The sequence below is a fragment of the Micromonospora sp. CNZ296 genome, from assembly GCF_007827635.1.
This window is the reverse complement of the sequence record NZ_VISW01000005.1, coordinates 284,539-341,548: the sequence shown is the minus strand read 5'-3', so window position 1 is coordinate 341,548 and position 57,010 is coordinate 284,539. Positions and strand designations below refer to the sequence as shown.

Annotated in this window: 51 protein-coding genes and 2 tRNA genes (2 of these 53 running past the window's edge); 30 read left to right on the top strand and 23 right to left on the bottom strand. The window is 71.4% G+C overall.

Annotation, left to right across the window (positions count from 1 at the left end; genetic code table 11):
- Positions 1-105: the start of a L,D-transpeptidase gene (locus tag FB455_RS11750; RefSeq protein ID WP_013284401.1), read on the bottom strand. 1,191 nt of this gene lie to the left of the window's left edge; 105 of the gene's 1,296 nt are visible here — the first part of the coding sequence; its start codon is at positions 103-105; the stop codon falls past the left edge of the window.
- Positions 106-267: 162 nt separating this feature from the next.
- Positions 268-1,545, bottom strand: coding sequence for a L,D-transpeptidase (locus FB455_RS11745; protein ID WP_013284402.1), 1,278 nt, complete (start codon positions 1,543-1,545; stop codon positions 268-270).
- Between the two features lie 187 nt (positions 1,546-1,732).
- On the opposite strand from FB455_RS11745, the gene FB455_RS11740 reads away from it, so the two are divergent.
- The 8 genes from FB455_RS11740 to FB455_RS11705 all read left to right on the top strand — a co-directional run bounded on the left by FB455_RS11740 (position 1,733) and on the right by FB455_RS11705 (position 19,293).
- A tRNA-Lys gene (locus FB455_RS11740) sits at positions 1,733-1,808 on the top strand.
- Positions 1,809-2,056: 248 nt separating this feature from the next.
- A complete protein-coding gene (locus FB455_RS11735) occupies positions 2,057-2,311 on the top strand; it encodes a hypothetical protein (protein ID WP_013284403.1) in 255 nt (84 codons plus the stop codon).
- A gap of 84 nt (positions 2,312-2,395) precedes the next feature.
- Positions 2,396-2,947: a kinase gene (locus FB455_RS11730; protein WP_013284404.1), complete on the top strand. Its 552-nt coding sequence runs from the start codon at positions 2,396-2,398 to the stop codon at positions 2,945-2,947.
- A gap of 47 nt (positions 2,948-2,994) precedes the next feature.
- Entirely contained in the window at positions 2,995-3,852 is an 858-nt protein-coding gene (locus tag FB455_RS11725) for a MerR family transcriptional regulator (protein ID WP_145753321.1), read from the top strand.
- A gap of 696 nt (positions 3,853-4,548) precedes the next feature.
- Positions 4,549-7,743: a DNRLRE domain-containing protein gene (locus FB455_RS11720; RefSeq protein WP_145753319.1), complete on the top strand. Its 3,195-nt coding sequence runs from the start codon at positions 4,549-4,551 to the stop codon at positions 7,741-7,743.
- A gap of 116 nt (positions 7,744-7,859) precedes the next feature.
- Positions 7,860-11,321: a LamG domain-containing protein gene (locus FB455_RS11715; protein WP_184977852.1), complete on the top strand. Its 3,462-nt coding sequence runs from the start codon at positions 7,860-7,862 to the stop codon at positions 11,319-11,321.
- A gap of 90 nt (positions 11,322-11,411) precedes the next feature.
- Positions 11,412-18,197, top strand: a complete 6,786-nt coding sequence (locus FB455_RS11710; protein WP_486481523.1) for a polymorphic toxin-type HINT domain-containing protein — start codon at positions 11,412-11,414, stop codon at positions 18,195-18,197.
- 625 nt (positions 18,198-18,822) lie between these two features.
- A complete protein-coding gene (locus tag FB455_RS11705) occupies positions 18,823-19,293 on the top strand; it encodes a hypothetical protein (RefSeq protein ID WP_145753317.1) in 471 nt (156 codons plus the stop codon).
- Between the two features lie 205 nt (positions 19,294-19,498).
- Here FB455_RS11705 and FB455_RS11700 read toward each other — a convergent pair whose 3' ends face one another.
- A complete protein-coding gene (locus FB455_RS11700; RefSeq protein WP_145753315.1) occupies positions 19,499-20,008 on the bottom strand; it encodes a polyketide cyclase in 510 nt (169 codons plus the stop codon).
- Entirely contained in the window at positions 19,998-20,732 is a 735-nt protein-coding gene (locus tag FB455_RS11695; RefSeq protein ID WP_145753313.1) for a class I SAM-dependent methyltransferase, read from the bottom strand. Before FB455_RS11695 ends, FB455_RS11700 begins: the two co-directional genes overlap by 11 nt.
- 77 nt (positions 20,733-20,809) lie before the next feature.
- On the opposite strand from FB455_RS11695, the gene FB455_RS11690 reads away from it, so the two are divergent.
- The 3 genes from FB455_RS11690 (at position 20,810) to FB455_RS11680 (ending at position 24,594) form a co-directional block, all read left to right on the top strand.
- Positions 20,810-23,878 carry a VWD domain-containing protein gene (locus tag FB455_RS11690; RefSeq protein WP_145753311.1) on the top strand — a complete coding sequence of 1,023 codons (3,069 nt, stop codon included), beginning with the start codon at positions 20,810-20,812 and terminating at the stop codon, positions 23,876-23,878.
- Positions 23,879-23,941: 63 nt separating this feature from the next.
- A tRNA-Lys gene (locus tag FB455_RS11685) sits at positions 23,942-24,017 on the top strand.
- Between the two features lie 121 nt (positions 24,018-24,138).
- On the top strand, positions 24,139-24,594 hold the full coding sequence (locus FB455_RS11680; protein ID WP_486481522.1) for a DUF4326 domain-containing protein: 456 nt from the start codon (positions 24,139-24,141) through the stop codon (positions 24,592-24,594).
- Here the strand turns inward: FB455_RS11680 and FB455_RS11675 are convergent.
- Positions 24,587-25,474 carry a hypothetical protein gene (locus FB455_RS11675; protein WP_145753308.1) on the bottom strand — a complete coding sequence of 296 codons (888 nt, stop codon included), beginning with the start codon at positions 25,472-25,474 and terminating at the stop codon, positions 24,587-24,589. The genes FB455_RS11680 and FB455_RS11675 overlap by 8 nt on opposite strands.
- Before the next feature lie 287 nt (positions 25,475-25,761).
- On the opposite strand from FB455_RS11675, the gene FB455_RS11670 reads away from it, so the two are divergent.
- Complete coding sequence (locus FB455_RS11670) at positions 25,762-26,442, top strand: YdcF family protein (protein ID WP_186461571.1); 681 nt, start codon at positions 25,762-25,764, stop codon at positions 26,440-26,442.
- A gap of 6 nt (positions 26,443-26,448) precedes the next feature.
- Here FB455_RS11670 and FB455_RS11665 read toward each other — a convergent pair whose 3' ends face one another.
- Entirely contained in the window at positions 26,449-27,675 is a 1,227-nt protein-coding gene (locus tag FB455_RS11665) for a helix-turn-helix domain-containing protein (RefSeq protein ID WP_030270184.1), read from the bottom strand.
- Positions 27,676-28,043: 368 nt separating this feature from the next.
- Here FB455_RS11665 and amcA (FB455_RS34260) point away from each other — a divergent pair, with 368 nt between their 5' ends.
- From amcA (FB455_RS34260) to FB455_RS11635, 7 genes are all read left to right on the top strand, one after another.
- The gene (amcA, locus tag FB455_RS34260) at positions 28,044-28,208 is read left to right on the top strand and encodes a multiple cyclophane-containing RiPP AmcA (protein ID WP_013284417.1); all 165 of its coding nucleotides are present in this window, start codon (positions 28,044-28,046) and stop codon (positions 28,206-28,208) included.
- Positions 28,205-28,552 carry a hypothetical protein gene (locus FB455_RS11660; RefSeq protein WP_013284418.1) on the top strand — a complete coding sequence of 116 codons (348 nt, stop codon included), beginning with the start codon at positions 28,205-28,207 and terminating at the stop codon, positions 28,550-28,552. Before amcA (FB455_RS34260) ends, FB455_RS11660 begins: the two co-directional genes overlap by 4 nt.
- Positions 28,549-29,685, top strand: coding sequence for a cyclophane-forming radical SAM peptide maturase AmcB (gene amcB, locus FB455_RS11655; protein ID WP_013284419.1), 1,137 nt, complete (start codon positions 28,549-28,551; stop codon positions 29,683-29,685). The genes FB455_RS11660 and amcB overlap by 4 nt, the downstream gene beginning before the upstream one ends.
- Positions 29,682-29,864, top strand: coding sequence for a multiple cyclophane-containing RiPP AmcA (gene amcA, locus FB455_RS11650; RefSeq protein ID WP_013284420.1), 183 nt, complete (start codon positions 29,682-29,684; stop codon positions 29,862-29,864). Before amcB ends, amcA (FB455_RS11650) begins: the two co-directional genes overlap by 4 nt.
- A 62-nt stretch (positions 29,865-29,926) precedes the next feature.
- Positions 29,927-30,589 carry a pentapeptide repeat-containing protein gene (locus tag FB455_RS11645; protein WP_013284421.1) on the top strand — a complete coding sequence of 221 codons (663 nt, stop codon included), beginning with the start codon at positions 29,927-29,929 and terminating at the stop codon, positions 30,587-30,589.
- 138 nt (positions 30,590-30,727) lie between these two features.
- Positions 30,728-32,056 carry an MFS transporter gene (locus tag FB455_RS11640; protein WP_145753306.1) on the top strand — a complete coding sequence of 443 codons (1,329 nt, stop codon included), beginning with the start codon at positions 30,728-30,730 and terminating at the stop codon, positions 32,054-32,056.
- Positions 32,053-33,810, top strand: coding sequence for a glycosyl hydrolase 2 galactose-binding domain-containing protein (locus FB455_RS11635; RefSeq protein WP_145753304.1), 1,758 nt, complete (start codon positions 32,053-32,055; stop codon positions 33,808-33,810). Before FB455_RS11640 ends, FB455_RS11635 begins: the two co-directional genes overlap by 4 nt.
- On the opposite strand, the gene FB455_RS11630 is transcribed toward FB455_RS11635, so the two are convergent.
- Together FB455_RS11630 and FB455_RS11625 are read right to left on the bottom strand one after the other, a co-directional pair.
- Positions 33,795-34,775: a DUF2804 domain-containing protein gene (locus FB455_RS11630; RefSeq protein ID WP_114919595.1), complete on the bottom strand. Its 981-nt coding sequence runs from the start codon at positions 34,773-34,775 to the stop codon at positions 33,795-33,797. The two genes, FB455_RS11635 and FB455_RS11630, sit on opposite strands and share 16 nt — an antisense overlap.
- A gap of 45 nt (positions 34,776-34,820) precedes the next feature.
- Complete coding sequence (locus FB455_RS11625) at positions 34,821-36,011, bottom strand: CAP domain-containing protein (protein WP_486481521.1); 1,191 nt, start codon at positions 36,009-36,011, stop codon at positions 34,821-34,823.
- Here FB455_RS11625 and FB455_RS11620 point away from each other — a divergent pair.
- A complete protein-coding gene (locus tag FB455_RS11620) occupies positions 35,999-36,178 on the top strand; it encodes a DUF7737 domain-containing protein (RefSeq protein WP_486481525.1) in 180 nt (59 codons plus the stop codon). The two genes, FB455_RS11625 and FB455_RS11620, sit on opposite strands and share 13 nt — an antisense overlap.
- A gap of 27 nt (positions 36,179-36,205) precedes the next feature.
- On the opposite strand, the gene FB455_RS11615 is transcribed toward FB455_RS11620, so the two are convergent.
- Positions 36,206-37,918, bottom strand: a complete 1,713-nt coding sequence (locus tag FB455_RS11615) for a Na+/H+ antiporter (protein WP_145753302.1) — start codon at positions 37,916-37,918, stop codon at positions 36,206-36,208.
- Between the two features lie 64 nt (positions 37,919-37,982).
- On the opposite strand from FB455_RS11615, the gene FB455_RS11610 reads away from it, so the two are divergent.
- Positions 37,983-38,720, top strand: a complete 738-nt coding sequence (locus FB455_RS11610) for a Clp protease N-terminal domain-containing protein (RefSeq protein ID WP_013284429.1) — start codon at positions 37,983-37,985, stop codon at positions 38,718-38,720.
- A gap of 48 nt (positions 38,721-38,768) precedes the next feature.
- Here FB455_RS11610 and FB455_RS11605 read toward each other — a convergent pair whose 3' ends face one another.
- Positions 38,769-39,287, bottom strand: coding sequence for a hypothetical protein (locus FB455_RS11605; protein WP_013284430.1), 519 nt, complete (start codon positions 39,285-39,287; stop codon positions 38,769-38,771).
- A 108-nt stretch (positions 39,288-39,395) separates the two neighbouring features.
- Positions 39,396-39,581, bottom strand: coding sequence for a DNA repair protein (locus tag FB455_RS11600; RefSeq protein WP_145753300.1), 186 nt, complete (start codon positions 39,579-39,581; stop codon positions 39,396-39,398).
- 230 nt (positions 39,582-39,811) lie between these two features.
- On the opposite strand from FB455_RS11600, the gene FB455_RS11595 reads away from it, so the two are divergent.
- On the top strand, positions 39,812-40,477 hold the full coding sequence (locus tag FB455_RS11595) for a GNAT family N-acetyltransferase (RefSeq protein ID WP_186461569.1): 666 nt from the start codon (positions 39,812-39,814) through the stop codon (positions 40,475-40,477).
- A gap of 183 nt (positions 40,478-40,660) precedes the next feature.
- Here FB455_RS11595 and FB455_RS11590 read toward each other — a convergent pair whose 3' ends face one another.
- The 4 genes from FB455_RS11590 to FB455_RS11575 form a co-directional block, all read right to left on the bottom strand.
- Complete coding sequence (locus tag FB455_RS11590; RefSeq protein ID WP_013284433.1) at positions 40,661-41,362, bottom strand: TetR family transcriptional regulator; 702 nt, start codon at positions 41,360-41,362, stop codon at positions 40,661-40,663.
- A complete protein-coding gene (locus tag FB455_RS11585) occupies positions 41,301-41,783 on the bottom strand; it encodes a thiol-disulfide oxidoreductase DCC family protein (protein WP_145753296.1) in 483 nt (160 codons plus the stop codon). Before FB455_RS11585 ends, FB455_RS11590 begins: the two co-directional genes overlap by 62 nt.
- Positions 41,780-42,214 (bottom strand): hypothetical protein, encoded by a 435-nt coding sequence (locus FB455_RS11580; RefSeq protein ID WP_013284435.1) that lies wholly within the window; start codon positions 42,212-42,214, stop codon positions 41,780-41,782. Before FB455_RS11580 ends, FB455_RS11585 begins: the two co-directional genes overlap by 4 nt.
- A 118-nt stretch (positions 42,215-42,332) precedes the next feature.
- Positions 42,333-43,787 (bottom strand): glycoside hydrolase family 3 N-terminal domain-containing protein, encoded by a 1,455-nt coding sequence (locus FB455_RS11575; RefSeq protein WP_145753294.1) that lies wholly within the window; start codon positions 43,785-43,787, stop codon positions 42,333-42,335.
- 124 nt (positions 43,788-43,911) lie between these two features.
- Between FB455_RS11575 and FB455_RS11570 the strand changes: the two genes are divergently transcribed.
- Entirely contained in the window at positions 43,912-45,117 is a 1,206-nt protein-coding gene (locus FB455_RS11570; protein WP_013284437.1) for an ROK family transcriptional regulator, read from the top strand.
- Between the two features lie 85 nt (positions 45,118-45,202).
- On the opposite strand, the gene FB455_RS11565 is transcribed toward FB455_RS11570, so the two are convergent.
- Entirely contained in the window at positions 45,203-46,213 is a 1,011-nt protein-coding gene (locus FB455_RS11565) for an ABC transporter permease subunit (protein ID WP_013474284.1), read from the bottom strand.
- Positions 46,210-47,214 carry an ATP-binding cassette domain-containing protein gene (locus tag FB455_RS11560; protein ID WP_145753292.1) on the bottom strand — a complete coding sequence of 335 codons (1,005 nt, stop codon included), beginning with the start codon at positions 47,212-47,214 and terminating at the stop codon, positions 46,210-46,212. The genes FB455_RS11565 and FB455_RS11560 overlap by 4 nt, the downstream gene beginning before the upstream one ends.
- 132 nt (positions 47,215-47,346) lie before the next feature.
- Between FB455_RS11560 and FB455_RS11555 the strand changes: the two genes are divergently transcribed.
- Together FB455_RS11555 and FB455_RS11550 are read left to right on the top strand one after the other, a co-directional pair.
- Positions 47,347-48,186 (top strand): ABC transporter ATP-binding protein, encoded by an 840-nt coding sequence (locus FB455_RS11555; protein WP_013474286.1) that lies wholly within the window; start codon positions 47,347-47,349, stop codon positions 48,184-48,186.
- Between the two features lie 16 nt (positions 48,187-48,202).
- Positions 48,203-49,099, top strand: a complete 897-nt coding sequence (locus tag FB455_RS11550; protein WP_047893915.1) for a ribokinase — start codon at positions 48,203-48,205, stop codon at positions 49,097-49,099.
- 45 nt (positions 49,100-49,144) lie between these two features.
- Here the strand turns inward: FB455_RS11550 and FB455_RS11545 are convergent, their stop codons facing one another.
- Positions 49,145-49,909, bottom strand: a complete 765-nt coding sequence (locus FB455_RS11545) for a hypothetical protein (protein WP_013284442.1) — start codon at positions 49,907-49,909, stop codon at positions 49,145-49,147.
- Positions 49,910-50,003: 94 nt separating this feature from the next.
- On the opposite strand from FB455_RS11545, the gene FB455_RS11540 reads away from it, so the two are divergent.
- Positions 50,004-51,485, top strand: coding sequence for an alpha/beta fold hydrolase (locus FB455_RS11540; RefSeq protein WP_145753290.1), 1,482 nt, complete (start codon positions 50,004-50,006; stop codon positions 51,483-51,485).
- A 9-nt stretch (positions 51,486-51,494) separates the two neighbouring features.
- Here the strand turns inward: FB455_RS11540 and FB455_RS11535 are convergent, their stop codons facing one another.
- Positions 51,495-51,977, bottom strand: a complete 483-nt coding sequence (locus tag FB455_RS11535) for a DUF6232 family protein (protein ID WP_013284444.1) — start codon at positions 51,975-51,977, stop codon at positions 51,495-51,497.
- Between the two features lie 58 nt (positions 51,978-52,035).
- Here FB455_RS11535 and FB455_RS11530 point away from each other — a divergent pair, with 58 nt between their 5' ends.
- Entirely contained in the window at positions 52,036-52,467 is a 432-nt protein-coding gene (locus FB455_RS11530) for a nuclear transport factor 2 family protein (protein ID WP_071096462.1), read from the top strand.
- Here the strand turns inward: FB455_RS11530 and FB455_RS11525 are convergent.
- Positions 52,413-53,021, bottom strand: coding sequence for a DUF6232 family protein (locus FB455_RS11525; RefSeq protein ID WP_145753288.1), 609 nt, complete (start codon positions 53,019-53,021; stop codon positions 52,413-52,415). The genes FB455_RS11530 and FB455_RS11525 overlap by 55 nt on opposite strands.
- A gap of 131 nt (positions 53,022-53,152) precedes the next feature.
- Between FB455_RS11525 and FB455_RS11520 the strand changes: the two genes are divergently transcribed.
- Entirely contained in the window at positions 53,153-53,926 is a 774-nt protein-coding gene (locus tag FB455_RS11520; RefSeq protein ID WP_013284447.1) for an enoyl-CoA hydratase/isomerase family protein, read from the top strand.
- 70 nt (positions 53,927-53,996) lie between these two features.
- A complete protein-coding gene (locus FB455_RS11515; RefSeq protein ID WP_013474291.1) occupies positions 53,997-55,619 on the top strand; it encodes an acetolactate synthase in 1,623 nt (540 codons plus the stop codon).
- Positions 55,620-55,674: 55 nt separating this feature from the next.
- On the opposite strand, the gene FB455_RS11510 is transcribed toward FB455_RS11515, so the two are convergent.
- Genes FB455_RS11510 through FB455_RS11500 form a run of 3 tightly spaced genes read right to left on the bottom strand, consistent with a single transcriptional unit; the run spans position 55,675 to position 56,782 of the window.
- Positions 55,675-56,073 carry a PLD nuclease N-terminal domain-containing protein gene (locus tag FB455_RS11510; protein WP_013284449.1) on the bottom strand — a complete coding sequence of 133 codons (399 nt, stop codon included), beginning with the start codon at positions 56,071-56,073 and terminating at the stop codon, positions 55,675-55,677.
- Positions 56,074-56,099: 26 nt separating this feature from the next.
- Positions 56,100-56,399 carry a DUF202 domain-containing protein gene (locus tag FB455_RS11505; RefSeq protein WP_013284450.1) on the bottom strand — a complete coding sequence of 100 codons (300 nt, stop codon included), beginning with the start codon at positions 56,397-56,399 and terminating at the stop codon, positions 56,100-56,102.
- The gene (locus tag FB455_RS11500; protein ID WP_013284451.1) at positions 56,396-56,782 is read right to left on the bottom strand and encodes a YidH family protein; all 387 of its coding nucleotides are present in this window, start codon (positions 56,780-56,782) and stop codon (positions 56,396-56,398) included. Before FB455_RS11500 ends, FB455_RS11505 begins: the two co-directional genes overlap by 4 nt.
- 41 nt (positions 56,783-56,823) lie before the next feature.
- On the opposite strand from FB455_RS11500, the gene FB455_RS11495 reads away from it, so the two are divergent.
- Positions 56,824-57,010: the 5' end (the start) of a GNAT family N-acetyltransferase gene (locus FB455_RS11495; RefSeq protein WP_013284452.1), read on the top strand. Its footprint extends 611 nt past the window's final position; the window shows 187 of its 798 coding nt (coding positions 1-187); its start codon is at positions 56,824-56,826; its stop codon lies off the right edge, out of view.

Here is a 57,010-nt window from a genome sequence, read left to right as displayed (position 1 = left end):
GGTCAGGGCCATCGCGGCGGCGAGCAGCCCGGCCGCCAGCGCACGGCGGCGGCCGACGCGTCGGGCGCTCGCGCCCCGGATCGGTTCGTCCTGGCCAGCTCGCATGAGTCCCTCACAAAGTGATGCCGTGCCCCGTCGTCTCTGGTCAGACGCGCCGGAGCGGGTACGCGTTGCCGGACGTGAAACGGAACACCCTGCGCGGGTGTAACGATTCCGCCGTCGTCCGGCGCTTTGTCGGAGGTGGCATGTCCGACCACGTTACGCCGGTCAGAACGGCGCCGGCTGCCCGCCCTGCGGAACCGGCAGCGCGCTGCCGGCGACGAACTGCGACCAGCTCATGCTCCACGCCGTCCAGCCGTTACCAGGGGCCAGGCGGCGTTCGGTGCCCTTCACCGTGATCGGGTCGCCCACCATCGTCTTGCCGAACAGCCACCGGCCGTTGGCCATCGACACGTTGACGCAGCCGTGCGAGACGTTGCGGCGCCCCTGCACGCCCTCGGACCACGGAGCGGCGTGGATGTACTCGCCACCCCAGGTGATCCGCTGGGCGAAGTCGATCTCGGTGACGTAGCGGTTGGCCGGGTCGGGCTCGCTGCGGGTGTCGAAGACGGTGGACTCCTTCTTCTCCATCACCACCATCGTGCCGCTGGAGGAGGGAGTGCTCTTCTTGCCCAGGCTGACCGGCAGCGTACGGATGACAGTGCCGTTCTCGGAGACCGTCATCTGCTTGGTCGCGTTGTCCACGGTCATCTCGAACGCGCGGCCGATCTCGGCGGTGGCGCTGCGGTCGATGTTGCCGTAGCGGCCGTTGCTCAGCGGGATCCCGGCCAGCGCCAGCCGGACCGTGATCGTGGTGCCGGTCTTCCAGTACTCCGGGGCCCGGTAGTACGCCTGGGTGCCGTTGTCGACCCAGTGCCAGGCGCCGGGCTGCGGCGGGTCGGTCTGCACGAACATCCGCTTCTGCACCGCCGCCCGGTCCTTCTTCGGGATGCCCGGGGAGAACTCGGCGACCACGGGCATGGCCACCCCGTACGTCTTGCCGCTGAACATGTAGAGGCCGGAGCCGATCATCGACTTGGGCTTGGCCATCGTGGTGAACGTGCTGGTGCCCTGGTAGGTCCGGCCGTCCTTGCCGGCGCCGGTGACCGTGGCGGTGTACTTGGTGCCGTACTTCAGCGCGGCCGACGGCACCCAGCTGGAGCCGTCGCGCCGCATCCGCCCGGCGACGCTGGCGCCGTCGGCGGTGGCGAGCGCCACCTTCGACACGGTGCCGCCGCCGGGGATGCGGGCGCTGATCTCGGTGCTGACCGGCCGGCCGCTCGCGCCGTCGGCCGGGCTCACCGTCAGCGGCGGCGCGGCGGCGCTGTCGCTGGGTGCGACGCTCGGGTCGGGCGCGGAGGACGAGACGCCGCCGACCTGCTGCTGGCCGGGCACGAACTCCGGCTTCTTCCCCTCGTCGCCGCCGCTGCCGCACCCGGTCAGTGCCAGCGACGCCGTCAGGACCAGGGCGCCCACCGTCGCCCCGGCCCGCGCGAACCTGCCCATGCCCACCCCTGTCCTCGCGTGCCTGGCGGACATCGTGCCGTATCGACGCTCCCGCGCCCGCCCCCGCGCTGGATCAGGTGACCGTTTTGGCCGCTTTCGCCGGTTAAGCTCGTCCGAAGGGTGGACCCCGGTATCGGATTGGAACCCGCCTCGGCGGGCGTGCTAATCTTCTTCCCGTTGTCAGCGAGCGCCGCTAGCTCAACTGGCAGAGCAGCGGACTCTTAATCCGCGGGTTCGGGGTTCGAGTCCCTGGCGGCGCACCAACGAGCAAGGCCCTGACCAGGCGTTCACGCCGGCCGGGGCCTTTTTCGCGTACGGTGCCCCGGTGCGCGCCGGGGTGGCCGCCCGTGGGTGGGACGCCACGTGCGTCACACCGGCCGCAGGGCACCCATGACGTTCCACCGAGGCGCGGTCCGCCCGTCGGCGCCGCTTGTGCGGTCGCCCTAATCTGATCATGATCGTAACGGCCACGATGGATGGTCGGGTGACGACGATCAGGACGGGAGAAGACATGAAAGCCTTCGGACGGCCGCGGATCCGCAGCCTCGTCGCCGCCACCTCGGTCGTGGGCGCCTTGGTGCTCGGTCTGGGTGCGCCCGCGTACGCGGACTACTCGAGCCCGACCTACTCGACGTTGAAGGCCTGCAACGAGGCCCGGCCCAAGTACCAGTCGTCGTGGACGAAGCCGCAGGCGTGCCGTCCCATGTACAACTGGGACGGCACGAAGGTGATCGGTTACGCGTTCCTGGTGAAGACCCAGGGCTAGTGCGGTCGCCCGCCGGGCTGCCAGGAGCGGCACCGGCGGGCGTCCACCCGCCTTCGGCATCGCTCCTCGCGCCAGGGAGGGACAGTGCGCGCCGTACCCGCCGGCAGCTCGGACACGATCCTCGTCTGCATCCGGGGCAACTCCGGCTCGGGCAAGAGCAGCATCGCCCGGGAGCTGCGACGCCGGCACGGCCGGGGCTGCGCCCTCGTCGAACAGGACTACCTGCGTCGCATCGTCCTGCGCGAACGGGACAAGCCCGGCGGCGTGGCGCCCGCCCTGATCGAGCAGACCGTCCGGTTCGCCCTCGACCGCGGCTACCACGTGGTCCTGGAAGGCATCCTGTACACCGGCCGCTACCGCGACGTGCTGACCTCGCTGCGGGACGGTCACCGGGGGCGGTCGCTGTTCTGCTACCTCGACGTGTCGCTGGCCGAGACGCTGCGCCGGCATCTGACCCGCCCGCAGGCCGCTGACTTCACCGCCGCGCAGATGAGCGGCTGGTACGCCGCGCACGACGTCCTGGGCTGGCCCGGCGAACTCGTCCTCCCGGAGAGCGCCGGTCTGGACCAGGCCGTGGAGGCGATCGCGGCTGCCTCCGGACTGCCTCAGGACGGGTGCGACGACGACAGGCGCTAGCCGACGTCATTTGCCCTTCCGGTTACTGCAAGGGGCAGTCTGGGGTCATGTTGTCGATCAGCGAGTTCAGCCAGATGTGCCACCTGTCCCCGCAGGCGCTGCGCTTCTACCACGCCGAGGGGCTGCTCGTGCCCGCCGGGATCGACGACCGGACCGGCCACCGCTCGTACGCCTTCGACCAGGTGGAACGGGCCATGCTGATCACCTTGCTGCGGGACACCGGGATGAGCGTCAAGCTGGTCCGGCGCGCCCTCGACGAACCGGACCAGGCGGTCGCCCTGCTCGACCGGCACAGCGACGAGGTCAGCCGGCAACGGCAAGCTCAGGCCGACGCCATCGCTGCGGCCCGCGCCGTCTTCGAGGCGCAGCCCGAACCGCGGTTGCGGCACGTGCCGGCCACGACTGCGGTGGCGCGGCTCGTGCCCGGCACACCGCTGGGCCGGGACGCGCAGGAGTGGGACCGGGCCGAGGAGATCATCACGGCGGCGGCGGCCGACCTGGTCACCACCGTGCGGCAGGCCGGCGTCACCTGCCGGGGTGAGCCGTGGCGGACGCTGGCACTGGAGACGCCGGAGCAGGACCGGCGCGTACTCGACGGCACCGGGCCGTTCTGGACGGTCAAGGTCGCTGTGGATGGCACCCCGGAGACACTGCCGTCCCTGCCCGCCGGCCTGATCGTGCAGACGCCCGGCGCCCACGACGAGCTGTCCATCTTCATGCCGGGCCGCAACACGATGGCCAAGTACTGCACTGTGGTCCTGCGCCTGCTCGACGCCGCCCCTGTCGACGGCGACCGGTTCGTGAACCTGGCGCGTCTGCGTCAGGAGGTCCGCCCCGACGGCGTGCTGAGCAGCGCGCCCGTCGAACGCCGGCCGGGGTCACCCACGGAGGACCTTGAGCGCTGAACCCGCCCGCAGCCCGGATGTCAGAAGGTCGGCCAACCCTGACGAAATCGGTGCCGCAGTGCTTTCGACTGGTAATCGTCTTCGCCGATTGCCTCGCTCGCGTCGCGCATGATGATCACCGACGCGTCACTCCGCGGACGAGGGCGATCCCGACGCCCGAATGAGGCGAATATCGCTCGGTGTTCTGACGACACGAATCGGTTTTCCGTTGTCGCTGTTCGGTGCTCCGTGCTGGACCGATGACCTGCCCGAGCGGCTGGCGTGATGCCGCCCGCCGCCATTTCGGTGCGTCCATGAGTCTGATTGGTCCGGCACTGTCTCCCGATGGGCGAGTGCCGCATCGGCTGATTGTTCGATCAATGGCAACTACGCCGTGTCATATTCGAAGATGGTGATGCGTGAAATTAGTTCGCAATGGTGAAGTGGCCCGCGCGGCGTCAGTTGACTGCAGCAACCATCTATTGATCTGCGGTTTTGAAGATCGATCCGACCGCCTGACGCCATCACTCGTGGGTGCGGCAGTCGCCGAACGCTCCAATGTGGAGGACGCAATCGACTACCGAGCGTGTTGATCGATCGATGGGATGTCCAGTTCGCCGTGATCCGTCCTGACAGAACGTGTCCGACCTTGTGCGCTGAGGCAGGACGCCCTTAGAGTCCCGCTCGCACAACTGCAAAGCACACGGGGGAGGGTTTGTGGCACGTCGAGTGACGGCCACTGTCCGTTCGTGCCTGGCTGCGGGCGTCGCCGTACTGACGGCGGCCGCGTTGGCGGGCGTACCGGGAGAACCGGCGGAGTTTCTCGCCGCTGGACCGGACGGCGTGACAGGTGGCGTGGAGAGCCGGACCGATGAGGCGGTGTCCCTTCGGGCCGCCCGCGAGTCCGGCAAGCCGGTGCAGGTCAAGAGCCTCACGTCGGAGACCACCGAGGTCTTCGCCCTACCGGACGGTCAGTTCCGGGCCGAGCTTTCGGTCGGCGCGAGCCGGATCCGGCGCGGTGACCAGTGGGTTCCGGTCGATCTGACCCTGCGCAAGGGCGCGGACGGGCGGATTGCCGCCGTCGCCCACCCGTTCGATCTGGTCGTCTCCGGCGCGCAACCGAGCGGGACGCAGGAGCTGGCAGTCCTCGGCCACGGGGCCGACCGGCTCGCGGTCGGCTGGGCCGGTCGGCTGCCCGAGCCGAAGCTGGACGGCGGACGGGCCACCTATGTCGACACGCTGCCCGGGGTGGACCTGATCGTCGAAGCGACCCGCGCCGGGATGGAGGCGTTCTTCGTCGTCAAGGACCGCAGCGCCGTGAAGCAGGTCGCCCGACTCACGCTGCCGATCACCGGGCCGAACGCCGCCCGGGCGGTCCGCGACGCCGGCGGCAACACCGCCATCCAGGACACCGCCGGCCGGGTGGTTGCGCGCACTCCCGCACTGCGAATGTGGGACGCGCGGGTCGACGCGCTCGGCAATCCCGCCGCCGAGACGGCGGTTGCATCCACGATCGCCCCTGCCGCCGGGGCCCGTGGAACCGGCCGGCTCGACCTGACGCTGACCCCGGACATGCGCTGGCTGACCGACTCCGAGCGGGAGTATCCGATCGTCATCGACCCGACGATCAACCCGCTGTACACCACCTTCGACACGTTCATCCAGGCCGGCGACACGGTCAACCGGGGCGGCACCGACGACCTCCGACTCGGTCGGCTCGGTCCGACCGGGCCCGTCACCCGGTCCTTGCTGCGCTGGGACACCGCGGCCCTCGTCGGCAAGCAGATCACCTCTGCCACCGTCTCGTTCTGGAACTGGTGGTCGCCCCTGTGCGAGGGCCGGTCGTGGGAGCTCTGGACCGTGGGGGCCGTGGCCGACGACATGATCTGGGATACCCAGCCGGCATGGAACAACCAGGAGGCGACCACCCTGGCGACTGCCGGCTACGACGCCAGTTGCAACGACGCCTGGGTCGGGATCAGCGGTACCAAGTTCTTCCAGCGCGCGGCGAACGCCGGTGACACCCGCGCCGACATGGGCCTACGGGCCACCGACGAAACCGATTCGAAGTCCTTCAAGCAGTTCCGCTCCCGCAACGCGACCGCCAGTGCCGAGGTGCCCAAGGCCAGCGTCACCTACAACTCGTGGCCGACCGTGACGGCCCGGTCGACCGTCCCTGCCACCACGTGCGCGACCGGGTCGGGTCGTCCGCTCGTCAACACCCTCACGCCGCAGCTCAAAGCAACAGTCACCGATGGTGACGGCACCGCGATGACTGTCACCTTCGAGTGGTGGGCGATGAACGCCGACGGGCCGATCGGTGCGGCGAGCCTCAGCGGCGTCGCCTCCGGGGCCACCGCCGCCGCGACCGTGCCGGCCGGGGCCTTCGTCGACGGCGGCATCTACCGCTGGCGGGTGAAGGCCGCGGACGGGGTCAGCGGCAGCGACATCTGGTCGTCGTTCTGTGAGATGCAGGTGTACACCACGGCCACTCCGGTCACCGGTTGCACCGGCGGAACGGACAGCGACTTCAACGGCGACGGCGTCGCCGACATCGCGATCGCCGACCCGGAGGCCACTGTCAACGGCCAGATCCGTGCCGGCCGCATCAACGTCACGTACGGCGGCGGCACGACGGTGCACACCCTGCACGAGGGTGGGGCCAACATGCCCGGTGCAGCCGAGGCGGGTGACCGCTTCGGCACGTCGATCGCCGCGTACGACGCCAACAACGACGGGTGCACCGACCTGGCGGTCGGCGTGCCGAACCAGGCCGTCAGCGGCCAGGCCCAGGCCGGTGTCGTCTACGTACTGCTCGGATCACCCGCCGGCCTCGCGCAGGGCCCGCCCGCCGTCTCGTACCACCAGGACAGCGCCAACGTCCCCGACGCGGCCGAGGCGTACGACTGGTTCGGCTACGCCGTGGCCGGCAGCCGGACGGCCAGCGGTGAGCCGTACCTCGTCATCGGCGCGCCCGGTGAAGGGCTGGCCAACCCGGTCACCGGGATCGTGCATTACATGCGCGGCACCGTGAACGTGGCGATGTCCCAGGGCAGCGGCATCCCGGGCGCGGCCGAGATCGACGACCGAACGGGCTATGCGGTGGCCGCCTCCACCCACCACTGGGCGGTCAGTTCCCCGGGCGAGGCGATCGGCACCGAGGCCTTCGCCGGAGCGGTGAACGTCTTCAGCCACACGCTGAGCAACGGGCTGCCGACCCTCGCCGCCGGCCTGGAGCAGAACGTCGCCAACGTCTCGAACGACGCCGAGGCCAACGACAACTTCGGCAAGTCGATCTCGATCGCGCCGTACCGGCCCGTCGGTGCTCCCGCCGGCCAGGCCGACTCGCTGGTCGTTGTCGGTGTGCCGGGTGAGGACCTGGTCGTCGCGGCCACCAACACCCCGGCGCCGGACGCCGGGCTGGTGCACCGGTTCCACGTCACGGCCGCGAACACCTTCACCGAACTGCCCGCGATCACGTACGCCTCGGAGGACGGCGACTACCTCGGCGAGAAGGTCGTGGTGGTGAACACCGCGCCGGGCAGCGAGGGCACCAACGCGACGATGTTCGTCGCGATCGGCGTGCCGGGTGAGGACGCGGGCACGTCGGTGGCCGACTCCGGACGGGTACGTGTCTTCCCGGCGCTGGCCAATCCGATCGGCACCCCGACCACGCTGCACCGGGAATCGGGCGGTATGCCGGGGACGGCCGGCGCCCAGGAACTGGTCGGCACCTCGCTCTCGGCCACCTCGCAACGGCTCTATGTCGGCACTCCCTACGGTGCGGACGCCGTCTACGGGTTCACCTGGTCCGACCTGAGCGCGGGCAACACGGTTCCGAGCGTCACCTGGCAGCCGGGACAGGGCGGTCTCCCCACCGGGCACAGCGCGTTCGGGGCGGCGATCAGCTGATGAAGACCATCGACATGAGCAGTTATCCAGCGGGGGAGGACCAGAGGGTGGCCCGTCGTACGAGAAAACGGGGCCGGGTGTTCACGCTCGGCCTCACGCTCGGCCTCGCCGGCCTGATGTCCACTGCGGTGTTCGTCCAGCCGCCGGAGCCGGCGCCGCGCACCGCCGCGGCCTCGGAGGACCTCGTCCGGGACACCGAGGCCGAGGCGCTGGTGGCCGCGAGGGCACTCAACCAGCCGGTCGAGGTGCTGGCGCACCGCACGGAGTACCGCGACGTCTTCGCGCAGCCGGACGGCACGCTCATCGCCAACGGCCACACGCAGCCGGTGCGGGTCACCCAGGGGGACGCCTGGGTGCCCGCGGACTCGACCCTTGTGGTTCAGCCCGACGGCTCGTACGCCCCGGCGGCCGCGCTGCTCGGCATGCAGCTCTCCCAGGGCGGCACCGCACCGCTGATGGTGGTCACCCGGGACCAGAAGAGCATGACCCTGACCTGGCCGCACGGGCCGCTTCCCGCTCCCGTGATCGAGGAGAGCAAGGCGACCTACCCGAACGTGTTCCAGGATGTCGACCTGGTCACGAACGTCACCGTCGAGGGCTTCTCGCACGTACTGGTGGTCAAGACGCCGGAGGCGGCCGATCTGCCGGAGCTCCAGAATCTCCGGCTCGGGGTCGCCGCGGTGGGTCTGACCATCGAGGAGACGGCCGAGGGTGGCGTGGTCGCCCTGGACCCGGTCACCGACAACCCGGTCCTGGAGGCGGACGCGCCGACCATGTGGGACAGCGGAAGCCAGGAGGGGGGCGATGCGGCCGCGGCGCGGTCGCTGGACACCTCGTCGACCGACCCGGGTGCGGCCTCGGCCGAGGGACCGGGCGACACGTCGGAGGTGGCTCCGGTCGGCCTCGACTACTCGGACAACACCCTCACCCTCACCCCGGACCGGTCCATGCTGACCGATCCGGAGGCCTCGTTCCCGCTGTACATCGACCCGGTATGGCAGAGCAGCACCAACAGCGCCTGGGCGATGGTGGACAGCGGCTATCCCAACGAGGAGTACTGGAAGTTCGACGGCAAGCGGCACGAACGGATCGGCCTCTGCCCCAGTTCCTGCAACAACTCGAAGGTCAAGCGCCTGTTCTACCGGCTCGCCACGCCGTACTCGGGCAAGACGATCCTGGAGGCCACCTTCCGGGTCACCCTGCAGCACGTCTACAACTCGACCGCCCGGGCGGCGGCGCTCTACCTGATGCCGGCCGGGATCACCTCCTCCACCAACTGGAGCAACCAGCCCGGCGGCTCGGGCTGGTCCGGAGCGACGCACCTCGCCACCAGCTCACCGACCAAGACGCAGGCCACCTGTACCTCCACCAACCAGAACACGGAGTGGAACGCGAAGGCCGCGGTGCAGCAGGCGGTGACCAAGGGCTGGAGCAACGTGACACTCGGCCTGCGGTCGGTCAGTGAGAGCGACTCGACGCACACCAAGCGGTTCTGCGACAACGGCGTCCTCTCGGTCCGCTACAACCGGGCGCCGGTGATCGCCAACCTCAACGAACTCACCATGTCCCCCGGCGGGCAGTGTGTCTACGGCTCCGGCGCGCCCTACGTGGACGTGCCGCCGCGGCTGAACGCGGTGCTGCGGGACCCGGACCACTCCTCGGCCCACACCGAGCAGATCAAGGCCGAGTTCAAGGTGACCTGGACGCCGGCCGGCGGGACGCTGCAGACGCGCTCGTACACCACTCCGCTGAAGGCCAGCGGATCGGTCTTCTCGTACACGGTCCCGAGTGACATCGCGCAGAACGTCCCCATCTCCTGGGAGGTACGGGCCAGCGACAACACCAGCTGGGGTCCGTGGAGCAGTGAGGGCTCGCGCAACGTCTGTCAGTTCCTCTACGACAAGACCAGCCCCAGCGCGCCCGACGTCGACTCCGCGGTGTACCTGCCGCAGGACGCGGCCGACAACGGGACGGCGAGCGCGTCGAACTGCATCGAGAGCGACGAGTGGCTGGGTTCGATCGGTGTACCCGGCAACTTCGTCTTCGACTCCGCCGCCACGGACGTGGTGGAGTACCGGTACGGCTTCAACACCAACCCGGCGCCGGGCGTGAACGTGCTTCGGCCCACCACCGACGGCGGCCCGGTCACCCTGCCGAACTGGTACCCGGACAAGGAGGGCCCGCGGACGATCAACGTCCAGGCCGTCGACCGGGCCGGCCGGTCGAGCAGCATCGCCTCGTGCACGTTCCGGGTGGGCAAGCGACCGCCGACCGCCCAGTGGTCGCTCGGCGAGGTCGCGGGCGAGGACGGCGCCGGCGACGGGCTCGGTGACAACGACGCGACGGCCGGAAGCGGCGTCACGTTCGGGGTCGAGGGTCCGGGTGGGACGTCCGACACGGCCGCCCGGTTCGACGGGACGGCCGACGCCCACCTCACGACCAGCAAGCCGGTCCTGACCGACACATCGGCGAGCTTCGCCGTGACCGGCTGGTTCAAGATCGACGATGCCGGCCGCCGGCAGGTGGCGGTCAGCCAGGACGGCACCGGTGAGCCCGGGTTCGCGCTGGGGGTCGAGGGAGGAACCTGGTTCTTCCGGATGCCGGTCAACGACGTCAACTCACTGGGCCGCTGGCAGGTGGACGGTGCGGCGGCCACCACGGGTTGGACGTACGTGTCCGCCATCTTCGACGGTGCGAAGAAGGAGATGTCGCTCCAGGTCGGGAACAACGCCCCGCGCGTCGCCCAGCGCAGGTCGCTGACCAAGTCGCGCGGTCCGCTCCAGATCGGCCGTGTGCTCACCAAGAGCGGTTACGCCGACAACTGGGGAGGGGCGATGGCGGACGTCTCGGTCTTCGACCGGCTGATCATCGCCGACGAGGTCACCGGTCTGCAGAAGACCGCTCCGAGCCGTAAGGCGTACTGGCGGTTGAACGCGGAGACCAGCAAGGTCAGCCCCGAGGAGCGCGGTGGAGCGGGGCTCACCCTGGGCACCGGTGCGACCATCTTCAAGCACCCGGTCCTGTCCCTGCTCGGCGGTGGTCACCTCGCGCTGACCGGTAACGCGGACAGCTATGCCAGCACATCGACCAACGCGGACATGGCGGGCAGTTTCTCGATCAGCGCCCGGGTCAAGCTGACCAGCAACTGTGCCGGTACCCCGATGACCGTCTTCTCGCAGAAGGGCACCAACGGCAGCTCGGTCGTCGTGCGCTGCAACAACGCCGGGCAGTGGGAGCTGGCGATGGCGAGCACCGACACGGTGGCGCCGGAGTGGACCACGAAGGCCACCGACGAGGCGCCGAAGCTGGTCGGCAAGGGTGACCATCTGACCCTCGTCTACAACGGCTACGCCCGCGAAGTGACCCTGTACGTCAACGGGTCATTCACCGAGGCGATCCAGCTGGTGTCGCCGTTCGTCGCCACCGGCGGGGTGCAACTGGGTCGCGCCTGGCTCGACGGCGCCTTCAAGGAGCACCTGTCCGGCGCCGTCGACGACGTCCGGGTCTACGACGGTGTCGCCGACAAGGTCCTGATCGAGAAGCTCAACGTCCAGGTCCGCGAACAACTCTCGCTCTGACGTGACAGGCGGTGGGTCCGCCCGCTCCCGGGCGGGCCCACCGGCACGCGAGACCTTTCCCGTTCTTCTCCCGTAACCCCTGGAGGGGTGATGTTCTCCCGACTCCTGGTCCGGTCCGGCGGGTTCGTCCGCCACACCGTACGACCGGTTTCCTGGGCGATGGCCGGTGTCATGGCCGCCGGCTTCATCCAGATCGCGACCCCACCCGCCTCGGCCGAGGCGAAGCCGAACCGTCCGTCGACCTCGGACGCGTCCAAGGTCCTGCCCAAGCGCGACCCGCTGCCGGCCAAGCCGAAGACGGCCAACCCGGCGGTGGCTGCCGCCTCCACCGCCCCGGCGAAGGTCACCTGGCCCGCCGCCGGCGCCGCGGACATCACCGTGCCGGCGCCCGCGTCGGCCCGCTCCACCGCCGGCTCTTCGAAGGCCCCGGCGGCCACCGCCAAGATCGGTGGCCTGCCGGTCGCGGTGTCGGCCGCACCCGCCGCGGCGGCCGCCGCGCCGGACTCGGCCCGTCCGGCGGCCTCCGCTCCCGGCAAGGTACGCATCGAGGTGCTCGACCGGAAGGCCTCGGAGAACGCCAAGGTCGACGGCCCGATCGTCCGGCTCGACCGGGCCGACGGTCAGGCCGCCGCCGGGAACGTCCGCCTCGACCTCGGCTACGGCGGGGTCGCCGGTGCGTTCGGTGGCGATTTCGGCGCCCGGCTGCGGCTGGTCCGCCTGCCGGAGTGCGCGCTGACCACGCCGGAGAAGGCCCAGTGTGCCCCGGTTCCGCTGCCGACGACGAACGACAGCGCCGCCGAGACGCTCTCCGCCGAGGCGGGCACCGGTGCGCTCTTCGCCATGACCGCCACCGACTCCTCCTCGCAGGGTGACTACGGCGCCACGAAGCTGTCCCCGTCGTCCAAGTGGTCGGTGGCCCCTTCCACGGGTGGCTTCTCCTGGAGCTACCCGCTGCGGAGCCCGCCGGTGCCGGGTGGTGGTGCGCCGCCGATCGCGCTTGCCTACTCGTCGCAGTCGGTCGACGGCCGGACCGCGACGACCAACAACCAGGGTTCGTGGATCGGTGAGGGCTTCAACTACGAGCCCGGGCACATCGAGCGCCGGTACAAGCCCTGCTCGGACGACGGGCACGACCAGTACGCCGACCAGTGCTGGGCGTACGACAACGCGACCATCCTGCTCAACGGCAAGTCGACGGAACTGGTCAAGACCGGTGACACCTGGCGGTTCGGGACCGACGACGGCTCGAAGGTCGAGCGGCTCACCGGCGCGGTGAACGGTGACAACGACGGCGAGTACTGGCGGGTCACCACCACCGACGGCACCCAGTACCACTTCGGCCTCAACCGGCTCCCCGGCTGGACCTCCGGCAAGGAGGAGACCGGCTCGACCTGGACCGTGCCGATCTACGGCGACGACTCGGGCGAGCCCTGCTACAACGCGACGTTCACGTCGGCCTACTGCGACCAGGCGTGGCGCTGGAGCCTCGACTACGTCAAGGACCGCTACGGCAACGTCACCTCGTACTTCTACGAGAAGGAGATCAACTACTACGCCCGGGGCAAGAAGACCGACGTCAACGGTGTCCCGTACGTCCGGGGCGGCTGGCTCAAGCGGGTCGACTACGGCCAGCGGCACGAGGCCGTCTACACGACCAACGCCCCCGCCCGGGTGCGCTTCGAGACCAAGGAACGGTGCCTGCCGTCCGGCAACGTCGACTGTGACCCGCAGGATCTGAACACCACCACCGCGCCCTACTGGCCGGACGTGCCGTTCGACCGGAACTGCGCCAAGGACACCAAGTGCAAGCTCGACCAGATCACCCCGACGTTCTGGACCCGAGCCCGGTTGACCGGCATCACCACCGAGATCCGTGAGGGCACCGGCTGGACGCCGGTGGACAACTGGAAGCTCGACCACCTGCTCACCGACAACGGTGACGGCTCGCGGACCCTCTGGCTCCACAAGATCACCCACACCGGTCTCTACGGGCCGGGCGCCGACATCGCCATGCCGTCGGTCGAACTGGGCGGCCTGCAGCTGCCCAACCGGATCGACCGCGACGGCGACAACATCGCCCCGCTGGTCCGCTTCCGGCTGGCGACCGTGTGGACCGACGCCGGCGGTCAGATCGACGTCAACTACGCCACCCCGGACTGCACCAAGAGCACGCTGCCCACGCCGGGCAACAGCACCAGGCGTTGCTATCCGGTGAAGTGGAACCCGCTCGGCAGCGGCGACCCGATCACCGACTGGTTCCACAAGTACGTGGTCGAGCAGGTCGTCGAGACCGACCGCACCGGCGGGGCGCCGGACATGGTGACCCGCTACCAGTACCTGGACGGTGCGGCCTGGCGGCACGCCGACCCGGACGGCATCTCCGACCCGAAGGACCTGACCTGGAGCGACTGGCGCGGTTACGGCCGCGTGATCGTCACGGCCGGCGACGGTCAGGTCCAGACGACCAAGACGGAGTACCGCTACCTGCGCGGCATGCACGGCGACAAGGATCCGGACGGCGGCACGCGTACCGTCAGCGTCGCCGACTCCACCGGCGGGAGCCACACCGACCACAACGAGTTCTCCGGCCACCAGTTGGAGAGCATCGTCTACGACGGCGCCGACGCGGTCAGCAAGAGCATCGCCGTCCCGTGGCGGCACAACACCGCGACGGAGACCCACAGCTGGGGCAGCAAGAAGGCCTGGTTCATCAACACCACCACCGCCCGGAGCCTGGTTGCCCTGGCCGCCGGCGGCTGGCGGGAGACGAAGCAGACCTCGACCTTCGAGACCAGCTTCGGCCGGGTGACCGAGACCGAGAACGAGGGTGACGTGGCGGTCACCGGCGACGAGGCCTGCAGCCGGACCACGTACGCCGACAACGCGACCGCCCACCTGTACAGCCTGGTGTCGCGGGTCGAGTCGGTGTCGGTGGCGTGCTCGGCCACCCCCGACCGCAGCAAGCAGGTCATCTCCGACACCCGGACGCTCTACGACGGCAAGGCGTTCGGCGTCGCGCCGACGCTGGGCAACCCGACCCGGACCGAGCGGCTGAAGAGCCACAACGGCACGACGGCCACCTACATCCGCGCCTCGGAGGGCACGTTCGACGCGTACGGCCGGCCCTTGACCGCCGTCGACGCGCTGGGCCGGGTCACCAAGACCGTGTACACGGACACCAACGGCCTGACCACCAAGGTCAAGGAGACCAACCCGCTGCAGTTCGTCACCACCACCGACTACGCCCCGGCGTGGGGTGTGCCGGTCGGCCAGGTGGACCAGAACGGCCTCAAGAGCGTCCTGGAGTACGACGCCCTGGGCCGGCTGGCGAAGGTCTGGATGCCGGACCGGACGGGCGCCAGCGGGCTGGAGCCGAGCATCCGCTACAGCTACCTGGTCCGCACCGACAAGCCGGTCGCCATCAAGACCGAGCGGCGGCAGAACGACGGCTCCTACAGCGTCGAGTACAAGCTGCACGACGGTCTGCTCCGGCCCCGCCAGGTGCAGTCGGAGGGCCCCGACGGCACCCGTACGGTCGCCGACACCTTCTACACCGGCACCGGCCAGCTGGCGAAGACGTACGCGACGTACACGGTCGCGGGCACGCCCACCGACGTGATCTACCCGGCCGTCAACGGTGACGTCAACGGCCAGACGCTGTACGTCTACGACGGCGCGGACCGGGTCACGGCGGAGATCTTCGCGGTCGCGGGCAACGAGAAGTGGCGCACCACGACCACCTACGGCGGCGACCGGGTTTCGGTCGACCCGCCGGCCGGCGGCACCCCGACGACCTCGATCACGAACGCCCTGGGCAAGACCACCGAACTGCGGCAGTACAAGGGCAGCGGTCCGACGGGCGACTTCGACAAGACCGAGTACACCTACACGCACGCCGGCCAGCTGAAGACGGTCAAGGACCCGGCCGGCAACGTCTGGTCCCACGAGTACGACCAGTTGGGCCGCAAGACGAAGTCGATTGACCCGGACGCCGGCACGTCGACGTCCGGCTACGACGACCTGGACCGGCTCACCAGCACCACGAACGCCCTCAACCAGACGATCAGCACGAAGTACGACGAGATCGGCCGCAAGATCGCCGTCTACAAGGGGGCCGCCGACACTGGCGAGCTGCTGAGCAGCTGGACGTACGACCTGGAGATGCTGGGTGAGCTCTCGTCGACGAGCCGCTGGATCGAGGGACACGAGTACGCCACGTACTTCTCGATCTACGACGAGTTCTACCGGCCGCACGCCACCTACTACTCCGTGCCCGAGCACGCCGGTGCCGAACTGGCCGGCTTCTACACCTTCGGCACGGAGTTCAACCGGGACGGCACCGTCCAGTCGCTGAGCATGTCGGAGGGCGGTGGGCTGCCGTTCGAGACTGTCGCCTACACCTACGACAGTCTTGAGCGCCTGACCGCGGCGACCGGTGACGCCCCCTACCTGACCGACGTCGAGTACGCCGGCACCGGCGAGGTACTGCAGACCGAGGCTCGGGTGGGCACCCGGAAGGTCTGGTCGACCTACGAGTACGAGCAGGGCTCCAAGCGGCTCACCCGGCAACGGCTGGACCGCGAGTCGGCCCCGGTCGTGGACATCGACGCCCGCTACACGTACGACCAGTCCGGCAACATCCTGCGGATCGCCAACAACCCGTCCGGGACGCAGGACACGCAGTGCTTCACGTACGACTACCTGCGCCGCATGGAGCGGGCCTGGACGTCGGCGAGCACCGCGACCGACCCGTGCGCCGGCGGGCCCTCGGTCACCGGGGTGGGCAGCGTGGCCCCTTACCACCACGCCTACACCTTCGACGTCACGGGCAACCGCAAGACCGAGGTCCAGTACGGGACCAACGGCACTCCGCTGATCGAGCGCAGCTACACCTATCCGGCCGCCGGCCAGGCGCAGCCGCACACGCTGAGCCAGATGACGGAGAAGACTCCGCAGGGCGACCGGCTGTACTCGTACGAGTACGACGCGGCCGGCAACACGAAGAAGCGGACGAGGACCGGCGAGGACCAGACCCTGGCCTGGGACGCCGAGGGCAACCTCGAGTCGGTCACCGAAGCCGGCAAGAAGACCAGCTTCCTCTATGACGTCGACGGCTCCCGGATGCTCCGCAAGGAGCCGGCCTCCACCACGCTCTACCTGCCGGGCATGGAGATCCGGCTGAACCACCAGACCCGGTCCACCGACGCCACCCGGTACTACGCGCTTCCGGGCGGGGCGAGCCTGGTCCGCAAGGTGGACGGCCTCCGGTACGTCGCGAACGACCACCACGGCACCGGCCAGGCAGTCGTGGACCAGAGCGGCGCTGTCACGCACCGGCGGATGACCCCGTACGGCGAGAACCGGGGAGCGTCGCCAGGTCAGTGGCCGACGGAGAAGGGCTTCGTCAACGGGAACATCGATTCCACGACAGGCCTGGTGAACATCGGCGCGCGGGAGTACGACACGATCACCGGCCGGTTCATCTCGGTCGACCCGATCATCGACGTCAACGACCCGCAGCAGATGAACGGGTACGCGTACGCCAACAACAACCCGATCTCGTTCTCCGACCCGGACGGCCTCAAGGCCTGTTCCGACGACGCCTGCGGGCCGGGCGCCGACTACGAGGACATGTACGGCACCTACCACAAGGTCAAGGGCCACAACGACGGTTGCGGTGGTTGCTCGGGCGCGTACGACCCGGACGAGCCCACGATCAACGTCCACAACAACCCGCGGGCATCAGCGGAGGAGCGGGCCGCGGCCGCGCGGGCGGCGGCGGAGAAGGAGAGGCAGCGGCGGATCGCCGCGGCCAAGGCGAAGATGCTCAACGCCGCCAAGGCCCTGGCGAAGATCCTGATGGACGAGTTGGGCATCACCGATGCCCTGGACTGCTTCCTCAAGGGCGACATGGGCGGCTGCCTGGCCACGGCAGTCAACGTCGCGGGCGCGGCGATCGGCGGTGCGCTGGGCAAGCTGGCCGTCAGATACGGCGCTCCATGGAAGTGGAAGAAACTCGCCAACCTGACCAGCCGCGTCAAGGGCCTGCTCGGCGATCTGGTCGGCAGCGCCAAGGCATTCATCAAGTGCAAGAACAGCTTCGTGCCCGGCACGTTGGTGGTGATGGCCGACGGATCGCGCAAGCCGATCGAGGACGTCAAGACCGGCGACATGGTGTTGGTGACCGATCCGGTGACCGGCAAGACGACGATCAAGCCGGTGGTGGCGACCATCATCGGTCAGGGCAGCAAGAACCTGGTCGAAGTCACCATCGACCCCGACCGTGACAGCGGCGACGCCACTGAGCGCGTGGTCGCCACCGACAATCACCCGTTCTGGGTGCCTGCTCTGGGCAAGTGGGTCGTCGCCGCCGATCTGCGGGCTGGCCAGTGGCTGAGCACCTCGGCCGGCACTCACGTGCAGATCAGCGCGATCCGGCAGTGGACGGAGCCTGCACAGGTCCACAATCTCACGATCGACGACATCCACACGTACTATGTGGTCGCCGGCAATACTCCGGTCCTCGTGCACAACGAGGGTGGCGTGCCGGTGCCGCCCTTCGTGGATGGGCAAGACTTCGAGTGGAGCATCGAAACGCCGAAGGGGAATGTAGGAATGCTCGCAGAAACAAGTGTGAGCGGACGGCGCGTTACGCTCTCCAATGTGGTGGTCTACGGTGACAGTCCGGAGCTAACCCGCGGATCCTTGGGCACGTCAACTGTGTTGAAAGCTTTGCGCGGGAAAATTGCACCTGCGGCGGCTGCGCAGGGATTTGATCAGTTGACTATCTCAGGGATTCGGCTTACCGGGCCGGTTGGGCATCGCCCTGACTTCACCCTGGACCTGCAGAAGTATGCCGGTCGTGATGTGTGCTGATGCAACCACAAGAGCGATATGAGGCTGCATTGCAGGGCGCACGTCATCTGATTGACGGCGGCGAAAGCATGGAGTCCGCGCTGCGGTACATGAGGAGCGCGGGGTTGTCACAGATTGAGTGTGTAAAGGCGGTGAAGTCGCTGACAGGCGGGAACCTTGGCCAGGCCAAGGAAATCGTACACTTCAGCGAAACGTGGTCTGACACGAGAGCGTGTCAAGAGCGGCTTCATGATAATCTGAGGGATGGGCTGAGTGCCGAATAATAACGGCGAAGCGACAAGAAGAATGACCGCAAGATATTTGTGATGCTCTTCTGATGGTGCCGCTGCGGGAGCGACTCGCTCTCGCAGCGGCATCATCACGTCGCGCGTGGGCGGGCATGACGGTGCTCGCGCCTCCCAGAGAGAGCGGAGGCAGGTCAGCGACCCGGTCGATCAGGGCAGCCGTGCCGTCCAGGGCCGCGAAGGCAGCCGGCGGATCCTTTCCATGGCGGCGGCCAGATCGTTCGCTGCCGTCGCAAGCGGGGTTGTCGCTTCCTGTGCGTAGCGCCGCGCGGTGGCGACGTCGATTTCAGCTGCCGATCAATCTCAATCCATGTTGATGCTTCGTTCGGCATGGTGCGGCCATGGAGAATGGGCTGATCGCAGTGTGGGATAGCGAAAGGGGCTCGGCCGTGCCGGAGGGTCCAAGCGTGTTGGATGTCCTGCCTGGGATCGGCCTTGATCGTGCCCGGTTCGGGGAGAGCCGTTCCAGTCACCGTGAGCGGCTCGGAAGCTACGAGGCTTTCGAGCGAGTGCCGGGCGCGGGGGTGACCGACATCTATGAAGATGGAATGGTCATGCTGTCCTACGACGAGCTGGACCGCCTCGCCTTCATAGAGATCGGAGGCGAAACAGCCGTGTCACTTGGTGGAACTCAATTAACGGGAAGGCCTCTCGTGGCCGTGCTTGAGGAGCTGACTCAGGGCGGTCTCACGGTTGATTTCGACGGCGACTCGTCGTACGCAATCTCGTCAACCGGAGTTGAACTCTTCACCAGCTCTCCGGATGACGTTGATGAACCGGCTGGGGGAGTTTCGATAGCGCGAACCGGGTGAGAACGAAGTGCGGAGTTGCGCGCACCGGTTGCTGTCAGCTGCTGAGCAGGGTGCAGATGCGATGCCCACGCCGATCCACCACAGCAACGGGCCGATGACCGTCATCAGGGGTCAGGAGAATCCACTGACCACCCCGGCCATCGGCGTAGCGTAGGTCGAGAACCTCTGCCGGTCGTGAACGTATCCGGGGGTCTAGCCACGACGGTCAGCGAGCCGGCCCGTCGCCGGACTCGGCGAGCTGCTTGAGGTTCAGCAACTGCCGGCGGGCCATCACCAGGTCGCCGAGGCAGCCACCGAGGGCGATCACCGGGTTCGTCCGCATCACCACCTTGAGCAGCAGGCGGGTGGTGTTCCCGGCGTCGGGCACCAGGACGTACGACAGAACCGCGCCCATGATCTCGCCGGTGAGGTGGTGTCCCGGCTCGACCGCGAGGATCCGGCCCCGCCGCCGCCCGCCGGCAGTGGTGAACGCCTCGCCCATCACCGGCTCGGTAAGGTCCACCAACCGTTGCGGTGAACGGCGGCCGAGATTGTCGATCCAGTCGTACGAGTACGGCGCGAGCCGGATCTGGGCGACCCACCGCCACACGGCGGAAGGTGGCGCGTCCACGCTCACCCCGCGCCACGCCCGCAGGTTGGGCGCGGGAACGAAGTCGTCGCACGGGTACCGGCGACGTGTCTCGTCGTCGGAGACACCCCACCGGTCACCGAGCATCGGCCCGGCCCAGCACCAGCGTGGTCCGCAGGTCGAGCACGACGGTGCCGCCGAAGTCGTCGACCAGCCGGTCCAGCGCGGCGATCCCGCGTCGCTGCTGCTCCGGGGTGCGGGAGAGGTACGGCCCGAACGTGCGCATCAGCGCCAGGTACCGCTCCTTGTCCAGCGGCAGCTCCCGCCGGAACACCTCGCGGCGTACGTCGTCGAACTGCCCGCTGTCGAGGACGTCCCGGTGGAACCAGTCGACGGGCCGCTCCCGGACGGTGGGGTCGACGGATCGCAGCGCGGCCCGGACGGCGGCCTGCTGAGCGGCGTCGGCGTAGTCGTAGCGGTGCCCGAAGACGGCGAGGGTGCCGCCGGGCGCCAGGGCGCGGCGGGCAAGGGCGTTGCGGGTGGCCGGGTCCAGCCAGTGCCAGACCATCGCGCAGGCGAGCACGTCCACCCCACCGGCGGGCGGCGACCACCGCTCGAACGTCGTTGCCTCGATGCGCGCTTCCGGGAACCGCTCGGCCAGCCGGGCCGCCATTCGCTCGTCGGGCTCCACGCAGGTCAGGGGCGCACTGAGGCGGGCCAGCACCTCGGTGCCCTTCCCGGTGCCCGCGCCGACCTCGACCACCGACGCCGGTGCGCCGCCGTGGTAGGCGAGTATCGACTCGGCGATCTCCGGCGGATATCCCGGCCGGGCGCGCTCGTACAGGTCGGCGACCGTGCCGAAGACATTCATCACCAGCAGGATACGGCTCCGACCGGTCTCCGACAGACCGCGCGGAAACCGGCCCACCCGCTTCTACAGTCCGCACCATGAGGTGGACCCTGCGGCTGGTTGCGGCGCTCGGCGTACTCGCGACAGCTCTGGCGACCGGGTCGGCGAGCGGCGCCGCGGCGCCCGCCGACGGCGGCCTCGGCCTGACCCTGCGGCCCGACCAGGCCGACTACCAGGCCGGGGACCAGGTCCGCCTCGACCTCACCGTCACGAACACGAGCGGGTCGGCGTGCGCGCTCGCCACCGGGCCCGTCGGCACCGTGCAGGTCACGGGGGTACGCCGGGACGGGCGCGACGTCGAGCCGACGCTGGCCCGCAGCTTCTTCGAGGACGGGATCGGCGCCGTCGCCACCGCCGGGCTCACCACTGTGGAGCCGGGCGCGACCGCCGTCGTCACGCTGACCGGGGTACGGCTGCGCGACGGCGACGTCGTGCTCCGCTCGGTGGCCGCCACCCCGGACGGCGGTGGGCTGGACACGCTCTGGCCGGTCGGCGCACCCGGCCGGTACGAGGTGACCGCCGGCTACGTGACGCTGCCGGTCACAGGCGCGACGAACCCGTGCGCGGGCGCGACTGCGCTGCGGACCGCCACGTTCACCGTGTCCGACGACGGCGGGACCGGACGGCGCTGGCTCTGGCTCGTCGGCGGGGGAGCACTAGCGCTGCTCGTCGTCGCGCTGGTCGTGCTGCTGCTGGTACGCCGACGACGCCGGCCGACAGCCGCCGCCGTGGCCCTGGTGCTGCTGGTGGCCGTCGGCGCGTACGTCGGCGGTGGTGCCCGGCCGGCGCGGGCCGACTACGGCGTCGACCCGACCGCCGGGGTGCCGGTCAGCGGCGTCGACTTCCAGGCTGCTGTCGACGGCTGCCTGGCCGGGTTCGCGCTACCCGGCGGCGACCCGTCCGGCCTGCTGCCGCGGCTGCGCGACAAGAAGAGTCCCCGCGTGCGGATCATCCCGACCACGGGTGGCTCCGGCGCGTTCGAGACGCCGGACAGCGCCGACGGCAAGGGCTCCTCGACAGTCACGTGGAACCCGACCTCCACCGACCCGTACGGCGACGGGGTGGCCCGCGACCCCTGCGCCGCGCTCTACCACGAGCTGAACCACGCCGACGACATCTCCCGGAACGCGGTGCCGCAGGGCGAGTGCGGCGGCACCGGCATCCGTACCGCCGAGGTGAAGGCGACGCTCGCGGAGAACCGCTACCGGGCGGCGAAAGGGCTGCCGCCGCGCACCGAGTACGACGGGAAGCCGCTGCCGAAGAACCTCGACGAGTGCAAGAAACCGGCCAAGAAGACGCCGCCGCCGAAGGGCCCGGTGAAGCTCTGCGAGGACGGCGCTGACTGCGGCGGCAGCAACGGCGACCCGCACCTGGTCACGTTCGACCGGGTCGCCTACGACTTCCAGGCCGTCGGCGAGTTCACGCTGGTCGTGTCCACCGGCGGCGACCCGCTGGAGGTGCAGGTCCGGCAGGCCCCGATGGCCGGCACGCGTACCGCCTCGGTCAACTCGGCTGTCGCGTTCCGGATCGGCGCGCACCGCGTAGCGCTCACCCTCACCGACGGCGGCACCCGGGTGCACGTCGACGGCGCGTCACCGGCCGCGCTGCCGGACCGCACCGACCTGGCCGGCGGCGGCATTCTCACCCGCCGCCCGTCGGACACCGGCCCCACCGACGGGTACGACGTGACGTGGCCGGACGGGTCCGCGGCGGCGGTGGACCAGATCGGCCGGTACGGCTACCGCGTGCTGGTCCGGCTCGCCGAAACCAGGGCCGGGAAGGTACGCGGACTGCTCGGCGACTTCGACGGCGACCCGGCCGACGACATCGCGCCCGCCTCCGGGGCGGCGCTGGCCCAGCCGGTGCCGTTCGCGAAGCTCTATCCCGCGTACGCGGACAGCTGGCGGATCACCCCGGACCGCTCGCTGCTCCACTACGACGACGGGCAGGACACCGGCACCTTCACCGACCGCGCGTTCCCGGAACGGGAGGTCACCGTCGGCGACCTCGACCCGGCCCGGCGCGCCGCGGCCGAACAGGTCTGCCGCTGGGCCGGCGTGACCGCGCCCGCCCAGCTCGCCGAATGCGTCTTCGACGTCGCGGTCAGCGGCCGACCCGAGTTCGCCGTGGCCGGCGCGAGCACCGAACGGGTCGCCCCGCCGGCCGCCACCCCGATCACCGCCGTACCCGTCGCCACCGCCACGCTCACCCCCGGCGGGGAGCCGCTGACGTTCGCCGCCCGCGCCGGGGACGCCGTCTTCGTCGACGCCACCGCGCCGGGAATCGGCGACCGCTGCTCGCCGTACGTGCTCACCGAGCCGGGCGGACGGGAGATCGCCAGCGGATGCAACATCAAGGGCGCCGGGTACGTCGACCGCGTCGACCTCACCGCCACCGGCACGTACGCGCTGCGGGTCACCGCCGCACCCGGCGACACCGGCCGCGCCGCCGTGCGGGTGTACGCGGCCCGGGACAGCGACGGCACGGTGCAGCCGAACGGCCCGGCGGTCACCGCCACCGTCGCGCAACCCGGCGCGCGGGCGCGTTACCGGTTCACCGGGCGCGCGGGGGAGCGCGTCTACGTGGAGGTGCCCGCGAGCAGCCTCACCGACCAGTGCTCGCCGTTGGAGCTGCGGGACGCCGAGGGACGGCTGCTGCGCAGCGGTTGCGTGATCAACGGCGCCGGCGAGATCGACGGCACGCTGCTGCCCGCCGACGGGACGTACACCGTGGTGGTCGACCCGACCGAACGCGGCACCGGCACGACCATGCTGCGGCTGGTCACCAGCCGGGACCGGGAGGCGACGATCTCGGTCGGCGGACCGCCTGTCGTCGCCGTCGTGGACCGGCCCGGCGCGATCACCGGCTACCGGTTCACCGTCGCGGCCGGCGCGTCCGTGACGGTGAGCGCGACCGCCTCTGACCTGCCGGACCAGTGCGGCGTGCTGGCCCTGCGCGCGCCCGACGGCAGCACCGTCGGCACGGGCTGCGTGATCAACGGGGCCGGTGAAATCGGGCCAACCGTGTTGCCGGCCTCCGGGGCGTACACCCTGGTGGTGGACCCGTCCGGGGCCGCGACAGGGCAGGTCACGCTGGCGCTGCGGTGAGGCCGACCCTGCGTTTCCGGGGTGGTGTGCGGGCGTGCTAACGTCTCGTCCCGTTGTCAGCGAGCGCCGCTAGCTCAACTGGCAGAGCAGCGGACTCTTAATCCGCGGGTTCGGGGTTCGAGTCCCTGGCGGCGCACCAACGATCAAGGTCTTGACCTGGTGGTTCTCACCGGGTCGGGGCCTTTTTCGCGTACGCGGGCGGTGGGTGGTCGCTCGGTGGGTGCTCGGGAGCCGTTGGACCGGGCCGGCGTTGCTGGGACATGTCGTTGTTCCGTGGACGCCTGGGCTCATCGTCATTTTCTGAGGTGGCCAGCCCGCATTGGGTCCTCGGGGTCGTTGGCGCATCCGCCCGCCCGGGCGTCGACGCGCTTCCTTCGAGCATCCACGCGGGGCCGATCATTGGCGATTACGCTGGCGGTGTGGGGGGACAGCCGCGGGTTCGTGTGCAGGGGGATCTCTATCACCCGGTGGTGCCGCCCGGTGCCGTGTATGTGGGGCGGCAGGGGTTCGGGTTGCGGCGTTCTCCGTGGGCCAATCCGTTCAGCCTGCGAAAGCATGATCGGGCGGAGGCGTTACGCCTCTATCGGCAGTGGCTTGTGGGGCAGCCGGCCCTCGTGGACCGGGCGCGTCGAGAGCTCACGGGGAAGCAGTTGGCGTGCTGGTGCCGCGTCGAGGATGCGTGCCATGCCGACGTGCTGGCCGACGTCATTAGTTGACGTGCAGCCGGTACCGGGCGGTGGGCCGTCTCGGTGCGTAGACGCCGCCGATGCTGAAGGACTGCGGTCTTGCCGCTTGGTTGCCTACGTAGAAGGCGACGTCGCGGTCGGCGGCGCAGAGCCGGGTGAGAAACCTGTTCTTCAGCTGCTCCTCGGCCTCTGGGTCGGTGAGCTTGCTCAGGCGACGTTGTAGGGCGACGAACTCCCAATCCCAGAGTGTCTGCTGGTGACCGCGGCACTGGCGGTCCGCGCAGCGGTAGCGGTAGGCGCCGGTGAAGCGCGGTGCTTGAAGCGGGCTGCGCTTGGCCGGTTCCAGTAGGTCGAACTGGTTGAGGTAGCCAGCGATCTTCCTGCGATCCTCCGCCGACCAGCCGGGGTGTCGCTTGACCTGAAGCGCCGAGATGTCGGCCACGCGAATGAGCGCGATCGATCGTGCGCTCGGGTCGTCGCGGGCCTGTTTGTTGAGCCGGCACATGGAGTCTTCGACGAGTGGATCGAGGAGGTTCCGGCGCGACTGCCGATTGGCGATATGCCGCTCGGTGGTGATGGTGTCCACGATCGGCTTCCAGCTCTCGCGCCGCTGGTCTTGCCTGGCTGGGAGCGCCTCGACGTGGATGATGTCGTACTTGTGGAACTTGCCGTCGTCGTCGAGGTGCCGGTAGTGGATTGGGTAGAGGCGAATCCAGCCCGTCCAGGGTGGGTCCATGCCCAGTGCCCCGACGCAGACCGTCTCGCCGTACCGCGCGGAGGGGTTGGGTGCCGCCTTCACTGTGATCAGGAGGCGGAGTTTCGCTGGTCGTGCCAGGACTGGTTTCAGTCTTGGCTCTTCGTCGGTGCTGGGTCCCCACAATGGAAGCTGTTCCAACGGAACCACCCACATCGCTAAATGCAGCTGTACAGACACATTCAGTTACATGGACAGTCTCACATTTGGGGGAGCTGGCGCTAGCCGGCCGGGCGAGCAGGTATGGCAGGTCCCGGGTGAAACTGGCAGGCGTCGCCTCGTCGAGCTTGGAACCTGACCGCCCACGTCACGATGCCCCCGACCGCCGCCAACCTTCTGATGCTTAGGAGGCCAGCGGCCTGGTGCTGGAGTCAGCGGCGTCGTGTGCCCTGCTACCCCTACGCTGGCGGCATGAGGGAACCCAGCGCGGACCGGACTGGTAGGTGCTGATGAGCCGGCATGCGGCGGCACCTGCCGAGGCGATCCCCGACGCGATTCGGGCGGACGTGGAGACGCTCTGGCGCTACCACGACATGGGTCACGAGTTGCATCCGTGCGACGTGGGGATCGGATTGGGCAGTCATGACCTCGGGGTGGCTGTCATCGCGACGCGCTTGTTTCACGAGGGCCTGTTCCCCAGGATCGTGTTCACCGGCGCGAACGCCCCGACGACCGTCGAGCGTTTTCCGCGTGGAGAAGCAGTGCACTACCGCGAGTACGCCATTGAGCAGGGTGTACCCGGGGAAGCGATTCTCGTAGAGCCGCGTGCCACGAACACCGCTCAGAACCTGGAGTACTCGCGTCAGCTCCTGACCGAGCACCAGATACCGGTGAAGTCGGTGCTGATCATGTCGCGGCCCTACCAACAGCGTCGGGCCTACGCCACCTGCAGGCTTATGTGGCCGGAGGTTGATGTGGTGTGCGCGTCGAATCCACTCGAACTGGACGACTACGTGAGTAGCATCGGCGACCCGCGGCGGGTGGTGGACATGCTGGTCGGCGACACACAGCGGATCGAGGTGTACGCCGAGCGCGGGTTCGCGATCCCGCAGGAGATGCCGGACGAGGTACGGGAGGCCTTCCAGCGCCTGGTGGCCGCTGGCTACACGAGCCGACTGATCTGAGCCCAGCTACCAGCGCGGCCCTCCCGACCGAACGCCCATCCGGTCGCTGAGTTCGACGGCCAGTCGAGGTGGTCGGGGGCGGGTGAGGATGTCCCGGACGAGGTCGCGGGAGAGCCGGTGGTAGCGCACCTGGTCGGGGCCGATGACCTCGGCGTCCAGAAGCGCCGCGAGCGCGTCGTCGATGCGGTTCCACCGGGCAAGGGCTCGGGCGGTCTCGATGGCGTGCCGAACCTGCCGCTCGACGGGCACGGTGCTGGTGTCGAGTGGGGCGCCGATGGCGATGGCGCGTTGCACGTCGCCGAGTTCCATTGCCACGGTCGTCTTGTGGATCGACACGTTGGTCGGGCCGAATGCGGTCCACACGTGGTTGCCATCGGCACCGAGTCGCCGTGCGGCGGCATCGGCTTCGGCGATGTGGGTGTCGGCGGAGGCGCGGTCGTCGTCCCGGGCGGCGGCCAGCGCGCAGACCAGGTGCAGGCTGCCGTAGACCGACAGCAGTTGCGGAGTCGGCTTGGCGAGCCGTGGTCCCAGGAACTGCGCCGCCGTGGCGGCGAGGCCCCGGGCTTGGGCATATTCACCGATGGACGCCAGCGAGTGCGCGGCGGAGCGGCTGAGTGAGCCGATGACGACGTGATCGTGGCTGGCGTTCGCGGCGGCCAGCCCTCGGCTGGCGGCGGTCCACGCGAGGTCACCTTCGCCGAGCTTGGTGAGGAACAACGCGGCGAGTTGGTGGGCGTAGGCGGTCATCGCATGTGCGCGCCGGCCGTCGTCTCCGTCGTACGCCTCGGTGGCGGTGAGGCAGTCGTGGATGAGGTAGGGCAGCCGGCGGGCGAGGGTGCCATAACGGGAGTGCTGGTAGGCGGTCCAGATCTCGGCGACATCGATCTCGATCTCGCGTAGGGTGAGGGCCTCGACATCGCCCGTGCGGGCCAGCGTTGGCGCGAGGTGACGATAGTCGTGGAGAGCGGCCCGCAGGGCGGGGATAGTTTCGCGTCCCGAGTCGTCCGACCACTCGAACAGGCTCGGTGCACCGATCAGGTCGCCGAGGGACACGTCGAGGGCCTTGGCGATCGCGCGTATGACCGACAGCCGGTCCAGGTCGGCCCGGTTCGTTTCGACCTTGCGTAACCACTCCTGCGTCTTGCCGACCAGACCGGCCAGCACCTCCTGGGAGAGCCCTCGCCGACGCCGGTAGAAGGCGACGCGCTGGCCGATCGTCATGTCGTCCGTCATCCCTCGCACACCATCACCCTGCCCGCTGAAGGCTGCTGGACCCGGTACGGATTTTCCCGGTCCTCCGAAGGGGTCGCCCCTACGTTCAGTTCACCTCGGATCAACGGCACGTGTCGATGCCGGTGTCGGGATGACTGACAGGAGCTGCAGATGGAGGGATCGATGAGCGGCGCTCCACACCACGGTCTGGGCCGCTGGCTCGGCCCGTCCGGGAGCGAACTGTCTCGAGGCTTTCCCCGCCTGCGTACCGCCATGAGGGCTGCGTGGGTGGGTGATCGGCGGTCCGCTCCCAGCCGCCGTGGTGCGGCGGCGGGCTCGCCGATCCCCCGGCGAGCCCGCCGCTCATCGTCCCTGGTGGGGGTGGCGGCATGACGGTGTACGTCTCGCGTAACGCCATGGCCGGCCAGTCCCGGCTTCCCGAGCCGAGGTGGACGGCCTCGCCGGGACGGGTGTGGCCGGCTGATCTGCCGCTTCTCACCTTCGTGTGGCGTCGGCTGTTCGAGCAGCAAGCCCGCGAGGGCGGTCGCCGGTGACCGGGCCACAGCGCCGTCTCGCGGCGAACCGGCTCGCGCCAGCCGAGGTGGAACATCTGCCGATGCGCCCGCTGTGGCGGTGTCGCCGGTGCGGTCAGCCGTGGCCCTGCGGCGCGGCGAAGCTCGCGCTTCTGGCCGAGTACCGAGAAGTGCCGGTGAGCCTGTTCCTCTACCTGGCCGGCTGCCTGCACGACGCGATAGATGACCTGCACCGGCTGAACCCGAGCGTCACGGGCAGCGCCGCCGACATGTTCGACCGGTTCCTCGGCTGGCCCGCCCGCCACACCCACGCCTACCGCGTCAGTACCACCACGGCCGTCAGCATCGAGGAGGCCACCTCGTGAACGGTATCGGACTCATCGACTCCACCGGCCAGCCGGCGGTCGCTGGCAGCTTCCACACCCTGGTCGTGCAGCCGACGAGCTTCTGCAACCTAGACTGCACCTACTGCTACCTGCCCGACCGGAGATCCCTGCGTCTGATGAGCGGCGCGGTCGCGCAGGCTTGCGCCGAGTCGATCGCCCAGCAGAACAGCGGTCATCCGGTGAGTGTCGTGTGGCACGGGGGCGAACCCACCGCCACACCCATCGGGCTGTTCCGGGATCTGCTGGCCCCGTTCGAGGAGCTGCGGCGCGCGGGGCTGGTGTGTCACGAGATCCAGACGAACGCGACGCTGATCAACCGCCAGTGGTGCGAGCTGTTCACCACCTACGGGTTCGAGGTCGGGGTCAGCATCGACGGACCGGGCGCGTTGAACCGCAACCGCCTCGACCGGGCCGGCAACCCGACGGACGCCCGCACCCTGCGCGGCATGCACATGCTGGCCGGCACGGGGCTGAGGTACTCGGTGATCTGTGTGGTCACCCCGGAAACCATCGAACACGCGGACGCACTCGTCGACTTCTTCACCGGCCTGCCGGGCTGCGAGTCTGTGGGTTTCAACATCGAAGAGCAGGAGGGCGCCGACCGCGCACCGGTCGCGGAGGATGACGCGTACCGGTTCTGGCAGCAGCTCATCGCACGGCGCGTCGGCGGCAGCACGCTGCGGATCCGCGACGTGGACCGCCTGGCCGACTATATTGCCGCCACCCGCTCCGGCCACGTCGATCACGCGCCCTACGAGCCGATCCCGACCGTCTCCTGGGATGGGCAGGTGGTGCTGCTGTCACCGGAGCTGCTCGGCATCACCGAGCCGCGATACGGCGATTTCATTGCCGGCAACGTCCTCCAACAGCCGATCACCGCCATGCTTGCCGGCGCCGGCGACCTGGACTACGTCGCCGAGTTCCTTACGGCCCTCAACGACTGCGCCGACCACTGCGCCTTCTACGACTTCTGCCGGGGCGCGCAGGCCGGCAACCGCTACTTCGAGCACGCGACGTTCACCGCCCGAGAAACGACCTACTGCCGAACCACCCGACAGGCCCTCGTCCGCGCCGCCGCGGACCACCTCACCCCGCAAGGAGAAGCACCATGACCAAGGCCCTTGCAGTCCTCATCAACGCCGCACCCGAGCACCTCGCCCGCCTCGGCGTCGACCCGCAGCGGTCGGTAGCGTCGATCGACGCGGCGAAGTTCGACAACCGCCCCACCTGGGACAACAAGGGTAAGTTCGACAGCCGACCCGGCTGGGACAACTGGAACAAGAAGAAGTAGCCCTCCGCGACGGGACGCGCGGGGTGGCGTGCCCACCCCGCGCCCACACAGGTTGAGGACACATGCGCACCACCACGATCGGCGACCTGAAGATCCTGCTGCCGGACCTCGATCCGGACGACCTCGACACCACCACGGACCTCGCCGACGGCCTCACCGAGGCACTCGTCAACGGCGCGGCGTGGCGCGGCTCGCACCTCGAGGACGCCAGTATCCGCAGCAGCCTGATCGCTGGCGCGGACCTGAGCGAGAGCACCTGGGAAGCCGGCAGCCTCTACGGCTGCGAGATCACCCGCACCGACTTCTCCGGAGCGACCCTGACCGGCATCACCGTCGAACGCTGCGCGATCACCGGCTCCCGGTTCACCGGCGCGAGACTCACTGACGTACGCCTCAAGGACGTCCTGTTCGACGGCTGCCGCTTCGACTACGCCAGCCTCCAGCGCGTCGCCGCCGCCGGCTCGGTCGCGTTCACCGACTGCACTCTCACGAACGGCGCGTGGTCTTCCTGCCGACTACCTCGCCTGGTGTTGCGGTCGTGTGACCTCGCCGGTCTGGAACTGGACTCCTGTCACCTCGACGGGACCGATCTGCGGGGCAGCCGCCTCCACGGTCTCAAGACGTCGCTGGACAACCTGCGCGGTGTCACGCTCGGCGAGGACCAACTTCCTGACCTCACCCAGCTGACCGTCGCCGCCCTCAACCTCGCCGTCCGCAAAGACTGATGACGAAGGCCATGGTCCGGCTACTCCGTACCAGGGCCTTTTCGTCGTGCCCGCACTTCAACGGCGGCGTGGCCGACCCCGGACCCATCGACGGCCGGACGGGACGGATCATATTCTGATCCGTCGAAGGAGGCCGTCGTGTCCGCCACCCGGAGCGTGCTCACCCCGGCCACGTCGGCCGGTCCAGCCGGCCTGCGGCCCCGCACCTGGACCGCGCTGATCGTCCTCGGACTCGTCGGGCAGATGGCCTGGACCATCGAGAACATCTACCTGAACCTGTTCGTGTACGACACGATCACCGACGATCCGAACGCGATCGCCACGATGGTCGCCGCCAGCGCCGTGACCGCCACCGTCGCCACCCTGCTGCTCGGCGCCCTCTCCGACCGGACCGGCCGGCGCAGGTCGTTCATCGCCGGCGGCTACCTGCTGTGGGGCGTCTCCACAGCCGCCTTCGGCTTCCTGACAGTGGGTTTCGTGGAGGACATCGCGCCCGTGGCGAACGTCGTGCTGGTCACGGCGATCGCGGTTATCACGCTGGACTGCCTGATGTCCTTCCTCGGCTCGGGGGCCAACGACGCGGCGTTCCAGGCGTGGGTCACCGACGTGACGGTGCCGGCGAACCGTGGCCGGGTCGAGTCGGTGCTCGCCATCATGCCGCTGGTCTCGATGCTGGTGATCTTCGGCGGGTTCGACGGGCTGGCCCGCGCCGGGAACTGGCAGCTGTTCTTCGTGGTCATCGGCGCGATCATGGCGGTGGCCGGGGTGCTGGCCTGGTTCCTGGTCGAGGACAGCCCGTCACTCGTCCGGCACGAGGGCGGCTACCTGCGGGCTGTCGTCCACGGTCTGCGCCCGGCCGCCATGCGGGCCAACCCGGGGCTCTACCTCGCGCTGGCGGCCTGGTCCGTCTGGGGGATCTCCACGCAGGTGTTCCTGCCGTATCTGATCATCTACCTGCAGCGGTACCTGAGGATCGAGGGGTACGCCGTCGTCCTGGCCGTCGTCCTCGTCACGGCGTCGGCGGTCAGCGTGGTCGGCGGGCGGCTCATCGACCGCGTCGGCAAGGTGCGCTTCCTGCTGCCGGCGGTAGTGGTCTACGGCGCCGGCCTGGCGCTGATGTTCCTCGCCCGCGGCATGGTTCCCGTGATCGCCGCCGGGATCGTGATGATGTCGGGCTTCATGCTCGTCCTCGCCCCGATCGGCGCCCTCGTCCGCGACTACTCACCACCGGGCCGGGCCGGCCATGTCCAGGGGCTGCGGATGGTCTTCGCCATCCTCATTCCGATGCTCGTCGGCCCGTACCTCGGCGCCGCCGTGATCACCGGCGCCGGCGAGGTCTACGAGGATCTCGGCGTGGTGAAGCAGGTCCCGACGCCGGGCATCTTCCTCATGGCACTGGCCGTGCTGGTCCTCATCGCGGTGCCGGCCGTGGCCCTGCGGCGGCGGGAGCAGGGGGCCCCGGCATGACGCTGCTGACCCCGTGGGGTGCCACGCTCGACGCGGAGCGTGTCCTGCCCGACTATCCCCGTCCCCAGTTCGCCCGGGACAGCTGTCTCAACCTCAACGGCCGGTGGGAGTACGCGATCACCGGCTCGCCCACCGAGCCCGAACGCTACGACGGCCATATCCTCGTGCCGTTCTCGCCGGAGTCCGCGCTCTCCGGCGTCGGGCGGCAGCTCCAGCCGGGCGAGACGCTCTGGTACCGCCGTCCGCTGACCCTCCCGGCGGGCTTCCACGCCGCCGGCTCGCGCCTGTTGCTGCACTTCGGCGCGGTCGACCAGACCTGCCGGGTCTACCTGAACGACGTCCCGGTCGGCGGCCACACCGGCGGGTATCTGCCGTTCACCTGCGACATCACCGACGCGCTCCGCGAGGACGCCAACGTCCTGGTCGTGGCGGTCCAGGACGACAGCGACACCGGCCACCACTCCCGGGGCAAGCAGCGGCTGCGCCGTGGCGGCATCTGGTACACCGCCCAGTCCGGGATCTGGCAGACGGTGTGGGCCGAGAGCGTGCCCGCCGTACACCTGCGGCACCTCACCCTGACGCCGCTCCTCGACGAGAGGTGCGTCGAGGTGACGGCGCACGCGACGGCGGATGCCGGCGACGCCGGCATCCGGATCCTGGCTGACGGCATCGCGGTGGCCGAGGCCACCGCGCCGGTCGGCGTGGCGGTGCGCATCCCGATCCCTGAGGTACGGCAGTGGAGCCCGGAGGATCCGTTCCTCTACGACGTGACCGTCGAGCTGGGCGCGGATCGGGTACGCAGCTATTTCGGCATGCGCTCGTTCGGTGTCGGACCGGACGGGGACGGCGTGCCCCGCCTGCTGCTCAACGGCCGGCCGTACTTCCACGCCGGGATCCTCGACCAGGGCTACTGGTCGGACGGCATGTACACGGCGCCTTCCGACGAGGCGATGATCGCCGACATCGCCACGATGAAGCGGCTCGGGTTCACCATGCTGCGCAAGCACATCAAGATCGAGCCGCTGCGCTGGTATTACCACTGCGACCGGCTGGGGATGCTGGTCTGGCAGGACATGGTCAACGGCGGCAGCGGTTACCACCCGCTGGTCGTCACCGCGCCGGCGGTGACGCCGCTGCGGCTGCCCGACCGGGGCCGGTTGCGGCGCTGGTTCGGCCGCGCCGACGCCGGGGGACGGGCCCGGTTCCGGACCGAGATGCGCGACACCGTCGAGCATCTGCGCAACGTGGTGGGCCTCGCCGTGTGGGTGCCCTTCAACGAGGGCTGGGGGCAGTTCGACGCGGCCCGGATCGCCCGCGACGTCGCCGAACTCGACCCCACCCGTACTGTCGACCACGCCAGCGGATGGCACGACCAGCGTGGGGGTGACCTGCGCAGCCTGCACGTGTACTTCCGCCGCTTCCGGGTGCCGCGGCGACGCGGTGACCGCCGGGTGCTGGTGCTGTCCGAGTACGGCGGCTACAACCTGCGCGTCGACGGGCACGCGTTCAGCCGCAAGGATTTCGGCTACCGGCGGTGCCGGAGCACCGAGGAACTGGCGGAGGCGTTCACGCGGCTGCACACCGAGCAGATCGTGCCCGCGATCCGGGCCGGTCTGAGCGCGACCGTCTACACCCAGCTGTCCGACGTGGAGGACGAGCTCAACGGCCTGCTCACGTACGACCGCCGCGTGGTCAAGCTTCCCGAGGAAGTGGTGCGGCAGGTCAACGCCCGGCTGCGTCACCAGCGGTTCTGAGCCTCCTCCGCCCACCCGACCAGGCCGTCCAGAGCCACCCGTTCGCCGTCGTCCGCCTGGGCCCAGCCGGAGAAGTGCCCGAAGCACTGGTGGGTCTCGCTGGCCACGACGCCGAGGTTGGTGCGCGAGATCTTCTCGTGGAACGGGTGGAACTCCACCTCGACCCGATCGCCGCTGATCCGCCACGGCCGCAGCCAGTCGTGGCGGTCGTAGCTCCAGTGCAGTTCGGCGCCGAGCTTGTGCAGCCGGCCGCCGACGAACAACGCGTTCTCGGTCGAGCCGGTGCCGTCGGTCCACTTGCCGCCGAGCTGGATCGACACGTCCGGTCCGCTGCCCGCCGCCCAGTTCCACGTGATCGCGTACGGCCATTTGCCCCGGCCGTGGTCGAGCACGGCGAACGAGTCCCGTTCGGGCACGACGTGCGTCGTGCCGTTCACCCGCAGCGAGCCCCGCACCGGGCGGCCGACGTCCTTGACCGTGTACTGGAACCGGCGGGTGCTCCACGGGACCACGACGCCGAGCGACTCGTGGCCGGGCGGGAGCGGCACCACGAGGTCGATCTCGATGCCCGGTGCGGTGGCACGGATCGTGCTGCCCTCGGTGGTCTGGTCGATGTCGATCGACAGGCCGCCGCCGCGCGCGTACACGGTGCCCACGCCGCTGACCGGCGGCAGCACGGCGCCACGGGCGAAGGGGACCACGACGTCCTTGCCGGTCTCGACCTTCGTGGCGCGGTCGAGCACGTAGACGCCGTGCACCCCGGCGTAGTCCAGCGACGACGCGACGAGGCCGACGATGTGGGTGGGCGTCACGATCCCCCAGTACTCCCAGCGCTTGGCCCTTCCCCAGCCGCGCAGGTTCGCCCGGTGCAGCGGCCGGCGGGTCCAGCCGACCGCGGCGGGGTTGAGCCGCCCGTCCGGCATGCACAGGTCGACCGGCTCGACGATCTCCTTCTCGTGCGTCATCAGGGGAGCGTAGCGACCGCCGACGACCGTGGTCCGGGCCCGCTCTCAGTAGTCGATGTTGATGGCGGCGACCTGGCGGCTGCCGTTGGAGACGATGGCCGGGCCGGCGAAGCGGGAACCGGTGTACGTCAGCGCCGTCTTGTGGCCGGGACTGTTGAACCACGCCTCGATCATCTGCTCGGGCGTGGCGGTGCCGGACGACGCGAACAGCACCTCGTGCCCGCAGTGCTTCAGCCCGCTGCCGGCGTTCAGGTTCTGCCGTACGCAGGCCTCCGCGTCGCGGTGCTGCGCCGCGCCGAGCTTGACCTCGGTCAGCCCGAGCGCGCGACGCCGCTCGTTGAGCAGCACCAGCAGCCGCCGTTCCGCGGTGGAGACACCCGTCGACGTGCCGGCCGACCGGGACGGCGACGGAGTCGGCTTCGGTGACGGCTTCACCGACCTGGCGCGACTCGGGCGCGCCGTGGTGGGGGACGGTTTCACCGTGGTCGCTGAAGGCTCCACCGCGGTCGGGGAGGGCGTGAGCGCCGGTGCGGCGGTCGCGGCCGAGGGCCGCGCGGCTGCCGCGCTCGCCGGCTGCCGGCCCGGCTCCTCCGGGTAGTTGGCGAGGACGAGCCCGCCCCCGCCGAGCACGGCGACGGCGGCGACGACGCCGACCAGGGTCTTGGACAGGGAGAGCGTCGACCGCGCCCCGGCGGTCACGATCTGCGCGCCGGGCGGTACGACGTGCGACGGCGAGGCGACGTTGCGCAGGTGGTGCGTGACGTCCGAGGCGAGCCCGGCCGGGATCGGGGTGAGCGCCAGGCCGGCCAGCAGCCGCTCGGCGGGGACCAGGTCGGTCGTCGCGTCCGGGCAGTGCGGGCAGTCCCGGATGTGGCGGGCGAACCGCTTGCGCCACACCGGCGCGGGTCGGCGGTCCCAGCCGCCGGCCGTGTCGGCCAGGCCGGCGCAAGCGGGCCGGGCGGTGAGGGCCCGTACGACCAGCCGGGCGGTGTCCAGCTGCGCCTTCATCCGGGAGACGCGCACTGTCACGTGGTGCGGGGCCAGCTTCAGGGCGTCGACCAGGTCGGCGCGGCTGAGGTGACCGGCCTCGACCAGCCACCACAGCGACAGCAGGTGGCGGTGGTCGTCGTCCAGCCAGCGCGTGGCCAGGACGACCTCCCGGCGCTGGTCGGCGAGGCGGAGCTGGGTCAGGGTCAGGTCCTCGAAGTCCGCGCTCCGGGAACATCCTGATCGCACCGGACGAGCGGTACCTGTGCATCATCCCGGACTCGGCGAAGGCGAAGGAGCCGGAGATGTACCTGCCCTTCGAAGGTGACAGCCGGCTCGCCGAGATCATCAGCAAGGCGTTGCTGCTGGCCGCCGACAAGAAGATCAAGGATCCGGTGATCCTGCGCCAACTGTGAGGCGGTCGGCGGGCGCCGGGTCCGGAGTCAGCCCGGCGCCCGCTTCGGCAGCAGCAGCTCCTCGTGGTCGAGTTCGCGTTCCAGCACGCGTAGTTCCTCGTCCGGCAGCCGCCCGGAGTCGCGCCACCGCAGCAACTCCTCGCGCTGCGCTTCGAGGACGGTCCTGCGGACCCGCAGCGCCGTCTCGTACTCCGGTGAGGTGGGCAGCTCCGACGATCCGCTCTGCTGGAGCAGGTCGAGCCGCCCTCGGTAGCGGGCCAGCCGGGTCTGCAACTGTGCCCGCGTGGTGTTGACGGCGACCCTGCTGTCCGGCTCCTCGGCGGCGACGAGGTCGAGGCGGGCCAGCGCGGCCTCCACCGCGGCCGAGCGGGCCTCGTTGCGTACCCGGGCCTGGTCGGCCTCGTTGGCGCGCAGGCCGAGCATGCGCGCGAGCGGCGCGAACGTCAGGCCCTGCCCGACCAGCGTCACCAGGACGACCACGAAGGTGCAGAACAGCAGCAGGTCACGATCGGGGAAGGGATCTCCGCTACGGGTGGTCAGCGGCAGTGTGAAGATCGCGGCCAGGCTGATCACGCCACGCGTACCGGACCAGCTCAGGGCCACCACCTCGCGGGAGGTGAGCCCGCGGGCGTTGCGGTCGACGCCGCCGAGCCGGCGTGCGGCATCAGGGTCGTCGGTGTCGTCCTGTTCGGCGACGCCACCGAGCCGGGTGTGCAGCGACCGGGGGAGCCACTGGGTCAGGATCAGCCAGGCCGGGCGGAGAAGCAGCACCACGCCGACCGACACGGCGACGGCGATGACGATTGTCGACGTCTCGTACTGGCGCAGGCCCCGCATGACGGCGGGGAGCTGCTGGCCGATCAGCAGGAAGACGAAGCCTTCGAGGAGGAAGTCGACGAGCCGCCACACGGCGTTGGTCTGGAGGCGGGCGGCCCCGGAGCCGAACTGTGGCGTCTCGTGGCCGACGATCAGGCCGGCGACCACCACTGCCAGCACGCCGGAGACGTGCAGCGCCTCGCCGAGCAGGTACGCCACGAACGGCGTCGCGAGCGAGATCGCGTTCGACAGCAGCGGGTCCGCGGTGAGCGGCCGGACCAGCCGTTTCGCCCGTGCGACGACCACGCCCACCGCGATGCCGCCGGCCGCCGCCAGCACGAACTGCCCGATCGCGGCGGGGAACGAGAACGTGCCGCCCACGGCGGCGGCCACAGCGACGCTGAGCATGGTCAGCGCGGTGGCGTCGTTCAGCAGCCCTTCGCCCTGGATGATCGTGACCATCTTCGGCGGCAGGTTGACCCGGCGGCCCACGGCCAGGGCGGCGACCGGGTCGGGCGGCGCGATCGCGGCACCGACAGCGATGCCTGCCGCCAGCGTCGCGCCGGCCACGAACAGGTGGAACCCGATGCCCACGAGCAGTCCGGTGAGGAGCACCAGCACCACGGAGAGGCTGACCACGATCCGCAGGTTGCGGCGGATGTCCAGCAGGGAGGAGTCCAGCGCGGCGCTGTAGAGCAGCGGCGGCAGCACGACCATGAGCACGAGGTCGGGGTCGAGGCTGACGTTGGGGCCGGGGAGCAGCGCGTACGCGATGCCGATGAGTGGCAGCAGCGCGGCTGCCGGCAGGCCGGTCCGGGAGGCCACCCACCGCACGGCGATGACGACCGCGACGGCGGCGAGCACGAACAGCAGTGTCGAATGGGTGCTCACCTCGACCGACAGTACCCGCGTCGAGATCATCATGCGACGCGGACGGTGCCGTCAACCGAGGGTTGACGGTCCGAGATCGTCAACCTATGGTTGACGCATGGAGGAGACCGAACCGCTCAAGATGACCCAGCCGGTACGACTCGACGACCTCATCGACGGCATCAAGAAGGCGCACACCGACGCGCTCGATCAGCTGGCCGGCGCCGTTCTCGTCGCCGACCACCTGGGCGACGTGGCCGACCACCTGATCGGGCACTTCGTCGACCAGGCGCGCCGCTCCGGCGCCTCGTGGACGGAGATCGGCCGCAGCATGGGCGTGACGAAGCAGGCCGCCCAGAAGCGTTCCGCCGCCAAGGCGGAGACCGCCGCCGCGCTCGACCCGAACTCCGGGTTCGGCCGGTTCACCCCGCGCGCCCGCAACGTGGTGCTGGCCTCGCAGGAGGAGGCGCGGGCTGCGGGCAACGCCGAGATCACCCCGGGCCACGTCGCGCTCGGACTGCTCGCCGAGCCGGAAGGGCTGGCCGCCGCGGCGATCGTGGCTCGGGGCGTACCCCTGGAACGGCTGCGGGAGGTCGTCACCGCGACGCTGCCGGCGAAGGCCGACCCGGTCCCGGACCTGATCCCCTACGACGCACGGGCCAAGAAGGTCCTGGAGCTGACCTTCCGAGAGGCGCTGCGGATGGGGCACAACTACATCGGTACGGAGCACATCCTGCTCGCCCTGCTGGAGGAGGAGGGCGACGACGGCGTGCTGCGCGGCCTCGGCCTGGAGAAGTCCGCGCTGGAGTCGGCGTTCGAGGCGGCGCTCGCCGAGATCACACGGAAAGGGGCCTGACACCACGCCGGGCACGCGTCACGGGGGCGCGTGCCCGGCGTCCGGGTGTCAGCCGGCGGTGGGGAAGCCGTACCGGGCGGCGTGCTCCGGGTCGGCGGGGTCGACCTGGCGGATGCCGGCGTCGGCCAGCCGCTTGTTCACCTCGTCGAGGTGCTCCCGGACCAGCCGGGCCTCCTCCTCGGTGACCCGGCCGCGGTGCGGGCGCCCGGCGTGCTCGATGGTGCCGTAGTCGATCTTCTCGGTGGCGCGGCGGGCCTTCGGCGGCTTGACCCGCTCGGCGGTACGCAGCAGTTGCGCCATCGGCACGTCGGTCGCCATCGCGTCGAACTCGCTGGCGGTCAGCACCACCCGGCGCGGCTCACCGTGGCCGTGCCGGTCGTGGATCTCCACCACCGCGACGTCGAGCGCCGCGTCGTCGATGCTCTCCACCTCGACCGCGGTGGCGTCCAGCTGCACGGGGCCGGCGACCAGGTCCGGGTGCTCCAGGACGACGACCTTGACCACCTCGTCGTCGGGGCTGAGCACCTGACCGGTGAAGTCGGAGACGTGGATCGTCTTCTTGCCCATGCGCGGAGCTTCTCCTGTCGTAGGCCGGAAATCGGACCACAAGACGCTACCGCACAGGTGTGCGAAGGCCGGTACGCCCGCCCGGCCGGTGTGTCGCCGCCCGCCCTCTCAGAGGGGCGTGAGGCCACGCCAGGCGGCGGTGCCGGCCGGCTGCGCGTTCAGCTCGGCCCAGGAGAGCGCTCGGTCGCGGGCCTCGCGGTACGCCGGCTGCGCCGGGAACCGTCCGGCGTCTGCGGCGGCCCGCCAGCCGCGCTCCGCGTCCTGCTGGTATCGGTCATTCGGTTCGTGAGGCATGACCACTACCGTCCCAGAGAAACTTGTCCATGTATGGAAATGAATATGACGCAGGGGGCGATGCCTTCGGTTCCGCGAAGCGCCGGGGTTCCTGCGGCCGGTGGCGGAACCAGGAATCGGCGCCCGCCGCTGGCGTGCCGACCCTCTACCCGCGTGCCGCGCGTCTCAACCGCGCCGCGATCGGCGAATTCCGCAGGCACGGGCGCGGCGTCCCGGCGTACCATGATCACGTGCTCGACCGGCGGGTCTTCCTTCATCTGGCGACCTGGTTGGGGCAGTGGCCGGCGGGCCCCGGGCTGCACGTGGTCCGGTCCTACCGCCGCGCCCGCCCGGCCTGGGACGGGCGGCTGCGCCCGGCCGTCGCGGTGACAGCGGGCGGCAGCACCGTCCTCTCGGTGGCCGCCGACCGGGTCGAGGCGGTCCGGACGCTGGTGCGGGACCGGCCGCTCGGCGAGTGGCTGCCCGCCCTGCCGGACACGGTCGGCATGCCCGAGTTCATCGCGCACACCTCGGTCTTCCGGTGGTGCACCGACCCGGCGCCGCTGCCCGAGGTGGGGGAGTGGGTGCCGCCCACGCTGGCCGGGTTGCCGCCGTGGCTGCGGCTGTTCGACCGGGAGGTGCTCGTGGTCCGGGGCGCCGACGGCGCGTACCGGGCCGGCGTGGGGATCAAGCGGCACGACGCGTACGGGCATGAGCTGGCGGTGGGCACGGTGCCGACGGCGCGCGGGCGCGGCCTGGCCCGGCGGCTGGTCGCGCAGGCGGCCCGCCGGGTGCTCGACGAGGGGGCGATCCCCACCTACCTGCACGACCCGGGCAACGCGGCGTCCGGCCGGGTGGCCGAGGCGGCCGGGTTCCCGGATCGCGGCCTCACCGCCTTCGGCGTCTTCCCCCGCTGAGCCAGCCTGGATCCCCGGCCTGGCGCGGACCGTGGATCCCGGGCCGGATCCACGGTCCGCTGCTCTCCCCCAGGCCCCGACATCGGTAACGCTATGTGTTAGTGCCGGTGGTCAACAAGGGGTGTGCCACTGTCCGGTTACGGACTCTCACCTGCGCAATCGCTGGCAGGCGCGGCGGCGAAGTCAGTGACGCAGCGTGTGGATCAGGGCGAGCGCCTGACGGGTGACCGGCCGCAGCACGCGCAGCCGGGACAGCCCCACCAGCCGGTCCACGAGCGGCACCACGCCGTCGATGAGCTGCCGGGTCTTGACCTGCCCCTCCGAGCGGTCGTGCACCCAGTAGAGCACCACCCCCATGTAGCCGAGCCAGAGCAGCTCGGGCAGCGCCTCGCGCAGCTCGTCGTCGAGCTTGACGGTGGACCCGGTGAGTGCCTCGCGGAACAGCGCGATCGACATGTCCCGGGGCGCCGACGACTCGGCGGAGAACGGGCTGAGCGGCGAGGTCGGCTCGGCCGCCGTCTTGAAGAAGGCGCCCGCGAACGCGTGGTACGGGCTCAGTACGTCGACGCCCGCGTGCAGCACCCCGGCCAGTCGCGGGCCGAAGTCCCGCTCCCGGGCGAGCACCGGCGCGGCCGCCTCCCGGTGCTCGCGCTGGGTGCCCGCGTAGAACTCCTGGACCAGGTGCTCCTTGGAGCCGAAGTAGTAGTAGGCGTTGCCCACCGCCACGCCTGCCTCCTGGGCGACCGCGCGCATCGTCGTCCGCGCGTATCCGCGCTCGCGGAACAGCCGCATCGCCGTGTCCAGGATCAGCTGACGGGTCTGCTCACCCCGGGCCGTCGACCCCTGTCCACCCGCAGCGGTCGTCGGCGCACTCTGCTCGGTCATCGTCGTCACCGTATCCCGGTTCCCGGATCCGTTCGCGGACCGCTGAGGCCGCCGCCACCACCCGCCGGGCCAGCGGCAGCAGGTGCGGGCGGGCCAGCCGCTCGGCCGTGGCGCGATGTTCGGCGAGCGCCCAGAGGCAGGCGAACCAGGCGCCGTCGCCGCGGTAGACGGCGCCGGTGTCGGCCACCACGGTCAGGTCGCGCAGCGCGGCGTCGTGGTCCAGGCCGGGGAAGCGCCGCCGGGCCTCGGCGGACCCGGCCGGCACGAACTCCAGCGGTACGAGCTGGGCGCGCGAGGCGAGCCACCGCCGGGCGGCCCGGCACATCGGGCAGTCCGCGTCGAACAGGACGGTGAACCCGCGGATCCCACCGGCCCCGTGCCCGGTGGGATCCTGCCGGCGCCCGCCCGGGGCGGACGTCACCGGGCCGGCGGGTTCGGACCCGCCGGTACCGGTCCGCCCTGCGGCGGGAGCATTCCGACCGGCGGCAGCGGCGGGTGGGTGGCCTGCTGGCGCAGGCGGCCGCGGCGGTAGCGGCCGAGCGCGAAGACGTTGAAGAAGTGCAGCGCGCCGAGCACCAGCAGGACCAGCCCCACCTTCAGCGAGAGCTGCTCCAGCGCCTGGCTGGCGTCGCCGACCGGACCGGACTCCTTCATCGCCACCGTGACGTAGCCGAGGTTGAGCAGGTAGAAGCCGACCACCAGCAGGCTGTTGACCGCCTCGGCCAGCCGGCTGTCGGCGAACACGTCCTGCAGGAACACCAGCCCGTTGCGGGACAGCGCCCGCGCCACCCAGATGGTGAGGCCGATGCTCACCGTCAGGTAGGCCAGGTACATCCAGACCTTCACGTCCATCCCCGTCGCCTCTCTTGAACGTGTTCAAATCCTGGGCGCCCTGAGCGTACGACAGAATTTGAACACGTTCAAGAAGGCGGCCCGCCGTCCGGAGACGGCGGGCCGGGTGAGGTCCGGGTCAGGCGGTCAGGCCGAGCACCTCGGCGGCGGCACGGCCGTTGGCGTGACTGGCGCCGTGGGTCGCGACGAAGGCGCGCGCGCCCGCCGGCCGCCACGCGCCCGGCCAGCCCATCTCGACCACAGTCACCTGATGCGTGGCGGCCAGCGCCTCGACCAGCTCGCGCGCGCCGGGCAGCCGGTGCAGGTGCCGGCCGACCAGCACGACCGGCCGGTCCCCGGCGAGCCGCCGCAACTGGTCCGGGTCGGTCTCGCCCGCCACCGCGCGGGCCTGCTCGACCCCGGCAGCCAGGTGCGGGCCGAGCCCCCAGGGCACCCGCCCCTCGGCGATGGTGGAGGTGGCGTGCACCTGCACCACCAGGGGCGCGGTGTCGCCGGTGAGATCGCCCTCGACGCGTACCGCCCGCAGCGCGGCGGCGTAGCCGAGGCCGTCGACGGCCGGCGGCGGGGCGTCGGCGGGGCCGGTGGCGGCGGCGAGCGCGGCGGTCCGGCCGGCGGCCTCCTCGACCCGCTCCCGAGCCAGCCGGCCGTCGGTGATCGCCGCGACGATCTCGGCGGCGACCGACTCGACCAGCTCGGCGTCCACCCGGGCGCCGATGCACAGCAGGTCCGCGCCGGCGGCCAGGGCCCGCACCGCGCCCGCACCGACCCCGCCGGCGGCGAGCACGGCGCCCTTCATCTCCAGCGCGTCGGTGATGACCGCGCCGGTGAAGCCGTACTCGACGCGCAGCAGGTCGTGCAGGACCGCGCGGCTGAACGTGGCCGGACCGTCGCCGGTCAGCGCCGGCACCCGGATGTGCGCGGTCATCACCGCGCGGACGCCCGCGTCGACCACGGCGGCGAACGGCGGCAGGTCGCGGCCCCGCAGGACCGCTGGCGGCACGTCGACTGTGGGCAGCTCGTGGTGCGAGTCGGCGACCGTGGCGCCGTGCCCGGGGAAGTGCTTGGCGCACGCCGCCACGCCGGTCGACTGGAGACCGGCGACGGCGGCGGCCGAGTGGACAGCGACCCGCTTCGGGTCCGCCCCGAACGAGCGGGTGCCGATCACCGGGTTCTCGTCGGCGGTGTTCACGTCGACAGTGGGGGCGAGGTCGACTGTGATACCGAGCGCTGCCAGCTCCCCGCCGATCGCCGCGTACACCTGGCGGGTGAGGTCGGGGTCGTCCACCGCGCCGAGCGCGGCGTTGCCCGGGTACGGGCTGCCGGTGGCGTGCGCCAGCCGGGTGACGTCGCCGCCCTCCTCGTCGATCGCCACGATCACGTCGGGGCGGCCGGCGCGCAGCGCTGCCGTGGACGCCGCCACCTGGGCCGGGTCGTGGATGTTGGTACCGAACAGGGTGTGCCCGGCGAGCCCGTCGGCGAGCAGGTCGACCGCCCAGTCCGGCGGGACCGGTCCCGGGTACGCGGCCAGCAGCGTGCCCAGCGCGAGCCGGCGCAGTCCTGGATCCAGACCCACGAGTATCCCCTTTCCCTGCCGGGTCGTCCGACCTCTGCGGATGGGGGTGGCCGATACGCTAACGGGCACCCCTCGGCAGGCGTTTTGTGGTTAGAAAACTTTACTGAAAATTGAGGACGTTGGCATGAGTGCGACCCGGCTGCCCGGCACCCCCCGACTCCTGCGGGCGCTCAACGATCGTGCGGCCCTGGAGCTGCTGCTCGAACGCGGCCCGCTGACCCGGGCCCGGATCGGTGAGCTGACCGGGCTGTCCAAGGTCACCGCGTCCCAGCTCGTCGAGCGGCTGGAGGAGCGCGGCCTGGTCGCCCGGGTCGGCGAGCAGGCCGGCGGGCGGGGCCCGAACGCGCAGCTCTACGCCGTCCGGCCGAGCAGCGCGTACGTGGTGGGCGTCGAGGTGGGCGCGGAGCGGGTGGTGGCGGCCTGCGCCGACATCACCGGTACGGTGGCCGGCCGGGTCGAGCAGTCCACGAAGGACACCGACGACCCGGTCGGCGTGGTGCACAACGCCGTGGTCCAGGCGGCGAGCAGCGCCGGGGCGGAGCTGTCCGCCGTCCGGCGCGTCGTGCTCGGCACCCCCGGCCTGGTCGACCCGCAGACCGGCGACATCACGTTCGCGTTCAACCTGCCGCGCTGGCACAGCGGCCTGCTCGCCGCGCTGCGCGAGGACCTGGACACCCCGGTCGTGTTCGAGAACGACGTGAACCTCGCGGCGGTGGCCGAGGCGCAGTCCGGCGCGGCCCGTGGCACCGCCGACTTCGTGCTGGTCTGGGTGGACGCGGGCGTCGGCCTGGCCATCATGCTGGGCGGCCGGCTGCACCACGGCAGCAGCGGCGCGGCCGGCGAGATCGGCTACCTGCCGGTGCCCGGCGCACCCATCCCGCGCGACGTGTCCAAGCGGGCCAAGCCGGCGTTCCAGCAGCTCGTCGGCGCCGACGCGGTACGCGCGGTGGCCGCCGAGCACGGTTTCGCCAGCCCGGAGGCGGCGGAGCAGGGCGTCGCGGCGGCCCGAGCTGCCGAGGTGGTACGCGCGGCCATCGCCGCCGGCACCGCCGGTGGTCCGATGCTGGACGAGCTGGCCCGGCGGCTGGCGCTCGGTGTGGCGAGCACCTGCGTGGTGCTGGACCCGCCGCTCGTGGTGCTCGCCGGGGCGGTCGGGCAGGCGGGCGGGGCGGCGCTGGCCGAGCGCGTGCAGCACGAGGTCGCCGCGATCACGCTGGTCCGGCCCCGGGTGGTGACCACCGGGCTGACCGAGGAGCCGATCCTGCGGGGCGCGCTGCGTACCGCGCTGGACGCCGTACGCGACGAGGTGTTCGGCTCGACGGTCGGCTGACCGCGTCGTGCACCCTGGCGCCATGTGAAGGAATCCTTCATCATGGCGTCAGGGTTCGCAAGGAGTTGCCGAGGTGTGGCTCCGGTCAGATCAGGTCGCGGCGGCGGAACACCGTGAACGCGGCGGCCACCAGCGCGCCGGTGAGCCCGAGCAGCACCACCAGGCCGGACGTCCAGGTGAGCGTGTAGGAGCCGTCGCAGTAGCCGGAGATCCCGGGGCCGCAGGCGTTGTTGTCCCAGAGCCGCACCTCACCGGACAGCCAGGCCGCCAGATAGCTGGACAGCATGTACCGGTCCGGCCGGCCGACCTCCAGGATCTGGAACACCAGCCGCGCCCCCAGCTCCCACACCACCACGTACGCGGCCACGGTGCCGAGCGCCGCCGACGTGTGCCGGCCCAGCGTGGCGACGGCGAACCCGAGCGCCGCGGCGAGCAGCACCAGCATCAGCCCGCGTACCCAGATCGCTGCGAGCGACGGCCAGAAGTCGCCGCCGGTCCGCCCGACCAGTCCGGACGCCTGGCCGATCAACCAGAAGGACCCCAGGTACGCCGCCGACGCCAGCACCGACAGGCCGAGCAGCCCGCCCAGCAGCGTGCCGAGCTTCGTGGCGAGCACCGTCGGCCGCCGGGGCCGCCACAGCAGCAGGTTGACCACCCCGCCCGAGTTCAGGTCCGCCCCGATGTAGGAGGCGCCCACCAGGAACCCGAACAGCGTCAGGAACGCGATCAGGAAGTAGAGCAGCGGCTCGGCCTCCTTGGCGAAGACGAACACACCGCTGAGGTAGTCGGCCGTGGTCGGCAACTCCTCGATCTGGGCCGGGTCGATCTGGGCGCAGTCGCGCGGCAGGTAGTCATTCTCGCCCGGCGGGATCGTGCCCTCGCGGATCCGCAGGCAGCGGTCGTACGTCATCTCCATCTGGCGCACGCTCTCCGCCGCCTGCGCCTGCGCCCGGCTCAGCTCCGCCGGGCCGGGCCGGTGCGAACCGGCGAGCGTGGTCACCACGGTCACCGCGAAGGCGGCAGCCAGCAGCACCACCATGAGCTGCACGAAGCGCCGGGCGGCCAGCCGCTCCAGCTCGGCACGGACCAGGTTCACGCGTCCACCTCCCGGCTCTCCCGGACGTCGAGGTCGATCACTCCGTCGCTCGGCGGCGCGCCGTCGACCTGCCGCGGCACCGCCACGTGCTCGTTGCCGCCGGTCAGCTCCAGGAAGACGCTCTCCAGGTCCGGCCGCAGCGGGACCAGCTCGCGTACCCACATGCCCTGCTCGCCGAGCGTCCGGCTGATCGTCTCCGGATCCTGCACACCGGTCACCACCAGGTGGTCCGGCGCTACCGCCACCGACAGGCCGGCGCGGCCCAGCACCTGCCCGGCCTGCTCCGGATCGGCCACCCGGACCCGCCACTGGTGCTGGTCGAAGCCGGCCAGCACCTCCTCCACCGGCCCGTACGCGACCCGCTGCCCCCGGCTCACGATCGTCACGTGGTCGCAGATCAACTGGATCTCGGCGAGGATGTGGCTGGACAGCAGCACCGTCACCCCGGCCTCGGCCAGCGACCGGGTCAGATCACGCATCTCCCGGATGCCGGCCGGGTCCAGCCCGTTCGCCGGTTCGTCCAGGATCAGCAGCTCCGGGTTCTTCAGCAGGGCCGACGCGACCGCCAGCCGCTGCTTCATGCCCAGCGAGTAGCCCTTGACCCGCTCGTCGCTCCGGTCGCGCAGCCCGACCTGCTCCAGCACCTCGTCCACCCGGGCGGTCGGCACACCCCCGGCCAGGGCCAGCAGCCGCAGCGTCCGGTGCGCGGTGAAGTTGGCGAAGAACTGCGGGCTCTCCACGATCGCGCCGACCCGCCCGGCCACGTCCGGCAGGTGCTCGGGGGACTCGGCACCCAGCACGCGCATCCGCCCGGCGTCCGGCCGGACCAGCCCCAGCAGCGCGCGCAGCGTGGTGGTCTTCCCGGACCCGTTCGGCCCCAGGAAGCCGTGCACCTGGCCCGCCTCGACCAGCATGTCGAAGCCGTCGACGGCGACCCGGCGCCCCTGGCGCAGCGTGTGGAACGTCTTGCGGAGGCCGGCGATCTCGATGACCGCGCTCATCCGCGCGCCTCCCGGCAGCGGTCGGGCATGGGTGTCCTTCCGGAAGCGGTGACCAACGACACGGCGCCCCACCCTATGGCGGCGGCGCCGCCCGTGGGGGGCGCCGGGCCGGGTGCGTGATTGGATGGAGCGGTGACTGGTGACCTGATCCCCGGCGCCCCGGGCGCCCTCGCCCCCTCGACCGTGGACGCGGATCTGGTGGTCAGCCTCGACGGGGTCGGCGTCAAGCGTTCCGGCACGGCGCTGGTGCACGACGTCGACTGGCGGGTCGAGCTGGACGAACGGTGGGTGGTGCTCGGGCCGAACGGCGCGGGCAAGACCACGCTGCTCAACCTGGCCGCCGGCCGGCTGCACCCGACCAGCGGCGTCGCGCACGTGCTCGGCGAGCGCATCGGCCGTACCGACGTCAACGAGCTGCGTACCCGCATCGGCCTGTCCACAGCGACGCTCGCCGAGCGGATCCCCGCCGAGGAGCGCGTCGTCGACGTGGTGGTGACCGCCGCCTGGTCGGTGGTCGGCCGCTGGCGGGAGAGCTACGACCGCACCGACGAGGTCCGCGCCGCCGCGCTGCTGCGCCAGCTCGGCGTCGGCCACCTCACCGACCGCACGTACGGCACGCTGTCCGAGGGCGAGCGCAAGCGGGTGCAGATCGCCCGCGCCCTGATGACCGACCCGGAGCTGCTGCTGCTCGACGAGCCCGCCGCCGGGCTCGACCTGGGTGGGCGCGAGGACCTGGTGGCCCGGCTGGCCGAGCTGGCGTACGACCCGGACGCGCCCGCGATGGTGCTGGTCACGCACCACGTGGAGGAGATCCCGCCGGGCTTCACCCACGCGCTGCTGCTGCGCGAGGGTGCCGTGGTGGCGCAGGGCCTGCTCGCCGACGTGCTCACCGCCGACAACCTGTCGAAGACGTTCGGCCTTCCGCTGGTGGTCACGCGGTCCGGCGACCGCTGGGCCGCCCGCGCCGCCTGAGCGACGGGACGACACAGTGCCGCAGACCCGGATCGCCGTCGTCGGCAGTGCCAACATGGACCTGGTCGGCATCGGCGCCGCGCTGCCCCGGCCCGGCGAGACCGTGCTGGGCGACGACTTCGTCATGCTGCCCGGCGGCAAGGGCGCCAACCAGGCGGTCGCCGCGGTACGCGCCGGCGCGTCCTGTGTCTTCCTGGGCGCGATCGGCTCGGACTCGTTCGGCGTGACGCTGCGGGCCCGCATGACGGCGGCCGGCGTGGACACCGGCCACCTGCGGGTGGTCTACGGCCCGTCCGGCGTCGCGCTGGTGATGGTCGGCGGCGCGGGGGAGAACGCCATCCTGGTCACCCCCGGGGCGAACGCCGCGTTCACGTCGCTGACCGCCGGCGAGCTTTCCGCCGTACGCGATGCGGACGTGCTGGTCGCGCAGCTGGAGGTGCCGGTCGAGACGGTGACCGAGGCGGCGCTGGCGGCCCGGTCCGCGGGCACCCGGGTGGTGCTCAACGCCGCTCCGGCCCGGTCGGTGCCGGCCGAGCTGCTGGCGGCCACCGACCTGCTCGTGGTGAACGAGCCGGAGGCGCAGGCGCTGACCGGTCGCGGCCGGGACGAGCCGGCGGCGCTGCTCGACCTGGTGCCCCGGGCGGTGCTCACGCTCGGCGGCGACGGCGCCTGGTACGTCGACCGGGACCGCCCGCCGACGCACGTGCCGGCGGTGCCGGTGGACGTGGTCGACTCGACCGCCGCCGGGGACGCGTTCACCGCCGCGCTCGCGGTGGCCTGGGGCGAGGGGCGGGACCTGGCCGACGCGGTCCGCTGGGCGGCGGCCGCCGGTGCGGCGTGCGTGCGCAAGCTCGGTGCCTCGGTGGCTCTGCCGCACCGCGCGGAGATCGACGAGCTGTTCCCCGGCGGTTAAGAAGGGGCCCTTCCTCTACCGGAGGCGTTAAGAAGGGGCCCTTCCTTACACCTCGTCGGTGAGGCGCTCGCCGCGGCGGCGCAGCATGCCGAGCCCGGGGATGCCGGCGACCGCGAGCTTGAGATCGCGTGTGACGTCCAGCAGGTCGTGCAGGTCCGGGCCGACCCGGTCCAGCGTGGCCAGGATCGGCAGCACGTCCGAGGTGAGATGGTCCTTGAGCTTCGGCAACTCGTCCACCAGCCGGATCGCGGCGGTCACCTCCTCCGGGCTGAGCTGCTCCACGAAACGGGCCGCCATCGGCGCGGCCCGGCGCAGCGTCGCCTCGTACGCGGTCAGCAGCTCGGTCGCGACGCCCGTCGCCTTCTCGGCGGTCGCCAGCGTGCCCGCCGCCCGCGCGGTCACCGTCTCCGCCTCGGTCACCACACCGGCCGCCGTCCGGGCCACCCGGTCGGCCTGGCCGACCACCGTGGCCGCCGCCTCGGAGACCCGCTGCGCCTCGCCGACCACCACAGTCGCCGCGGCGGCCACCTCGGTCGCCGTGTCGATCGCCGCGGTGGCGGCGGTGCTGATCACCGCCACCTCGCGGACCGCCGTCTCGGCGTCGGTGAGCACCCGGTCGGTGCGGTCGAGCGTGCCCTCGATCCGGTCCACCACCCCGTCGATCCGCCGGACCAGCGCCTCCACCTGATCGAGGACGGCGAAGGCGCGAGCGGGCACCGAGGCCACCGTGGCGGCCGAGCCGAGCGCCTGGTCCAGGGCGGTACGGGTGAGGCCGAGCACGGCGCCGGGCCGGGGAAGAGGGATCGCCATGACATCCAGTGTGCGGCGTCGCTGCCAGTGCCGCCCGACGGCAGCCGGGCGGCGAAGGTCACGCCGGGCCTCCGACGCGGCGTAGGGTGCCGGCATGCCCACCCCCGGCCCGGCGTCGCGGCGACTGCTCGCCTGCGGCGTGGCCGCGCTGCTCGCCGTCGTCCTGGGCGCCCTGCTCCTGGCCCGCGCCGACGCCGGTCTGAGCACCCGGCGGGCGACCGTGGCGGGAGTCCCGCTGACCGAGGTCCGGGCGGACGGCGTGAGCGGCGACCTGCGGCCCGGGGTGGTGATCGCGCACGGTTTCGCCGGGTCGGCCCGGCTGATGCGGCCGCTCGCCGACTCGGTGGCCCGCCGGGGCGGGATCGCGGTGCTGCTCGACTTCGCCGGCCACGGCGCCAGCCACGCCCGGCTACCCGGTGCGGGCCGGGACGAGGATCGCAGCCGGGCGCTGCTGCGGCACGACCTGGACGTGGCGGTCGCCTGGCTGCGCGGGCGTCCCGGCGTCGACCCGGACCGGATCGTCCTGGTCGGGCACTCGATGGGCGCCGGCGCGGTCACCCGGTACGCGGTGGCGCATCCGGAGATCGACCGGACCGTGGCGATCTCGCTGCCCGACGGCGGTGACGTGCCGGCCGGCTGGCCCGGGAGGCTGACGCTCGTGGTGGGCGGGCTGGAGTTCGCCGGCTTCCGCCAGGCGGTCGACGAGGCGACGCGGGACGCGCCACCGGGCACCCGCACGCGGGTGGTGGCACCGGGCACCGAGCACGTGTCGGTGCTGTTCGCGCCGCGTACCCACGCCGCGGTGCTCGACGCGCTCCCGGACCGTACCGGCGGGCCGCCGCCGGCCCCGCTGACCCGGCCGGGCGGCGCCGGGCTGCTGCTGGCAGGGCTCGCGCTGGGCTTCGTGCCGCTGGCGGCGCTGCTACCGCGCCGGGCGGGGGCGGGCACCGGCGGTCCGCGTACGGGTGCGGGCCGGTGGCTCGCCGCGACGGTGGCGGCGGCCGGGCTGGGCGCCGCGCTCGCCGCGCTGCTGCCGACCGCCCGGCTGCCGCTCGCCGTGGGCGGGTACGTGGCAGTGTTCCTGCTGTTCACCGGCGTGCTGCTGGCCGCCGTGGCACGCCTCGCGCAACCCCGCCGGCCACCGGTGACCGAGGGTGGCGTCCGGTCCGCTGCCGTCGCTGTCGGGCTCCTCGGGTACGCCGCGCTCGCCGTCGCGCTGCCGCTGCACCTCGGCCTCACCTCGACCGTGCCGGTCGGGGCCCGGTGGTGGCTGCTGCCCCTGGTGACGTTCTGCTGCCTGGTCTTCCTGCTCGGCGCCGAACGGCTCGCGGACGGCCACGGCATCCGGTACGCGGCCACCGGCGGGATCGCCGTGCTGGTGCTCGCCGTCGCGGCGGTGCTCGGCCTGGCACCTGGGTTCGTGCTGCTGGTGGTGCCGCTGTTCGCGGCGCTGGTGGCCGGGCAGGCGGCCTGGGCCGTGGTGTTGCGCCGCCGGGCCGCGCCGTGGTGGCTGGCGTCGTCGGTCGGGGCGGTGGTGCTCGCCTGGCCGATCGCGACCACGCTGCCGCTGGCCTGACCGTCGCCGCTATCGGCTGTCGGTCTGCTGTTCCACGGCGCGTTGCACGGCCCGGTAGATCTGCCCGAACCGCAGCGCGTCGGGCGTGCGGACCAGCATCGTCTCCCGGCCGTGGTGCTGCACCCACAGCTCGTGCACCCGGTTGCCGCGCTCGTAGGAGCGGTCCAGCCACCCGAGCGGCACCTCCAGGAACGGGGTGAGCGCCAGCCCCGCCACCACGAACGCGGCCAGGATGATCAGGGCCAGTTTCCACTCGCCCCGGTCCTGCGCGGACCAGGCCAGCGAGAGCACGCAGACCACAGCGACGAGGGGTGGCAGCGACAGCAGCAGGACCAGCACCCCGCGGCCCAGCACCCGTCCCCGGACGGCGAGCGTGGTGGTGCCGCGTGCGTGCCAGACGTACGTGACGTCGGCGAGCGCGACGACCTGCCCGCCCGCGTGGATCGCCTCCGAGGTGACCTGTACGGCGTCGTCCCGGTAATAGAGGACCATGAATCAGCCTAACCGCGTGTGTCGACAGCGGACGGTCGAGCGTCGGTAGGATGACGGCATGACGGACCGGAACGGGGCCGGAACCGGCGGTGACGAGCAGGCGCGCAACGTCGAGGTGGTCAGGCGCTACCTGCGCACCTTCGTCACGAAGGACCTGGCCGAACTGGCCGAGGTGGTCGACGAGGACGTGGAGATCTACGGCTCCGGCACCGCGGTGCGCGGCAGGCGCTACCCCGAGGCCGCCGTCTCCTCACCCGGCCTGACGGTGATCGACCAAGAGGTTCGGGAGATCTTCGCGGCCGGGGACCGGGTGGTGGTGTCGCTGGCGCAGACGTACCGGCGGGACGCGACCGGTGCGACCACCGTGCAGAGCGCCTGCAAGATGTACCGCCTGGCCGGCGGCCGGATCGTGCAGTTCTGGGGCGAGCAGGACACCTACGGTCTGTTGCGCGGGCTCGGCCTGCTGCCGGACGAGCCGATCACGTTCTGACCCGTCGCGGCAGGACCGGTCGCGGGACGACCGGTCGCGGGACGACCGGCCGCGGGACGACCGGGTGCGGTACGGCCCGGCCCGGGGCGACCCGGTGCGGACGGCAGGCTCTCCATGGCGCGCTGCACCGCCCGGTAGACCTGCCCGAAGCGCATCGCGTCGCGGGTGTGCAGCAGCCGCACCGGGCGGCCCCGCCATTCGGCCCACATCTCCATCTCCCGGCTGCCCCGGGCGTACGAGCGGTCCAGGTGTTCGAAGAGGAAGTCCGCGAGCGGGCCGACGGCGAGCCCGACCAGCACCGAGACGCCGACGATGGCGACGGTGACCGGCGCCGAGCGCTGCAGCCACACGGCCAGCGCGATGCCCAGCACGGCGGCCACCAGCGGCCCGGCGAGCGCGGCCCCGATCGCGCTGCGCCCGGCGAGCACCCGCCAGGAGCGGTCGCCCCGCCGGTGCCACACGGTGGTCAGTTCGGCCAGCGGGTAGCTGCGCCCGTCCACCCGTACCGCTGTGGAGGTGACCTGGACGGAGCGGTCGTCGTAGTAGGTGATCATGGCCTCACTCCCGGTGGCGGGGCTGCGGCGACTCCGGCGGCGACCTGGGGAGTCGCCGACACCACACTGTCTACCCCAACGAGGCGAGTCGTAAGGTTGGCACGCGACTTCGACGAGGAAGTGAGGGCAGCGTGGGCGAGTTCGTCAGGCTGGAAGTGAAGGACGGCATCGGCACCATCCGGCTGGAGCGGCCGCCGATGAACGCGCTCAACACCCAGGTGCAGGAGGAGTTGCGCGCCGCCGCGTCGGCGGCCACCGGCGACGCCGAGGTCCGCGCCGTGATCGTGTACGGCGGCGAGAAGGTCTTCGCGGCCGGTGCGGACATCAAGGAGATGGCCGACATGTCCTACGTGGACATGGCGGAGCGCGCTGCCGACCTGTCCAGCGCGCTCGGCGCGATCGCCCGCATCCCCAAGCCGGTCGTCGCCGCGATCACCGGGTACGCGCTCGGCGGCGGCTGCGAGCTGGCGCTGGCCTGCGACTGGCGGATCGTCGCCGAGGACGCCAAGCTCGGCCAGCCGGAGATCAAGCTGGGCATCATCCCGGGCGCCGGCGGCACCCAGCGGCTGGCCCGCCTGGTCGGCCCGGCTCGCGCCAAGGACCTGATCATGACCGGGCGGATGGTCGACGCCGCCGAGGCGCTGCGGATCGGCCTGGCCGACCGGGTGGTCCCGGCCGCCGAGGTCTACGACGCCGCTGTGGCGTACGTGAAGCCGTTCCTGACCGGGCCGGTGCAGGCGCTGCGCGCGGCGAAGGCGGCTGTCGACGGCGGTCTGGACATGGACCTCACGTCGGGCCTGGCCTGGGAGAGCCAGCTCTTCGCGGCGCTGTTCGCCACCGACGACCGGCGCGAGGGCATGGCCGCGTTCGTGGAGAAGCGCAAGCCGGGCTTCACCGGTCGCTGACGCGAGACCTGTTCACATCCGCGATACCGGCCAGTAGCGTGACCCCGGTCGGTCGACGAAGGGGAATGGCATGACGGAGCGGATCGAGGGCCACGGGGGCGATCTGGCACTCGCGGCACTACGCGCGCACGGCGTACGGGAGATGTTCACGCTGTCCGGCGGGCACGTCTTCCCGCTCTACGACGCCGCGCACAGGGCGGGTTTCCCCCTCTACGACGTGCGGCACGAGCAGTCCGCGGTGTTCGCCGCCGAGGCGGTCGCCAAGCTCCAGCGCCGCCCCGGCCTGGCCGTGCTCACCGCCGGCCCCGGCGTCACCAACGGGGTCTCCGGCCTGACCAGCGCGTTCTTCAACGCCTCACCGGTGCTGGTGCTCGGTGGGCGGGCGCCGCAGTTCCGCTGGGGCTCGGGCAGCCTCCAGGAGATGGACCACCTGCCGCTCGTCGCGCCGGTGACCAAGCACGCCGAGACGGTGTTCAGCGCCGACGACATCCCGCGCGCGGTGTCGGCGGCGCTGACCACCGCGCTCACCCCGCACCGCGGCCCGGTGTTCCTGGACTTCCCGCTGGAGGCGGTCTTCTCGGTCGGTGACGCCGACCTGCCGGCGGTCACGCCGCCGGCGCCGATCGAGCCGGACCCGGACGAGGTGGCGAAGGCGGCCCGCCTGATCGCCGGCGCGTCGCGGCCGGTCGTCATCGCCGGCTCCGACGTGTACGCGGGCGACGCCGTCGAGGCGCTGCGCGCCGCCGCCGAGTCGCTTCGGGTGCCGGTGTTCACCAACGGGATGGGCCGGGGCGCGCTGCCGCCGGAGCACCCGCTCGCCTTCGCCAAGGCCCGCCGGGTCGCGCTCAAGGGCGCCGACGTGGTCGTGGTGATCGGCACCCCGCTGGACTTCCGGCTCTCCTTCGGCGACTTCGGCGACGCCCAGGTGGTGCACGTCGTGGACGCGCCCAGCCAGCGGGCCGGGCACGTGCAGCCGGCCGCCGCGCCGGCCGGTGACCTGCGGCTGATCCTCGGCGCGTTCGCCGACCACGCCGGTGACCGGGCCGACCACGCCGACTGGATCGCCGAGCTGCGGACCGCCGAGGACGCGGCGAAGGCCCGCGACGCGGAGGAGATGGCCGCCGAGACCGACCCGATCCGCCCGGCCCGGATCTACGGCGAGCTGCGCAGGGCGCTCGCCCCGGACGCCATCACCATCGGCGACGGCGGCGACTTCGTGTCGTACGCCGGCCGCTATCTGGAGCCGGCCCAGCCCGGCACCTGGCTCGACCCCGGCCCGTACGGGTGCCTCGGCACCGGCATGGGCTACGCGATGGGCGCCCGGGTCAGCCACCCGGACCGGCAGATCTGCGTGCTGATGGGCGACGGCGCGGCCGGCTTCTCGCTGATGGACGTGGAGTCGCTGGTCCGGCAGAAGCTGCCGGTGGTGATCGTGGTCGGCAACAACGGCATCTGGGGGCTGGAGAAGCACCCGATGCGGGCGATGTACGGCTACGACGTGGCCGCCGACCTCCAGCCCGGCCTGCGCTACGACAAGGTGGTCGAGGCGCTCGGCGGCGCGGGCGAGACGGTGGAGAAGGCCGCCGACCTCGGGCCCGCGTTGGGGCGCGCGTTCGACTCGGGCGTGCCGTACCTGGTGAACGTGCTGACCGACCCCGCGGACGCGTACCCCCGTTCGTCGAACCTGGCCTGACCACGGCGCGTGCGGGCCGTCCACCGGGTGACCGGCGGGCGGCCCGCTGCGCGTGTCAGACCTCGGGGCGGTCCCTGTCGTCCGGGCGGCCGCGCAGCTCCTCCTCGCGGCGGCGCAGGTCCTCCTCCCACAGCCGCAGCCGTTCCTGGTCCTCGCGGCGGGACCGCTCGTCCAGCGAGGCGAGGAACTCCGGGTCGTCGTCCGGTGCGAGCGGGCGGCGGGCCGGGGCGGCGGGCCGGGCCGTGCCGGTGACGCCGGCGGTCCCGGCCGGGCGCTCGCGGCCCACCAGGAACCAGGCGATCGAGCCGACCAGCGGGAAGAAGAGAATGATCAGCACCCAGATCATCCGGGGCAGCGCCTTGACCTTCTCCTCGTCGGCGGAGAGACAGCTGATCAGCGCGCACACGGCGAGGACGATCTGGACCAGGAAGAGCAGCACGTAGAGGCGGGCCATGACTCATGATGGCTCACCGCCGCTCGTCAGCGCACCCCGCCGAGCACGTGCGCCACGCCGAGCACCGCAAGTCCGGCCGCGCCGAGCGCGGTCAGCGGCACCGACCATCTGTCGAACCGGCGCGGTCCGGTGCCGGTGGCCCGGTGCCACGTCACCACGAGCACGGCGAGCCAGACCACCACCGCGAGCCCGGCCGGCGCCGCGTCCGCGGCCCGGCCGCCGAACGCCGGCCGGAGCTGGAGCAGCAGCACCGCAGTGAGCGTGAGCAGCGTCCGCCGCCACGCCAGCCGGGTGCGCTCGGGTTGCAGGCCGGGGTCACGGGTCACCGCGCGCCGCCCACCAGCACGGCGGCCACCAGCAGCAGCGCGCCGACCGCGACGACGAGTGCGAGGACGGCCGGGAAGCGGGACGCGGGCAACTCCTCGTTCAGCCGCATGGCGCGTTCGGTGCGCGCCCAGTGGTCGACCGCCCGGATCGAGACGGTGGCGCCGAGCAGCAGCAGCGCGACCGCGAGCGTCTCGCGCAGGTGGGCCAGGCGCAGCGGCGGCAGGAACTGCGCGGCGGCCAGCCCGCCCGCCACCAGCGCGAGACCTGTTCGCAGCCAGGCCAGGAACGTCCGTTCGTTCGCCAGCGAGAAGCGGTAGTCCGGCGGGGTGCCGACCGAACGCAGCTCACGCGGGTCGAACCAGCTCTTGATCGACTCCCACACGCTGCCGATTATCCGCTTTGCCCCGCGCCTAGCCTGGGGGGATGACCGATCTTGACGCGCGCGAGCTGCGCGACGCCTACGACAGCCAGATCCGACCGGAGCTGCCGGACCCGCTGCCGGCCGGGGTGACGGTCGAGCGCGACGGCCCGCTGTTCCGCGTGCTCGGGCTCGACCACCGAGGCTTCCTGACGTACCGGACGCTCGACGGTCTGGCCGGCGCCGAGCTGG

Excerpts from the sequence above, each read along its gene's own strand:
- FB455_RS11745 (WP_013284402.1), bottom strand. The coding sequence starts at position 1,545 with ATGGGCAGGTTCGCGCGGGCCGGGGCGACGGTGGGCGCCCTGGTCCTG.
- FB455_RS11560 (WP_145753292.1), bottom strand. The coding sequence starts at position 47,214 with ATGAGCGCGGTCATCGAGATCGCCGGCCTCCGCAAGACGTTCCACACG.
- FB455_RS11695 (WP_145753313.1), bottom strand. The coding sequence starts at position 20,732 with ATGAATGTCTTCGGCACGGTCGCCGACCTGTACGAGCGCGCCCGGCCG.
- amcA (WP_013284417.1), top strand. The coding sequence starts at position 28,044 with ATGACGGTGTACGTCTCGCGTAACGCCATGGCCGGCCAGTCCCGGCTT.
- amcA (WP_013284420.1), top strand. The coding sequence starts at position 29,682 with ATGACCAAGGCCCTTGCAGTCCTCATCAACGCCGCACCCGAGCACCTC.
- FB455_RS11630 (WP_114919595.1), bottom strand. The coding sequence starts at position 34,775 with ATGACGCACGAGAAGGAGATCGTCGAGCCGGTCGACCTGTGCATGCCG.
- FB455_RS11700 (WP_145753315.1), bottom strand. The coding sequence starts at position 20,008 with ATGCTCGGTGACCGGTGGGGTGTCTCCGACGACGAGACACGTCGCCGG.
- FB455_RS11510 (WP_013284449.1), bottom strand. The coding sequence starts at position 56,073 with ATGGCCCGCCTCTACGTGCTGCTCTTCCTGGTCCAGATCGTCCTCGCC.
- FB455_RS11705 (WP_145753317.1), top strand. The coding sequence starts at position 18,823 with ATGGAGAATGGGCTGATCGCAGTGTGGGATAGCGAAAGGGGCTCGGCC.
- FB455_RS11680 (WP_486481522.1), top strand. The coding sequence starts at position 24,139 with ATGTCGTTGTTCCGTGGACGCCTGGGCTCATCGTCATTTTCTGAGGTG.
- FB455_RS11535 (WP_013284444.1), bottom strand. The coding sequence starts at position 51,977 with ATGGTCCTCTATTACCGGGACGACGCCGTACAGGTCACCTCGGAGGCG.
- FB455_RS11710 (WP_486481523.1), top strand. The coding sequence starts at position 11,412 with ATGTTCTCCCGACTCCTGGTCCGGTCCGGCGGGTTCGTCCGCCACACC.
- FB455_RS11605 (WP_013284430.1), bottom strand. The coding sequence starts at position 39,287 with ATGGGCAAGAAGACGATCCACGTCTCCGACTTCACCGGTCAGGTGCTC.
- FB455_RS11610 (WP_013284429.1), top strand. The coding sequence starts at position 37,983 with ATGGAGGAGACCGAACCGCTCAAGATGACCCAGCCGGTACGACTCGAC.
- FB455_RS11580 (WP_013284435.1), bottom strand. The coding sequence starts at position 42,214 with ATGGACGTGAAGGTCTGGATGTACCTGGCCTACCTGACGGTGAGCATC.
- FB455_RS11645 (WP_013284421.1), top strand. The coding sequence starts at position 29,927 with ATGCGCACCACCACGATCGGCGACCTGAAGATCCTGCTGCCGGACCTC.
- FB455_RS11515 (WP_013474291.1), top strand. The coding sequence starts at position 53,997 with ATGACGGAGCGGATCGAGGGCCACGGGGGCGATCTGGCACTCGCGGCA.
- FB455_RS11690 (WP_145753311.1), top strand. The coding sequence starts at position 20,810 with ATGAGGTGGACCCTGCGGCTGGTTGCGGCGCTCGGCGTACTCGCGACA.
- FB455_RS11545 (WP_013284442.1), bottom strand. The coding sequence starts at position 49,909 with ATGGCGATCCCTCTTCCCCGGCCCGGCGCCGTGCTCGGCCTCACCCGT.
- FB455_RS11530 (WP_071096462.1), top strand. The coding sequence starts at position 52,036 with ATGACGGACCGGAACGGGGCCGGAACCGGCGGTGACGAGCAGGCGCGC.
- FB455_RS11665 (WP_030270184.1), bottom strand. The coding sequence starts at position 27,675 with ATGACGGACGACATGACGATCGGCCAGCGCGTCGCCTTCTACCGGCGT.
- FB455_RS11615 (WP_145753302.1), bottom strand. The coding sequence starts at position 37,918 with ATGATGATCTCGACGCGGGTACTGTCGGTCGAGGTGAGCACCCATTCG.
- FB455_RS11570 (WP_013284437.1), top strand. The coding sequence starts at position 43,912 with ATGAGTGCGACCCGGCTGCCCGGCACCCCCCGACTCCTGCGGGCGCTC.
- FB455_RS11725 (WP_145753321.1), top strand. The coding sequence starts at position 2,995 with ATGTTGTCGATCAGCGAGTTCAGCCAGATGTGCCACCTGTCCCCGCAG.
- FB455_RS11525 (WP_145753288.1), bottom strand. The coding sequence starts at position 53,021 with ATGATCACCTACTACGACGACCGCTCCGTCCAGGTCACCTCCACAGCG.
- FB455_RS11600 (WP_145753300.1), bottom strand. The coding sequence starts at position 39,581 with ATGCCTCACGAACCGAATGACCGATACCAGCAGGACGCGGAGCGCGGC.
- FB455_RS11590 (WP_013284433.1), bottom strand. The coding sequence starts at position 41,362 with ATGACCGAGCAGAGTGCGCCGACGACCGCTGCGGGTGGACAGGGGTCG.
- FB455_RS11715 (WP_184977852.1), top strand. The coding sequence starts at position 7,860 with ATGTCCACTGCGGTGTTCGTCCAGCCGCCGGAGCCGGCGCCGCGCACC.
- FB455_RS11675 (WP_145753308.1), bottom strand. The coding sequence starts at position 25,474 with ATGTGGGTGGTTCCGTTGGAACAGCTTCCATTGTGGGGACCCAGCACC.
- FB455_RS11635 (WP_145753304.1), top strand. The coding sequence starts at position 32,053 with ATGACGCTGCTGACCCCGTGGGGTGCCACGCTCGACGCGGAGCGTGTC.
- FB455_RS11540 (WP_145753290.1), top strand. The coding sequence starts at position 50,004 with ATGCCCACCCCCGGCCCGGCGTCGCGGCGACTGCTCGCCTGCGGCGTG.
- FB455_RS11735 (WP_013284403.1), top strand. The coding sequence starts at position 2,057 with ATGAAAGCCTTCGGACGGCCGCGGATCCGCAGCCTCGTCGCCGCCACC.